The sequence below is a fragment of the Pseudotabrizicola sp. genome (assembly GCF_030684215.1).
Lineage (GTDB): Bacteria > Pseudomonadota > Alphaproteobacteria > Rhodobacterales > Rhodobacteraceae > Pseudotabrizicola.
Genome location: NZ_JAUXOV010000077.1, coordinates 54,752 through 112,422, shown reverse-complemented (window position 1 = coordinate 112,422; position 57,671 = coordinate 54,752). Strand labels below are relative to the sequence as shown.

Below are 57,671 nucleotides of genomic sequence, written 5' to 3'. Positions count from 1 at the left end.
GACCAGTGGACGGCCAAGGCAGAGTATTCCTCTGACGCTTACGACGAAGAATCACGGGTGCGTGGCACGTTTGACCGGCGTAGCCCGCTGAACTTCGGGGTCGAATACCAGCGCAACGAGTCTTTGCGGGTCGGCGCCTACTACATGTCTGGCAGCGAATTCGGGATCGCCGCGCATTTCATCATGAACCCGAAGAAGCGTGCGGGCGGCGGTATCGCAACATCTGCGCCCGATCCGGTCGACCCCCGGCCATCGCGCGGCGCCAACCCTGAGGCATGGTCGACCACTTGGCTGGGACAACCAGAGGTCCAGAACACGCTGCGGGTCCGTTTGACGCGCAGACTGGAAAAGGATGGGGTTCAGGTCGAATCGGTGCGGTTTGACGGGTCTACGGCGTATGTCCGTATCCGAAATCTGACCGTCGACGCCGAAGCGCAGGCCGTGGGTCGCACGGCGCGCGCCCTGACAAAGGTGGCCCCCGCTTCGGTCGAGCAATTTGTGATCGTGCCAATGGTCAACGGGATGCCGGTTTCACAGGTCGTGCTGCAGAGATCTGACATCGAAGCGCTGGAGTTTGACACCCAAGCAGGTGAAAAAATCCTTGCGCGGGCCCAGATCCTGTCCGCGCCGGCCGTGTTGAACGACGGTATCCGCGATCCTGAGGCCTACCCCAAGTTCACCTGGTCGTTGGTGCCGATGGGGCGATTGCGGGTGTTTGACCAAAACTCCCCATTCAAAGCGGGCGCCGGGCTGGAGTTGAACGGGCGGTATGAAGTGACGCCGGGGCTGATCCTCAGCGGATCAGTATCGAAGTTCTTGTTCAGCAATCTTGACGATCGTCCGCCGTTGCCCGAGCGGGGTCGGCTTCAGCCGGTCCGGTCGGCAAACTATTTTTACGATCGCGACGGTGATCCGGCTATCGAGACCCTGGCGCTGACCTATTATCGCAAACTTGCGCCTGAACTCTATGGCCGCATGTCGCTTGGCTATCTGGAGCGGATGCATGGCGGTTTGTCCACAGAAGTGCTTTGGATGCCAACGGCTCGTCGCTGGGCAATCGGGGCCGAGGTAAACTACACGGCTCAACGGTCCCCCGATCAGCGGCTTGGCTTTTCACTTCCGGTTGATATGTATGAAACGGACCTTTGTACACCAGACTTTGCAACCGCAGCATGCGGTGCGCGCAACAGCTATCGGGTCGTGACCGGTCATGTGTCGGGGTACTATAAGTTTGACAACAATTTTCACGCTCAGGTTGATATTGGCCGCTATCTGGCAGGGGATGTCGGGGCGACGCTTTCGTTGAAACGAGAATTTGACAACGGCTGGAAGGTTGGGGCGTTTGTGACAAAAACCAATGTCTCTGCCGAAGACTTTGGCAGCGGGTCGTTTGACAAGGGTATAACGGTTGAGGTGCCTTTCGCGTCTTTGTTGGGCATACCAAGCACCAAGACCAGAACAACAGTGTTGCGGCCCTTTGGGCGTGATGGTGGGCAAAGACTGGATGTCGACGGACGGCTTTACGAAACCGTACGCGGCTATCGCGCCGATGGCTTGACCGAGCAGTGGGGACGGTTCTGGAAATGAAATTTGTTCCTGCGATTATTGCAGTATTCGCTTTTGCAGCCTGTGGAAATGAAGCTGGCTCAGTTGGTGGAGGCGAAATTGCCAAATCACTGCTGACGGCCTCTACCGCCAAGCTCAAGGGTGCCGCGCCTGCTGATCTTGGCCTGACCCGCGAAGCGCTTGAACAGGTGGAGACGCCAGTGTTGCTTGCGACCATTGACAGTCGGGGTCAGCAGGCCTTGCTTGGAGAAGTTCAGCAGAACCAAGGTGTTGCAACTTGGTCCACGCTTGATGACGTGACTGTATCATTCCGAAATGGTGTTATTGTTGCAACACGGGGTTTGGGCAATGATCTGATGGCTTCAGATGGTTTGGCCGTTTCCAGGCAGGCGGGGACCAAATCCCGTATTTACACTCACCTGGATGGCGAAGACAAATCCGTCCGGCGCCGTTTTAGCTGCAACGTGTTGCCGCGCGGATCGGAAGTTATTGAGATTGTGGAGGTTTCCTACACAACATTACGTGTCAGCGAAAACTGTTCTGCTGATGGGGCGGTGTTCCAGAATGACTACTGGTTTTCATCTGATCAAAAAATACGCAAATCGCGCCAATGGATTAGTGACGATGTGGGATATTTAACAGTTGAGGATCTTCGCCGCTGATCGACTTGCTGGGGGCTTTTATGCTGGCCCAGTTTATGCTAGCTACAACCCAATAGTTTACAAACGGAGAGTTCCTATGTCGCGTATTACTGCTTTTGTTACGGCTCTTGCTCTGGCTGCATCGGTTTCCGCTGCTTCCGCCGGTGGCATGGGCGGCGTCGCTGAAGAAGAAGAGCCAATCGTTATTGTTAAGCGCGGTTCGTCGTCTTCCGTGCCAGTGATGGCTGGCGGTTTGGGCGCTGGCGCGGTTGTCGGTGGCGTGGTTGCGCTGGCTGCGATTGCAGCTATCGCAAAATCGTCTTCGGGCAGCCACTGATCTTTGATCATCTGAACAGGGCCCGCTTCGGCGGGCCTTTTTTCGTTTCAAGGCGCCGGGTGGTGCTGGTTTCGCCCTTGCAAGAATCCTGTTTGAGGGGTAAAGACACTTAACAGCGGTTTTGGGGTCCACACCCGAAGCTACCGAAAGAAGTTCCCGGGCCGCTTGGCCCGTTTTTTGTTTTTGGAAATCATGACCGATCTTATCGCCAAAACTGCCATTGATCGCCGCCTTGCCAGCATCATCACACCTGTCATCGAGGGGCTGGGGTTTGAGCTGGTGCGCGTGCGCCTGATGGGGGGCAAGACCCGCATCCTTCAAATCATGGCCGACCGCCCTGATGGTGGGATCGTGGTTGAAGACTGCGCCACGATCTCAACTGCCGTTTCGGCGGTCCTGGATGTCGAAGACCCGGTAGAAGAAAACTATGTTCTCGAAGTATCGTCTCCGGGCATTGATCGGCCGCTGACCCGTCTCAAGGATTTTGAGATGTGGAAGGGTTGGGAAGCACGGATCGAGACGACTGAACTGATCGACGGCCGCCGCCGTTTTAAGGGTGCGCTTGCGGGTGTTGAGGATGAAGAAATTCTGATCTTGATTGAAGAAGGCGGCGAAGAGGTAACCATCGGGTTGCGGTTCGACTGGCTGTCTGATGCCAAGCTGATGCTGACAGACGACCTGATCGCCGAGATGCTGCGCCAGAAAAAGGCCAGCGGCAACTTTGACGAATCAGAGTTCGACGAGATTGAACAATCCGAAGGCGAGGAAGAAGACCCCGCCGAAGAAACCAAACACTAAGACCGGGAGTTGACCGATGGCGATTACCTCTGCCAACCAGCTTGAGCTTCTTCAGACTGCCGAAGCGGTGGCCCGTGAGAAGATGATCGACCCGGATCTGGTGATCCAGGCGATGGAAGAAACGCTCGCTCGTGCCGCCAAGTCGCGCTACGGCTCTGAGCTGGATATCCGTGTGAACATCGACCGCAAGACCGGTCGCGCCACCTTTGCCCGCGTGCGGACGGTGATGGAAGATGATCTGATCGAGAATCACCACGCACAGCTGACTGTGAAGCAGGCCAAGAATTATCTGGCTGACCCGCAGATTGGCGACGAGGTCATCGACGAAGTTCCTCCGGTTGATCTGGGCCGTATTGCTGCGCAATCGGGCAAGCAGGTGCTGTTGCAGCGCGTGCGCGAGGCCGAGCGTGATCGTCAGTACGAAGAGTTCCGCGACCGCAAAGGAACGATCATCAACGGCGTGGTCAAGCGCGAAGAATATGGCAATGTCATTGTCGATGTTGGCCGCGGCGAGGGTATTTTGCGCCGTAACGAAAAGATTGGCCGCGAAGCGTATCGCATCGGCGATCGCATTCGTTGCTTTATCAAGGATGTGCGCCGCGAAGTGCGTGGTCCGCAGATCTTCTTGTCGAGGACCGATCCGCAGTTCATGGCCGAGTTGTTCAAGATGGAAGTGCCGGAAATCTATGACGGTATCATCGAGATCAAGGCTGTGGCCCGTGATCCTGGTTCGCGCGCCAAGATTGCCGTGATTTCCTATGACAATTCGATTGATCCGGTCGGCGCCTGCGTTGGTATGCGCGGCAGCCGGGTTCAGGCGGTGGTCAATGAGTTGCAGGGTGAGAAAATCGACATCATCCCGTGGAATCAGGATCAGGCGACGTTCCTTGTGAACGCGTTGCAGCCAGCCGAAGTGTCGAAAGTTGTGATCGACGAAGAAATCGGCAAGATCGAAGTTGTGGTGCCCGATGAGCAGCTGTCTTTGGCCATTGGCCGTCGTGGTCAGAACGTGCGTCTGGCAAGCCAGTTGACGGGTCTGGACATCGATATCATGACAGAAACCGAGGAATCAGCGCGCCGTCAGGCCGAATTCGCCGAGCGCACCAAGCTGTTCATGGAAGCGCTGGATGTTGATGAGATGATGGCGCAACTTCTGGTGTCCGAAGGGTTTACTAACCTGGAAGAAGTTGCCTATGTCGACGCGGATGAGCTGTTGTCTATCGACGGGTTTGATGAGGGCACGGCGGCAGAACTGCAGGCCCGCGCCCGCGACAATCTGGAAGAACAGGCCCGCAAGGCGCTTGAAAATGCGCGCAACATGGGTGTTGAAGAAAGCCTGATCAACTTTGAAGGGCTTACCCCGCAGATGCTGGAGGCACTGGCCAAAGACGGCATTAAGACGCTGGAAGACTTCGCCACCTGCGCTGATTGGGAACTGGCAGGCGGCTGGACCACTGAAAACGGACAGCGCAAGAAAGATGATGGTATTCTGGAGACGTTTGACGTGAGCCTTGAAGAAGCCCAAACCCTTGTCATGACGGCACGCGTCATGCTGGGCTGGGTGGACCCTACCGAAATGGAACCGGCAGCCGACGACGCCGAATCTGCGGAGGCCGAGGCCTGATCTCAGGCCTCGGAGCAACGCGCATGACGCGTGGCGGGCAAAAAGAATCGCGCGATGAACCGGAACGCAAATGCATCGTTTCCGGGGAAAGCCAGCCAAAAGCGGGATTGATCCGCTTTGTGCTGGGGCCAGAAGATATGATCGTTCCGGATATTCAGGGGCGGCTGCCCGGTCGTGGGATCTATGTTTCTGCGGATCGTGACGCATTGGCTAAAGCGGTGAAGAAGAACCTGTTTTCACGGGCTGCGCGTCAGCCGGTGAAAGTGCCTGATGATCTGCCCGATATGGTCGAGCGGCTCTTGGTGCAGCGGGTGATCGACCTTATATCGCTGGGACGGAAAGCCGGTGACGCGATTTGCGGCTATGAAAAGGTGAAAGAGTGGCTGATCAAGGGTCAGGCACGAACGCTGATTCAGGCCAGTGATGGTTCAGAACGCGGGAAAGACAAGCTCCGCCCACCAAATGGGCGAGAAACCCTGATTTCCTGTCTTACGGCAGGGGAAATGGGTTTGGCATTCAGCCGCGAACGTGCGATACACGCCGCGCTTGCGGCTGGTGGACTCAACAACCGTGTTGTAGAGGAAGCGGCAAGGCTTGTCGGCCTGCGTGGGGCAGATGACAAGCAGGTCGGCGACATGATCGCCGGGAAGGATACGAAGGACGCATGAGCGATACAGACGGCAAAAAACCCCTCGGTTTGGGTGGCGCACCTCGTTCCGGTCAGGTGAAGCAAAGCTTCAGCCACGGCCGGACGAAAAGCGTCGTGGTTGAAACGAAGCGCAAGCGCGTGGTCGTTCCCACAAAGCCGGGCGCAGCCGGTGCAACAGGCGCGGGCGGAGGGTCACCAAATCTCGGCGATCCGGCCAAGCGGCCTGCGGGAATTTCCGACGCCGAGATGGAGCGTCGCCTGACCGCATTGCGCGCCGCCAAGGCGCGCGAAGTTGCGGACAATGAGCGTCGCGCTGAGGATGAGCGTCAACGCGAAGAAGATCGTCAGCGTCGCCGCGAAGAAATCGAGGCGAAAGAGCGCGAGGAGCGTGAGCGTCTTGAGGCATTGCGCCTGAAGGCCGAAGAAGAAGAACGCACCGTGCGTGCCGAAGCTGATGCGCGTGTCGCAGCGGCTGCACAGCGCAAGGCTGATGTTCTTGGGACGCGCCCACGGTCCAACGAAAAGCCGGCCGAGGCCAAGTCCGGACCTGCGACCCCTGCACCGGCTGACGCGCCGACCAATCGCAATCAAGATGCGACCGGACCGCGCGGCGTTGCTGCCAAGGCTCCGCTCGCCCCTACGCCACAGCGTAAAACTGATCGTGAGCGCGAAGAGCGTGAACGCAGCGCCAAGGCAAAGGGTGATGATAACCGTCGTGGTGGCAAGCTGACCCTGTCGGCCGCGCTGAACGGCGAAGGCGGACGCACGCGCAGCCTTGCCGCGATGAAGCGCAAGCAGGAAAAAGCCCGTCAAAAGGCCTTGGGCTTTGGCAACAAGCCCGAAAAGCAGGTGCGCGATGTGCAGCTGCCCGAAACGATTGTTGTGTCTGAGCTCGCCAACCGTATGGCCGAGCGCGCTGCTGATGTGGTGAAATCGCTCATGAAAATGGGCATGATGGTCACCATGAACCAAGCCATTGATGCGGATACCGCTGAACTGGTGATCGAAGAATTTGGCCACAAAGCGGTGCGCGTGTCTGATTCGGATGTGGAACAGGTGATCGACTCGGTCAAAGACCGTGATGAAGACCTGCAAACACGTCCGCCGATTGTCACCATCATGGGCCACGTTGACCACGGCAAAACCTCGCTTCTGGATGCGATCCGCAAGGCGAATGTGGTGTCGGGCGAAGCGGGCGGGATCACCCAGCACATCGGTGCCTATCAGGTTCGCACGCCAAACGGTGCGCTGGTGTCGTTCCTCGACACTCCCGGTCACGCTGCCTTTACCAGCATGCGGGCCCGTGGTGCCAGCGTGACGGATATCGTCGTTCTGGTGGTTGCGGCAGATGATGCCGTGATGCCGCAGACAATTGAAGCGATCCACCACGCCAAAGCCGCCAAGGTTCCGCTGATTGTGGCCATCAACAAGATGGACAAACACGGTGCCGACGCAACCAAGGTGCGGACCGATCTGCTGCAGCATGAGATTGTCGTCGAGGCGATGTCGGGCGATGTGCAGGATGTTGAGCTGTCGGCCAAAACCGGCATGGGTATCGACACCCTGCTGGAAGCCATCGCTCTGCAGGCCGAGATTCTGGAACTGAAAGCGAACCCCAAGCGGTCCGCCTCTGGTGCCGTGATCGAAGCCAAGCTGGATGTGGGCCGTGGTCCGGTCGCCACCGTTCTGGTGCAAAACGGCACCCTGCGCAAAGGCGATATCTTTGTCGTCGGTGAGCAGTGGGGCAAAGTGCGTGCGCTGATCAACGATCAGGGCGAAACTGTGCTGGAGGCTGGTCCTTCGGTTCCGGTCGAAGTGCTTGGTCTGTCGGGCACACCTTCGGCTGGTGACACACTGAATGTGGTTGAAACCGAAGCGCAGGCGCGCGAGATCGCGGATTACCGTGAGAAAGCTGCCAAAGACAAGCGCGCTGCGGCTGGTGCTGCGACCACGCTGGAACAGCTGATGGCCAAAGCCAAGGCCGACCAGTCAGTTGCAGAGCTGCCGATTCTAGTGAAAGCCGATGTGCAAGGTTCTGCCGAAGCCATCGTGCAAGCGCTGGAAAAGGTCGGCAACGACGAAGTTCGCGTGCGTATCCTGCATTATGGGGTGGGTGCGATCACCGATACTGATGTGGGTCTGGCCGAAGCTTCGGGCGCGCCGATCATCGGGTTCAACGTGCGGGCCAATGCGTCTGCCCGTCAGTCCGCGAACCAGAAGGGCGTTGAGATCAGGTATTACTCGATCATCTATGATCTGGTTGATGACATCAAAGCCGCTGCCTCGGGTCTGTTGAAGGCCGAAGTGCGCGAAACCTTCATCGGGTATGCGCAGATCAAAGAGGTGTTCAAGGTCACCGGGATTGGTCAGGTTGCTGGCTGTCTGGTCACCGAAGGCGTGGCGCGTAGGTCGGCGGGCGTTCGTCTGCTGCGCGACAGTGTTGTGATCCACGAAGGCACCCTGAAGACGCTGAAACGCTTCAAGGACGAAGTGAAGGAAGTCATCTCGGGTCAGGAATGTGGCATGGCGTTTGAGCGCTATGAGGACATTCGTCCCGGCGATGTCATCGAGATCTTCGAGCGCGAAGAAGTGCAGCGCTCACTGGCGTAAAAGCTTTTACAGGCAAAAAAGCCGGGGGAAGCCCCGGCTTTTTCTGTTACAAAGGTCTGGTTCAGGCCACGCGTGCCGCTGTGACAGCAACCCCTACAAACAGCTTTTCATCGACTTTGATTACAAGTTTACCATCAGACAGGGTCCTGACAAGCAGGCCCTGAATGGAAACACAACTTCCGACAGTGATCGTTCTCAGCATCCACCAACCCCCCATTAGCTCTGCATGGAAACAATTAATGTAAATTGTTCAGAAAACCATTAGAAAAATGCCGTATTGTACATTTTCTACGCAACTTATGTACGTTTGGCCTTACAGCCAGTCACGCAAAATGGGAATCAGTGGGATATCTGCTGGCGGCATCGGGTAATCGCGCAGATTTTCGGCTTTGACCCAAGCGAGTTTCTGGCCTTCCTGCCCCTGCACGATCCCATCCCACTTGCGGCATGCGAACAATGGCATCAGAAGGTGGAAATGTTCATAGCTATGACTGGCAAACGTAAGCGGGGCCAGACAGCTTTGCCACGTGTCGATGCCCAGTTCTTCTTTGAGCTCACGAATCAGGGCAACCTCGGGCGACTCGCCCGGCTCCACCTTGCCGCCCGGAAACTCCCACAACCCGGCCAACGACTTGCCCTCGGGCCGTTGTGCAAGAAGCACGCGGCCATCAGGGTCGATCAGGGCAACAGCCGAAACAAGGACGATTTTCAAGAACGGTAATCCGCGTTTATTTCGATGTAACGGTTGGTCAGATCACAGGTCCAAACTGTGCGGGCGGCTTTGCCAATGCCCAGATCCACGCGGATCAGGATTTCATCCTGCCGGAAGTGTGCTGCACCGTCTTCTTCCTGGTATTTGGGGTTGCGCCAGCCATCTTTGGCTACCAGCACATCGCCAAAGCAGATGCTCAGACGGTCGCGGTCCGCTTCGGCCCCGGATTTGCCGATAGCGGCAACAATGCGACCCCAGTTTGGATCTTGTCCGGCCAACGCCGTCTTTACCAGCGGCGAATTAGCGATGGAAAACGCGACCCTGGCCGCATCGTCATTGTTGGCCGCACCCGTGACACGTACTTCGACAAGCTTTGTGGCCCCTTCGCCGTCGCGGATAACCTGCAAGGCCAGATCATGCATCACCCCTTGCAACGCGGTCTCGAACGCTTTGGCCACCGGGCCTTTGACGGCAGCGGCGTCGCTTTGCCCGGTGGCCGCCAAAAGCAGCGTGTCCGAGGTCGAGGTATCACTGTCCACGGTGATGGAGTTGAACGTGGCACCGACATTGCGCGACAGCATGCGTTGCAAAACAACAGGCGATATCTTGGCATCGGTAAAGATATACACCAGCATCGTGGCCATATCGGGCGCGATCATGCCCGATCCTTTGGCAATGCCCGCAATATGAATGGTGCCGCCCTCGCCCTGCACAGTCGCCGCCGCACCTTTGGCAAAGGTATCCGTTGTCATCATTGCGTGGGCAGCCATTTCGATGGCATCACTCCGCAGATTGGCGACCAGTTCGGGCAGCACGGTTGTGATTTTATCATGGGGCAGTGGCTCACCAATCACTCCGGTGGATGAGGAAAACACGCGTGAGGCCGGCAAATCGAGCGCGGATGCGACCCCGCCTGTCACGGCGGCTACGGCCTTGTCGCCAACCTTGCCCGTAAAGGCGTTGGAGTTGCCAGAGTTAACGATAATGGCCGCGCCAGCACCTGCTGGGACCTTGGTCGCCAGTTTGTCCTGACAATCGCGCACGCAGCCAGACCGGGTGGAAGACTGGGTGAAGACCCCGGCCATCGCTGTGCCGGGGGCAAGGCGGATCAGCATCACATCCTTGCGGCCAGCATATTTGATCCCGGCCCCGGCGGCCGAAAACTCGACCCCCTTGATCACGGGAAGGTTGGGGAAGCCATCTTTGGGCGCAAGCGGTGAGACAGGCTTGGCGGCTTTCAGCTTGGCGCTGATCTTTCCGGCAACCTCTGTCACCTCGTCCCTGACATCGCTGGCAACATCAGAGACGGTTTCCGTCACCTTCATTTTCAGCTTACGCAGACGCTTTTTCAGTGTCTTTGCTTCGGCCTTCCAATCGGTCTTTGCCATGGCTTCCCCCTGCGACTACTTGTCCAGCAGCGTTGCATCACGCAGCAGGGTCGGGTCAAGCCCCTCGCCGGGGCGTGCGATTTGCGCCGCGTCTGTCAGCGCCTTGATATGCGCCTCAACAGCGGTGCGCTCAATCTCTGCCGCGAGTTCGTCGCGGGTCTCATCCAGCGTCGGTGCCTCTGCAATGCGAGTCTCCTTAACCAGAATGAGGTGAAAACCAAAATCCGACTGCACCGGAACCGTCACCTTGCCAATCTCGGCTGCGATCACGGCATCTTCGAATGGCTTGACCATCATTCCGGTGCCAAACCAGCCCAGATCGCCGCCATTGGCGCCAGAGCCAACATCAATGGAATTGGCACGGGCGAGTTCGGCGAAATCGGCACCGCCATCAATCTGGGTTTTCAGCTCATTCGCCTTTTCCTCAGCATCGACGAGGATATGGGCGGCATTATACTCGGTGACAGGTTCGGCCCCCGCGAACTTCGCATCATAGGCAGCTTGCAACGACTCATCAGTGACGGCGGTTGCGACCACGGCCTGAAGTGCCACGCCCGAGATATAGCCGCGCCGGTCATTTTCCAGCGCCAGACGGTCGCGCTTGGCAACCTCGGCCACCGATTGTTCCAGCGCGGTTTGCTGGATCAGCTGGTCCAGAATGCCTTTGAACAGCACGTCATCGGGCAGCGCCTGATACTGTTGCGGCAGACCTTCACGCAGGGCGATCATATGGCCGAGCGTTATATCTGTGCCATTTACCGTGGCCACCACTGTCTCTGCGGTTGTGTCTTGTGCCAGTGCAGGCACCGACATTGCGCCCACAACAGCACAGCTGGCCAAGAACTTGGTCCATTTCGTCATTTTCACACCCTCCTGAACGGGCTGCGACCCCGCCAAACATTGACTATGGCGGGCCTGTCCCTTAAATCGCGGGGGTCGCGTGCGACGGGGCCGGCCGGCCTTCTTGGGCTTTCTATGGAAGGCATTGGGGGCGGGCAAGGCCCTTGGTTCACACGATGCTGTCAGGAATACCCACGGAGAACATATGCTGGGTCTGGGTTCGCTAACGCGTAAGGTCTTTGGTTCGCCAAATGACCGTAAGGTCAAATCGGTTCGTCCGTTGGTCGCACAGATCAACGCGTTGGAGCCGGAGTTCGCCGCGCTCAGCGACGACGGCTTGCGAGAAAAGACAAAGTCGCTGGCACAGCGAGCGCAATCGGGCGAAAGCCTTGATGCGCTTCTGCCCGAGGCTTTTGCCAACTGCCGCGAAGGCGCGCGTCGCGCACTTGGCCTGCGCGCGTTTGATGTGCAGCTGAAGGGCGGGATTTTCCTGCATCAGGGCAACATCGCCGAGATGAAGACCGGTGAAGGCAAGACGCTTATGGCAACCTTTCCCGCCTATCTGAACGCTCTGGCGGGCAAAGGCGTGCATGTTGTCACGGTCAACGACTATCTGGCAAAGCGCGACGCCGAATGGATGAGCAAGGTTTACGGCTTTCTGGGCCTGACAACGGGCGTGGTCTACCCCTATCAGCAAGCGGACGAGAAAAAGGCCGCTTATCGCTGCGACATCACCTATGCCACCAACAACGAGCTTGGGTTCGACTATCTGCGCGACAACATGAAGGGCAGTATCGAAGACATGTCCCAGCGGGGGCATTTCTTTGCCATCGTGGATGAGGTCGACTCGATCCTGGTTGATGAGGCCCGCACGCCACTGATCATTTCCGGTCCGTCACAGGATCGGTCCGAGCTTTACATCAAGGTTGACGGCCTGATCCCGAAACTGACAGATGAGCATTACAAGCTGGACGAAAAGACCCGCAACGTGACCTATACGGATGAGGGCAACGAGTTTATCGAAGGTCTGGCGCGCGAAGCGGGGATTCTGCCCGATGGCCAGAACCTTTATGATCCCGAAAGCACGACCATTGTTCACCACGTCACGCAGGCGCTGCGGGCACACAAGCTGTTCAGCAAGGATCAGCAATATATCGTGCGCGACGGCGAGGTGATGCTGATTGACGAATTTACCGGGCGCATGATGCGGGGCCGCCGTCTGTCAGACGGCTTGCATCAGGCGATTGAGGCGAAAGAAGGCGTGCAGATTCAGCCGGAAAACGTGACCCTCGCTTCGGTGACGTTCCAGAACTACTTCCGACTGTATAACAAGCTGGCCGGGATGACTGGCACGGCGGCGACCGAAGCCGAAGAATTTATGGAAATTTACGGCCTTGGCGTGGTCGAAGTGCCGACCAACCGCCCCGTCGCTCGTAAGGATGACCATGATCAGGTCTACCGTACCGCGCGTGAGAAATACGAAGGCGTGGTCAAGTCGATCAAGGAAGCACATGAAAAGGGTCAGCCGATCCTTGTCGGCACCACCAGTATTGAAAAGTCGGAATTCCTGTCTGGCTTGCTGAAAGAAGCTGGCGTGCCGCATAACGTTCTGAACGCGCGCCAACACGAACAAGAAGCGCAGATCGTGGCCGATGCCGGACGCTTTGGCGCGGTGACGATTGCGACCAACATGGCCGGTCGTGGAACCGACATCCAGCTAGGCGGCAATATCGAAATGCAGGTGATGGAGGCTATCGCCGCCGACCCGCATCTGAACCCGGATGAGGTGCGCAGCCGGATCGAAGCCCAGCACGCCGAGGAAAAAGCCAAGGTCATTGCTGCCGGGGGCCTGTTCGTTCTGGGCACCGAACGCCACGAATCCCGCCGCATCGACAACCAGCTGCGTGGCCGCTCGGGTCGTCAGGGTGATCCGGGGCGGTCGTCGTTCTTCTTGTCGCTTGAAGATGACCTGATGCGGATTTTTGGCTCGGACAAGCTTGACGCCGTGCTGTCTAAACTTGGCATGAAAGAGGGTGAGGCGATTGTGCACCCTTGGGTCAACAAGTCGCTGGAGCGCGCGCAGGCTAAGGTCGAGGGCCGCAACTTCGATATGCGCAAGCAGCTTTTGAAGTTCGACGATGTGATGAACGACCAACGCAAAGCGATTTTCGGTCAGCGGCTGGAGATCATGGAAGCCGAAGACGTGGCCGAAATCGCAGAAGACATGCGCGCACAGGTGATCGACGATCTGGTCGATCTGCACATGCCGCCGAAAAGCTATCCCGATGCCTGGGATGTCGACGGCTTGACGCTGGCCACGCGTGAGAAGTTGAACATTGATCTGCCACTGGCAGATTGGGCTGCCGAAGAAGGTGTCGACCAGGACGTGATCAAAGAGCGCCTGGCCGAGGCCACCGCTAAGGCGATGTCCGACAAGACCGAAGCTTTTGGTGTCGACACGATGCGGTCCATCGAAAAGCAGATCCTGCTTCAGTCGATTGATGCGAAATGGCGGGAACATCTGCTTACGCTGGAACATCTTCGGTCTGTGGTCGGGTTCCGGGGTTATGCGCAGCGTGACCCGCTGAACGAATACAAATCCGAAAGCTTCGCGCTGTTTGAATCGTTGCTTAACTCGTTACGTCAGGAAGTGACGCAAAAGCTGTCGGCAATCCGTCCGCTGACGCAAGTCGAGCAAGACGCTATGATGGCGCAGGTTCTGGCGCAGCAACGCGCTGCCGCTGATCCTGCGGATGCAGAGCCGTCCGCCCCGGCCGAGGCTGCCGAGACCGCATCAACCCGTCTGCCCGGTTTTGACGAAACAGACCCCAGCACCTGGGGAAACCCAAGCCGGAACGACCTTTGCCCATGCGGATCGGGCGAAAAGTTCAAACACTGCCATGGACGCATTGTCTGATCCCACTGCGCGGCAATTGTGGCTGGGGCAGCCAAAGCTGCCCCATTTTTGCCACCTACCGTGGAAACATTCCATCAAGCTGCCACCGATTGGCCGCCTTTGGCTGTGATGTTGCACAAGACCGTAAGTCTGGAGGCAACCATGAACCTGCTACGCAAACTGACACTCGTGGCTGGCACTGGGGCGATTGCCCTTGGGGCAGGGCACTATGTGCAGGAAAAAGCAGGCAGCCGGACCACTGTCGGCTTGCCCGATGTGGTGGTGTCCGGTGTCATGCCTGTTGCGGCGGGGCGCGAAGAACTTACCCCACCTTCCAAAATAATCCAGGCTCCGGTCTTGCCTGGCGAACCAGCCTCTATCGTCGACACTGCGCCGCTGCCGCAAGACTCTGTACCGGATCAGCTGGCCGCCGCTGACCCGGTGGAGCTGGCCCCTCTCAATGCGCCGCCGATGACCGCACTGGAAATGGCTGCGAAGCCAGACTGCGACGTAAGGTTTGATTTGCTGGCTCAGCCAAATGCCATGATTGGCATCTCGATGCTGGCTCCCTGCCAACCCGATCAGCGCGTGGTGCTGCGGCACGCGGGCTTGGCTGTCACGGAACGTACCTCGGCCAGCGGCGCGCTGTTTGCAATGCTGCCTGCCCTTACAGCGGTTGCGGATGTCGAAGTGATCTTTCCCGGCGGTGAAAAGGCTTCCGGCTCTTTGCCTATGCCTGATTTTGCAGGGGTTCAGCGATTTGCGGTGCAATGGCAGGCCAATGATGCGTTTCAGCTTCACGCCTTTGAAAATGGCGCCGGTTACGATCAGCCAGGGCATATTTCTTCTTCCTTTACAGGCACATCAGGCGAAACCGGATTTGTGACTGTGTTGGGGAATGCGTTGGTCAACCTGCCCCTGTTGGCCGAGGTCTATACTTTTGGTCCTACAGATCAGATCGACCTGGTGTTGGAGTCTGCCATTACCGACCGCACCTGTGGCCGCGAAATTCTGGGTGAGGCCATTCTTGCCAAAGACGGATTGGTTGAAATCAGTGATCTGACACTGGCGATGCCGGATTGTGACGCGGTCGGGGATATTCTGGTATTGAAAAACCTGCTTGAGAACATGACACTGACCTCTGCAAACTAGTGGGGCGCACGGGGGTATATGGGGTCAGGTTGGTGTCGCGCGGCGGTTTTCGCCGCGCTTTGTGTCCCCTCGGGTGCCGGGGCGCAGGATGTAACCCTGTCCGCCCGTGAAGGCGGGCTGGAAATCTCTGGCACGCTGCAAGGCTATGACGGAGAGTTCTACCGCGTTGACAGTGTTTACGGCCTGTTGACGGTCGATGCGGCTGGCGTGATTTGCGATGGCCCTGCCTGCCCTGACCTGACAGCACCCAAGGCGCGGGTTCGGATTGTCGGGCTGGCTGGTGTGGGTGAAACCCTGCTGCCGCCGCTGATGCGCGCCTTTGCCGAAGCGCGCGGGCTGTCCTATGACGAAGATATGCAAGGGGGCTATAGCGCGGTTGTCTCTGACCCCCAAAGCGGCAAACCGTTGGCTGATATAGGTTTTGTGGGTGCAACGCCCGAACTTGCGCGCGCCGAACTGCTTGCTGGCCGGGCAGAGATGGTTCTGGCCGCCGCGACAGAACCTGCCATGGGGTCGCGCGTGCTGGCGTTGGACGCGATGGTGCCGATCGTGGCCCCAGACAATCCGGTGCCCAAGATCAGCACCCGCGATCTTGCACGCGTGCTGGCTGGTGAGGTGGCGAACTGGTCCGATATCGGCGGGCCGGATATGCCGCTGGTTCTGCATGGTCTGGCACCGGATGAGGCGTTGCAGCGGGCGCTTGCGGCGCGATTGGGGCGGGATGTGGCGGCCAGTGTCGTGCATGGCGATATTGCTGCACTGGGGGATGCGGTGCAGCGTGATCCTTGGGCGGTGGCGATGACGGTCCGGGCGGGTGTGCGTGATGCGCGGGCTTTACCACTGACCGACAGTTGTGGCTTTCCCTTGCTGCCATCCGCTTTGGCGGTCAAAGCCGAAGATTATCCGCTGTCGCTGCCGATGTATCTGCTGACCCCAAATCGCCGCTTGCCCTTGTTTGTGCGGGAATTTCTGACGTTTCTTGATACACCGCAGGCGCAGGCTGTTGTGGCTGCTGCGGGGTGGATTGATCGTCAGCCGGAGCGGCAGCCGTTGACGGGCGACGGCTTGCGGCTGATCAACGCGATTCAGGGTGCCGGCGAGGAAACGACACTGGCCGATCTGAAGCGGTTGGCTGATGCGATGAATGGTGCCGACCGCCTGTCTCTTACCTTTCGGTTTCAGGATGGTTCCAGCCAATTGGATGCCCATTCGCGCGACAACCTCGAAGATCTGGCGCAACTGATCGAGGTGGGGGTGTTTCGCGACCAAGCCCTTGTGCTGGCGGGGTTTTCTGATGGATCAGGTGCGGCGGCCGCCAATCTGGCGCTGAGCCAATCGCGTGCCGAAGGGGTTTTGGCCGGACTTGCAAAGGCAGGGGTCGCAGAAGCCGATTTGCCAAAGATCATCGCCTTTGGTGAAGCGATGCCGATGGCTTGCGACGAGACGGGTGCCGGGCGACGTTTGAACCGGCGGGTGGAAGTTTGGCTGAAGCCGGTGTTTAAAGATACCCGTCCGAGCGGAAACTAATCTCGCGGCTTTTGCCGATGATCAAGTGGTCGTGCAGGGTGATGCCAAGTACTTGACATGCTTCTTGAATCTGGTGGGTCATGCTGATGTCGGCTTGACTTGGGGTAGGGTCACCCGAGGGGTGGTTGTGAACCAGTATCAGCGCCGAGGCGTTCAGTTCCAGCGCGCGTTTGACCACTTCGCGCGGGTAGACCGGCACATGATCTACGGTGCCCTTGGCCTGTTCCTCATCCGCGATCAGCGTGTTTTTACGGTCCAGAAACAGAATGCGGAATTGTTCGGTTTCGCGGTGCGCCATGGTGGTGTGGCAATAGTCGAGCAGAGCATCCCAGGATGTCAGAATGGGCTTGTGCATGACGCGGGCGCGCATCATGCGCTGCGAGACGGATTCGAACAATTTTAGTTCACAAACAACGGCTTCGCCCACGCCTTTGATGGAGGTCAGTCGGGAAATCGGTGCGGTGATCACCCGGTTCAGATCGCCAAAGGTGTCGATCAACAGGCGAGCGAGGGGTTTGACATCTTGCCGGGGGATGGCACGGAACAAGAGCAGTTCCAGCAGTTCATAATCGGGCATCGACGCGCCGCCATCTGCCATGAAGCGGTCACGTAGGCGTTTGCGGTGGTCTGCGATATATGAGGGCAATTTTTGTGGCAGAGAAGATGGCGCGGCCTCATCCTCATCGCCGGAAGGCGGGAATAGGGGGAAGGTGCCATCGTGAAAGCCATGCTGTGCCATGGGTGCAGGTTGGCATGGCAGGGTGAATCAAATGTTAATCGAGGAGTAGTGTCCGAGGGCGGGCGCAGGGCCAAATCTGACGTATGACCTGCGTCTGGTTCAGGTATGGCCGACGTATGGCTTGCGTCATGACATTTGTGCGCTTCGTCAGCGCGTGGGCAAAGAAAAACCCCGCCGGTTGCCCGGCGGGGTCTTGGTATGGTGATGTGTTCAGGACTGCGCTTGCGCGGAGTTTTGATCAGCTTTTCATGCCGTCCCAGAATCCTTTGACCTTGGAAAAGAACGATGACCCTTCGGGGTTGTTTTCCTCGGACAGTTTTTCAAACTCGCGCAGCAGTTCTTTTTGCCGCGCGGTCAAGTTGACCGGTGTTTCCACCGCCAGTTCGATCAGCATGTCGCCAACGCCGCCGCCGCGCAGGGCGGGCATACCCTTGGCGCGTAGGCGCAATTGCTTGCCGGATTGCGCGCCTGTGGGCACCTTTACCCGGCTACGGCCACCGTCGATCGTGGGCACTTCGACCTCACCGCCGATGGCAGCTGTTGTCATGCTGACCGGCACACGGCAGAACAGATGCGCGCCGTCGCGTTGGAACAGGGCGTGTTCCTTGACCTCGATAAAGATATAGAGGTCGCCCGATGGCCCGCCGCGCAGACCCGCCTCACCCTCACCAGCCAAGCGGATGCGGGTGCCGGTTTCTACTCCGGCGGGGATGTTGACCGACAGGGCGCGCTCTTTTTCGACCCGGCCCTGACCACTACAGGCGCGGCAGGGGTTCTTGATGATCTGGCCCATGCCGTTGCAGGTGGGGCAAGTGCGTTCAACGGTGAAAAAGCCCTGCTGTGCGCGCACCTTGCCCATGCCCGAACAGGTGGGGCAAGTGGTGGGTTCGGCGCCACCTTCGGCGCCCGAGCCGCGGCAGACCTCGCAGGCCGTCGAGGTGGGCACGTTGATGGTTTTCTGGATGCCCTTGAACGCCTCTTCCAAGGAGATGCGCAGGTTGTAGCGCAGGTCGGAACCACGTTGCGCACGCGAGCGGCCCCCGCCGCCACCGCGCCCGCCCATGAAGTCGCCGAACAGGTCTTCGAACACATCCGAGAAGGCCGAGGCAAAGTCACCATTGCCGCCTGCACCGGGATGCCCGCGCCCGCCGCCCATGCCGCCTTCAAAGGCGGCGTGGCCATATCGGTCGTAGGCGGCCTTTTTGTCGGCGTCTTTCAACACCTCATAGGCCTCATTCACCTCTTTGAACTGGGATTCGGCGTTGGGATTGTCTGAATTGCGATCCGGGTGCAGTTCCTTGGCCTTGCTGCGGTAAGCCTTTTTCAAGTCTTCCGCCGAAGAACCTTTGGGAACGCCCAGAACGTCGTAAAAGTCACGTTTTGCCATGGGTTAGAACACCTTTCCCGAACCGGAGAGGGGCGGCCCGTTGCCAGACCGCCCCCTGTTCCGTTTCTGCGGTCTTACTTCCGCTTGTTTTCGCCCAAATCCTCGAAGTCGGCATCGACGATATCTTCGTCAACGTCGCGCGGGCGGTCAGGATCGGCGCCTTCGCCTTCGGATTGGCTGGCCTTGTAGATCGCTTCGCCCAGCTTCATCGCGGCTTCGGTCAGGTTCTGGATACCCGAGCGGATTTTGCCAGCGTCTTCACCTTTCAGCGCTTCTTCAAGCGGCTGCATGGCAAGTTCGATGGCTTCAACCGTGGTCGGGTCAACCTTGTCAGCGTGTTCCTTGATCGACTTTTGGGTCGAATGCAGGAGGCTTTCGCCCTGATTGCGGGTTTCCACCAGATCGCGGCGTTCCTTGTCGGCCTCGGCATTGGCTTCGGCGTCGCGGACCATCTTTTCGATGTCTTCATCCGACAGGCCGCCTGAGGCCTGAATGGTGATGGCCTGTTCCTTGTTGGTGCCTTTGTCCTTGGCTTTCACCGACACGATGCCGTTGGCGTCGATATCGAATGTCACCTCGATCTGCGGCAGACCGCGCGGGGCGGGCGGGATGTTTTCAAGGTTGAACTGGCCCAGCATCTTGTTATCTGCGGCCATTTCACGTTCACCCTGGAACACCCGGATCGTCACGGCGTTCTGGTTGTCTTCGGCGGTCGAGAAGATTTGCGACTTTTTGGTCGGGATCGTGGTGTTGCGGTCGATCAGGCGGGTGAACACGCCGCCGAGGGTTTCGATGCCCAAGGAAAGCGGGGTCACGTCCAGCAGAACCACATCCTTGACGTCGCCTTGCAGAACGCCAGCCTGAATCGCGGCGCCAGCGGCGACGACTTCATCAGGGTTGACGCCCTTGTTCGGCTCTTTGCCAAAGAATTTGGTCACTTCTTCGATCACGCGGGGCATACGGGTCATGCCGCCGACAAGAACCACTTCGTCAATGTCGCCAACCGAAAGGCCAGCGTCTTTGAGCGCGTCCTTGCACGGTTTCATCGAGCGTTTGACCAGATCATCGACCAGCTGTTCCAGTTTCGCACGGGTCAGCTTGACCACAAGGTGCAGCGGCTGGCCGGTGTTTTTGTCCATCGAGATGAACGGCTGGTTGATTTCGGTCTGGCTGGAAGACGACAGTTCGATCTTGGCCTTTTCTGCCGCCTCTTTCAGCCGCTGAAGGGCCATCTTGTCCAGCGTCAGGTCAACGCCGTGTTCCTTTTTGAACTCGTCAGCCAGATAGGACACGATGCGCATGTCGAAGTCTTCGCCGCCAAGGAAGGTATCGCCATTGGTGGATTTGACCTCAAACAACCCGTCGTCGATTTCCAGGATGGTGATGTCGAATGTGCCGCCACCAAGGTCATAGACCGCGATGGTTTTGGTTTCTTTCTTGTCCAGACCATAGGCCAGTGCGGCGGCGGTCGGTTCGTTGATGATGCGCAGCACCTCCAACCCGGCGATTTTGCCTGCGTCTTTGGTGGCCTGACGCTGGGCGTCGTTGAAATAGGCGGGCACGGTGATGACAGCCTGGGTGACGGTTTCACCCAAGTATGCCTCGGCGGTTTCTTTCATCTTTTGCAGGATGAAGGCCGACACCTGGCTGGGCGAGTATTTGTCGCCGCGCACTTCGACCCATGCGTCGCCATTGCCGCCGTTGACGACCTTGTAAGGCATGTTCTTTTGATCTTTGAGGATCACCGGATCATCAAAGCGGCGGCCAATCAGGCGCTTGACCGCAAAAATGGTGTTGCTGGCGTTGGTGACAGCCTGCCGTTTGGCGGCCTGACCGACAAGACGTTCCGTCTCTGTGAACGCTACGATCGACGGCGTCGTGCGCGCGCCTTCGGAGTTTTCAATGACGCGAGGTTGCGACCCATCCATGATGGCGACGCAAGAGTTGGTTGTTCCAAGGTCGATACCGATGACTTTGGCCATGTTTTGATCCCTTTCTACAGGCGATGGTCTTGGCGCGGGCCCGATGCGCGGCACCCTTGCCCATGGAGCGTGCAGTAAATCCGGTTCATCCCGAATTACCGTTGCGTGCTGTATATAGGTGGCGTGCATTTTGCCTGCAACGGGGTCACAGCATGCAGTGTTACGAATTTTTCTTATACGTGTCCTGTAATGCTGCTAGTGTTGCCGCGCGTTGATCGGGGGCAGTGGGAACCTGCGCTGCTGGTGGGCGTTGTGGGATATGACAGTTGAAATGAAAAGGACGTGCTAATGCTTTATGTGGACATTCCAACCAAGGCGCAAATCGACAAACTGATTGCGGCGAGGGGGGATGCACTGGTGTCATTCTTTATTCCGACCACGCCAGAGACGCAGCATATCGGACAGGCCCGCACCACGCTGGGCAATCTGTTGAAAGACGCAGAGGCGCAGCTGGAAGCCGTTGGCACCGCAAAGCGGACGATCTGGCCGATTTCGGAACAGATCAACGATCTGCTTGATGATGATGATTTCTGGGCAAAACAGGCCAACAGTCTGGCCGTTTTCGTCAGCCCCGACCGTTTGCGTACCTATCGCCTGCCCAACCATCTGACCGAAATGGTCCAGGTGGGAGACCGCTATTTCATCAAACCGCTGCTGCGGTCTGTTTCGGGGCAAAACCACGCTTTTGTGCTGGCTTTGGCAGAAAATGAGGTGCGTTTGATCGAAGTGTTTGCCGATCTGCCGCCGATTGAGGTGCGCGTGCCGGACATGCCGAAAGATGCGGCTTCGGCTGCTGGCACGTCGAATGTCAATTCGCGCAGCTATTCCAAGCGGACCGGTGGCTCTGAGGGCCAGAATGCGCTGCTGCGGTCGTATTGCCGCAAGATTGACGATGCGCTGCGCCCGGTGCTTGCGGGGCGGGATGAGCCGCTAATTATTGCGGCGACCGATCCGCTGCTGTCGATGTTCCGCACTGTCACGACGCATGACCACATTGCAGAAGATGCGATCAAGACCAGCCCGATGCGGATGACCCCAGCCGAGCTTGCCACCGGAGCGCGCCCGGTTCTGGATGCGGTGCAGGCCAAGTTGATTGCGTCGTTGCATGAACGGTTTGAGGCCCTGTCAGGTGAAGGCCGTTCGTTGACGGATGTGGCGGACGTGGCCAGGGCGGCGACCTTTGGTGCCGTTGATACGCTTTTCGTCGATATTGATGGCGTGCTGCCCGGATCGGTGGATGAAACCACGGGTGCCGTGACCTTTGACAAGGAATCGACTGCGGCAAACATGGGCGTTGTCGATGAGATCGCAGGCCGGGTCATTGTGGCTGGCGGGTCTGTGGTTGCGGTGCGCAAAGACGACATCCCCGGTAAGGGTGCGCTGGCGGCCATTTTGCGTTATAGCTTGTAAGCCAATCAAGGGCGGGGGCAGAGCAATCTTGCCCCCGCTGCGTTACCGGTGATCCAGCGTGCAGCACCCTTGCAGTGCAGAATTGCCATCCGGCGCTTCGGTAAACATGCGGGTGGCAAAGCCAAAAGCGCGGTCTGACATGCCATCGGAGCAGGCTTCGCGTGTGATCACCAGATTGCGGTTCAGCGTCGGGCCCTCTTCAAGTTGAACGAAAAACCCCTCTGGCGCGACGGCTTCGTGTGTGACGGTCATCGGCACCGCGCCTGTATCGGGCGAGTTATACTCGGCGCCACGAGGATACAGGCTGACGGACCAAAAGGGTTCTGTCCCCATGCAAGACAGCGGGCGCTGCACTATATAACGGTCGTCGGGTTCGATCAGGTCAAGAAACGCCATGGATACCCACCCATTTCCTTCGGGCAAGCCAACGCGACCCCATCTGCCGTCAGGCGACAGGTTCAGCACTTCGATATTCAGGCTATAGGGACCGATTTCGTCCATGATGTCTGCTGTTGCCGAAGGTTCGGCGCGGATATTGAGCACATCATTGGCTGAAACGCCCTTGACCGAATAGCTGGACGGAAAGATTTGCGCCAAGGCCAATCCGGGCCACAGGACAGCTGACAGAAGCAAGAAACCCCGGGTCATCTTTTGGCCCCCCAACTGCTGGATGCGTGTTTGCGGGTGTAAAATTCGCCCATAAGTCCGATCACGATGCAGATGATCATGCAGGTCACCGGATATTTGATAGAGCTGTAATGCGGGTTATAGTTCAGGAAAACAAAGCCGCGTGCCTGATCGATGATGTGAAACAACGGGTTCCAGTCAAAGTAGGCCAGAATATAGGTTGGCATCATGTTGGCGACGAACATCTTGCCCGATGCGATCATATTTGCGCGCTGGTAGATCGATGAAAAGATTCCAAAAAATTCTGGCTGCCAGGGCATTGCTGCCTTGAACACCATGCCGATGGCAACGCCCGTGCCCCATGCCAGCAACAGCATTGCGAATGCTCCGACCGGGTCGAAAAAGGTGATCGGGGTAAAGGCTGCGTGATAGATGAACAGGATCACCCCTGCTGACAGCACCTGAGTGTAAAGCGCCCCGATGGCTGCCGCCGCGATGGCGATGATCGGATTCATCGGCGAATGCTTCATCATGGGCGAGGTCGGCCCGTCAGCCCCCACGACCGCGCCGACGGCCTTTGTATGGGTCATGAACATGAAGATGCCCGACATCACATAGAGCAGAAAATCACCACGAATGGCGTTGCCCCGCAGACCCAGCAGATCGAACATGACGTAGAACACCACGACCATGACAAGTGTTTGCATGATGTTGAGCAAAAGCCCAATCACCGCATTGCCATGTGTCCGCCGGATGGACCGGACGGTGGAATGAAAAATAAGCTCCAGCATCGCAAAGGCGCTGCTGGCCGGTGACTTTCTGACCGCGGGTCGGAACATTTCTGCCCTGTCCTCTTGAGGGTTACGGCTGGAACCCCTTACCATACCAGAGGAAATCTTGATGTTTCCTTTGCGCCGATGATAAGGCCAGCTTGGGTTTTAAGCAACTGTCGTGCCGCAAGCGGCGCAAAATGGAGGCCGATGTGGATTTTGACGCTTTGACACAGGTGATGCGACGTCTGGCGCTGGAGGCGGGCGACAAGATCATGGCCGTCTACGAAGGCCCGGATTTTGACGTGAAGTCAAAAAGCGATGCCAGCCCGGTCACCGAGGCGGATGAGGCGGCGGATGCCATTATCTCGGCTGGTCTGCGTGCGGCGTTCCCGGATGTGGTTCTGATCACCGAGGAACAGGCCGATAGCCATGCATTGACGGCCAGCACCTTCCTGATTGTCGATCCGCTGGATGGCACAAAGGAATTTGTGCAGCGGCGTGGCGATTTCACGGTGAATATCGCCTATGTCGAAAAGGGAGAGCCGCTGCGCGGGATCGTCTATGCCCCGGCCAAGGGGCGGCTTTTCTATACGCTTGCTTCAGGCGAGGCCGTTGAAGAGCTGATTTGCACAGGGCAGGACAAGCATGTGGACGGGCAGGTAGGTCAGCTTGTGCCAATTGCTGTGAACCCGACACCTGACAATGCAAAGCTGATGGTGGTGGCGTCGAAGTCGCACCGGGATGCGGTGACCGATTCCTATATCGGGCAGTATTCCGTCAAGGATATGACCAGCGCGGGCAGCAGTCTGAAGTTCTGTCTGATCGCGACGGGCGAGGCAGATCTTTACCCGCGTCTGGGCCGCACGATGGAATGGGATACTGCCGCTGGCCATGCCGTTCTGCGCGGTGCTGGTGGTGAGGTCATCCGGTTTGATGACCATGCTCCACTGCAATATGGAAAATCCGGCTGGGACAATCCGTTCTTCATTGCCTATGCGCCCGGAGTCGTGTTGCGCAAAGTGGCGTCCAGCGCGTAGGGTCTTTTCAGACATTTTTGAACGGATGCTTGCAACGAGCCATACTTGCCATTTTTTGGTCAAATGTTCGTGTTAAGGCTATTTCAATGGCTCGTCGATGCGACGGGCAACTGCAAAGAGCGAGTGAGATGAAGCAAAAAAAGGTTTTAAAGGCCGTCTTTCCAGTCGCTGGGCTTGGAACGCGATTTCTGCCGGCCACAAAGTCGATCCCCAAAGAAATCATGACTTTGGTTGACCGCCCTTTGATCCAGTATGCCATCGATGAAGCGCGTGCTGCCGGGATCAAGGAGTTCATCTTTGTTACCAGTCGCGGAAAGTCGGCGCTGGAAGATTACTTTGACGTGGCCCCCGAACTGGAATCTGCCCTGCGCAAGGCGGGCAAGGAGCAGTTGCTGGAGGTGTTGAAAGACACCAACATGGATTCTGGCGCGATTGCCTATATCCGGCAGAACCGGCCTCAGGGTCTGGGGCATGCGGTGTGGTGCGCGCGCCGTCTGATCGGGAATGAGCCTTTTGCCGTGCTGTTGCCCGATGACGTGATCGCAGCGGAAAAGCCCTGTTTGCAACAGATGGTTGAGGCTTACGCCGAAACCGGTGGCAACATGGTCGCCGCGATGGAGGTCGCCCCGGAAAAGGCGTCGTCCTATGGTGTGCTGGACATCGGCAATGACATGGGCTCGATCGTTGAGGCCAAGGGGATGGTGGAAAAACCGCCGCTGGGCACCGCGCCGTCGAACCTTGCGGTGATCGGGCGGTATATCCTGTCGCCGGATGTTCTGAACAATCTGAACAAGATCAAGCAAGGCGTGGGCGGTGAAATTCAGCTTACCGACGCGATTGCCGAGGAAATCGGCAAAGGCAAGGTCTATGGCTACCGCTTCCGTGGTCAGCGCTATGATTGCGGATCGAAAGCCGGCTTTTTGCAGGCAACGGTGGCCTTTGGTCTGGCGCGGCCTGATTTACGTGACGAATTCAGCGCCTATCTGAACGATATGGTCGCGCTTCAGAAAGCCGCACAATAAGGCAGGCCAGAGTGAAAGGCCCTGTCCAGAAGCTGTCGGCGTTCGTGTCTTCGGCGGCACAGGCCTATGGTTTGCGGATGCGGCGCCGGCGGCACCTTTGGCGATCGTTTCGCAGCCGTCATGCGCTGCGCGTTGTCAAAGACCGCAGCGGCACCATTCATCGCGGCGACATCCTGTGCTTTATGACCGTGCGGAATGAAATGCTGCGGCTGCCGCATTTTCTGGACCATCACCGAAAGCTGGGGGTCGATCACTTTCTGATCGTCGAGAACGACAGCACTGATGGCACCCGCGACTATCTGGCGGCGCAGGCGGATGTGTCTTTATGGACCACAAAGGCCAGCTACAAGCTGTCGCGCTTTGGGTTGGACTGGGTGACCTGGTTGCAGATGCGTCATGGCCACGGGCATTGGTGCCTGACGCTGGATGCGGATGAGCTGCTGATCTACCCCTATTGGGAAACCCGCAATCTGCCCGCGCTGACGGGGTGGCTGGACGATCAGGGCTTGGAGGCCATGGGGGCCATGATGCTGGACCTGTATCCCGAAGGGCCGTTGTCTGAGGCGGAAATCGCTGCAGGGGGTGATCCGCTGACGGTCATGCGCTGGTTTGATGCGGGAAATTATGCTGTGCAGGTTCAGGACCGCATGGGCAATCTTTGGATTCAGGGCGGCCCGCGCGCGCGGCTGTTCTTTGAAACCGAGCCGCGACGTGCGCCGACGCTGAACAAGATTCCGCTGGTGCGATGGGACTGGCGTTTTGCCTATGTAAACTCTACCCATTCCATGCTGCCGCCTCGGATGAATGCGGTCTATGCACGGGATGGCGGCGAGCAAATTTCGGGGTTGCTGCTTCATACGAAGTTCCTGCCCGAGATCATTTCCAAATCGGCCGAGGAAAAGACCCGCCAACAGCATTTTGCCAATAGTGCGCTGTATGAGGGGTATTACGACAGTGTTATGTCTGATCCAGTGCTGCATTGCGCTGCGTCTGAACGTCTGAGCAGTTGGCGGCGGTTAGAGGCGCTGGGCCTGATGTCGCGCGGCGGATGGATCTGAGCGCGACTTTCAAGGTCTGTCTGGCGCAAACAGGTCAAATTGTTTACTGTTTGGCATCAATTGACTAGCGTGGTCTGTAGAATGTGGGCAAATGACGTGTGGTCGGTGATCAGGGTCAGCTTTCGTTAACGCTCATTTGCTGTTGTGGTTTTCGGTGTCGTCAAGGATCGGGTCGCTATCTTGGGTTTGTTGTCTTCCTATCGGCTACGTTGGCACCGCAGGCGGCTGCTCATCCGGGCATGGGCCAGTCGGCGTGATCTGACATTGGTGGCTGACCGTTCCTCAAGGCAAAAAGATGATGCGATCTTTGCCTTCACCACCCTGCGCAACGAAAAGATCCGCCTGCCCTATTTCTTGCGCTACTACCGCGATCTGGGCGTGAACCACTTTTTTATTGTCGATAACGGGTCCACTGACGGGTCTTTTGAATATCTGCGGGATCAGCCTGATGTATCGCTTTGGCGGACCGAGGCGGGCTATAAGAAAAGCCGGTTCGGGATGGACTGGATCAGCCATCTGCTGCGGCGTTACGGTCACGGGCATTGGTGTCTGACCGTCGACCCGGATGAGTTTTTTGTGTACCCGTTTTGCGAAACGCGGCCGATCCGTGCGTTGACCGACTGGTTGGATACAACCCAGATCCGCACGTTTTCGGCGCTGTTGCTGGACATGTATCCAAAAGGCCCGATCACTGATCAAGCCTATCGTGAGGGGCAGGATCCGTTTGAAATCGCGCAATGGTTTGACTCTGGGAATTATCAGATCAGCCGCAACCCGGCCTATGGCAATCTGTGGATTCAGGGCGGCCCGCGCACGCGGATTTTCTTTGACGAAGCGCCCAAGAAGGCCCCGGCGCTGAACAAGATTCCGCTGGTGAAGTGGCACCGCTCGTATGCCTATATCAGCTCGACGCACATGATGTTGCCGCGTGGGCTGAACCTTGCCTTTGATGAATGGGGTGGCGAAAAGGCGTCTGGCGTGTTGCTGCACGCCAAATTTCTGGACACATTCGCCGCCAAGGCCGAAGAAGAATTGAAGCGCGGTCAACATTATGCCGGCAGCGCGGAATATAAGGCGTATCAGGCGGGGCTGTCGAACCACCCCGAAGTGTGGTGCAAATGGAGCGAGAAATATATCAACTGGCGTCAGCTTGAGATTCTTGGTCTGATGTCCAAAGGAAACTGGGCATGATGGGTTTGCAGCCATGACAGTTGGCTTTGTGATGCTGTGCCATACGGCACTGGATCGTGCTGCCCAGATCGCACGGCACTGGGCCGAGCGTGGTTGTCCTGTTGTTGTTCATGTGGATCGCCGGGTTGCATCTAAGCCATATGGTCAGTTGGTCGCCGATCTGGCAGATTTGCCCAATGTGCGGTTTTCGGGCCGTCATGCGTGTGAATGGGGCACCTGGGGCATCGTGGCGGCCAGCCAAGAGGCCGCGACCCTGATGCTGCGCGACTTTTCCGATGTGCGGCATGTCTACCTTGCATCAGGGTCGTGCCTGCCGCTGCGCCCGGTTGAGGAATTGCGCACCTATCTGGATGAGAGGCCCAAGACTGATTTCATCGAAAGCGTGACCACCGAAGATGTTGGCTGGACCATCGGCGGCCTTGATTTTGAACGGTTCACCCTGCGGTTTCCGTTCAGCTGGCGCAAACAGAAGTGGTGGTTTGATACTTACGTCAAACTGCAACGCATGGTCAGATTTCGTCGTAAGATTCCCGCCGAACTGGTACCGCATCTGGGCAGCCAATGGTGGTGTCTGACCAGGCAGACCCTGTCGGCCATTCTGGAGCACCCCGAGCGAGCCAAGATTGACCGGTATTTCCAAAAGGTCTGGATCCCGGATGAGAGCTATTTTCAAACGCTTGTGCGGCAGGTGTCCAGCACGGTGGAAAGTCGGTCGCTGACGCTGTCGAAGTTCGATTTTCAGGGCAAGCCGCATATTTTCTACGATGACCACCTGCAATTGTTGCGCCGGTCAGATTGTTTTGTCGCGCGCAAGATCTGGCCCGATGCGGTCAAGCTGTATGGCGCGTTCCTGTCGGATGACCGCAGCCGTCAGGCCGCCGCCGAACCCAACCCCGGCAAGATCGACCGGCTGTTCGCAAAAGCGGTAGAGCGGCGGACCAAAGGGCGGCCCGGTTTGTACATGCAAAGCCGCTTTCCGAATGAGAACTTCGAAAACGGGCGAACTGCAGGGCCGTATTCGGTGTTCTGCGGTTTTGCCGATGTGTTTGAGAATTTTGAGATATGGCTATCAAAAGCCAGCGGAACCCGCGTCCACGGCCATTTGTTCGCGCCTGATCGCGTGTATTTTGCCGGGGGAGAGTCGGTTTATAACGGTGCCTTGTGTGACAGTGCAAAGGTGCGCGACTATAACCCGAAAAGCTTTCTGACCAGCTTGATCTGGAACACGCGCGGGGAGCGGCAGTGTTTTCAGTTTGGCCCGGCCGATACGCAAAAGTTGAACTGGTTCATGTCGCTGGATGGCAATGCGCAGATTTCGGTGATCTCGGGTGCCTGGGCGGTGCCTTTGTTCCACTCCAATCAGAATTTCAGCGATATCCGACGCGAAGCGGCACGGTTGCAGAAGATCGAGCAAGAGTTCCTGAATGTGCTGCGTTCGCCCTATGCCAAGGCGCGGGTGCGGGTCTGGTCTTTGGCCGATTTCATCGAGAACCCGATGGAGCCTTTGCAGACGATCATTGATGAAATCGGCCCCCGCCAAGGTCGCCGACTGACCGAAGCGCCACGGATGGCCGATCTGACAGGCTTTGGCCAGTTCCTGCAAAACCTGCGCAATCAGGGCATGCAGCCGGTGTTGATGGGTGATTTTCCAGTGGGCGACGACCCGGCGACCAAATCCACGCGCCGCGGGCGCCCCTATCTGGTGAAGTGAGTGTCCAAGCGCTTTGATAGCTTCGTTATGTTTGCAGAAATGCGGACGGGGTCGAATTTTCTGGAAGCTAATCTGAACGCCATGCCCGGCGTTCTGTGCCATGGTGAGGTGTTCAACCCGCATTTCATCGGCAAGAAGGATCAAACCAGCCTGTTTGGTTTTTCCATGACAGACCGTGAGGCTGATCCGATGGCGCTGGTGCGCGCGATGCGGGCGCAGACCAAGGGAATTGCGGGGTTTCGATACTTTCACGACCACGATCCGCGCGTGGTGCAGCCGGTGCTGGATGACCCGCAATGCGCTAAGATCATCCTGACCCGCAACCCGATTGAAAGCTATGTCAGCTGGAAAATCGCGCAGGAAACCGGGCAGTGGAAACTGACCAACGCCAAGAACCTGAAGACCGCGCAGGTTCGTTTTGACGCGGCTGAGTTCGAAGCGCATGTGAGCGCGTTGCAAGAGTTTCAGGTGCAGCTGATGCATGCCTTGCAGGTCAGCGGGCAGACGGCGTTCTACATCGACTATGAAGACATCAACGATCTGGATGTGCTGAACGGTCTAGCCGGGTTTCTGGGTGTGGATGGGTTGGCGGGTCTTGATGACAGCCTGAAAAAGCAAAACCCCGAAGAAATTACGCAAAAGGTTCTGAATCCGGATGAGATGGAGCGGGCGCTTGCGCGGCTGGATCGGTTCAATCTGGCACGCACGCCGAATTTTGAGCCGCGGCGCGCGCCGATGGTGCCGCAGTTCTTGGCCGCGCGCCGGGCAGGCTTGCTTTACATGCCCGTGCGGGGCGGGCCGGTGGCGCAGGTGGCGGAATGGCTGAAGGGTTTTGGCGAGGTTGAGGGCGACTTTGCGCAAAAGACCTTGCGGCAATGGAAAAAATCGCGACCGGGGCACAGGTCGTTTACCGTGTTGCGGCATCCTGTTGCCCGCGCGCATGACGCATTTTGCACACAGATCCTTTCGGGCAGCTTTGCCCAGATCCGCGAGCAGATGGTCAAGATCCACAAATTTGACCTGCCCCCGTCTGGCACGGATTATGCCGATACTGCGGGCCATCGGGCTGGGTTTATCAGCTTTCTGAAATGGGTCAGGCTGAATCTGTCGGGGCAGACAAGCGCGCGGGTTGATGCGCATTGGGCCAGTCAGGTGGCTGTCTTGCAAGGGTTTGCCACGTTCCAAGGCCCCGATCTGGTGCTGCGTGAGGATCGCTTGGCCGAGGGTCTGGCCTTTCTGGCGGCAGAGGTCGGGCAAGAGGCCCCGGACCTTCCCACCGCACCCGTTCACGGGTTCAAACCCTTGGCCGACATCTATGATGCCGAGGTTGAGACCGCCATGCGCGAGGCTTACGCGCGCGACTATGTGGCTTTTGGCTTTTCCGACTGGCGCGGTTAATCGCCCAGATAGCGCGACAGCGTCTTTGCCGTGCCATTCGCCCAAAGTGCATTCAGTGCAGTTGCAAAGGCGGCGGCAAAGCGCGGGTCAGACCCTGCTTCGCCATAGATCGTCTTTTGTCGGGTCCAGACCGAGGGGTCGGATTTTGCGGCCAGTGACAGGCGGTGCAGATTGTCCCAATCGGGGTCGTTCGGTTCAATAGGCGTGCCGCTGTCGGTGGTGCCCGCGCAATAGCGGCACCACAGGGCCGAGACCAAGGCCAGACCTTCGATTGACCCACCGGCCGCCAAGGCATCGCGCAAAGACGGAATGATGAACTTTGGCTGTCGGTTTGACCCGTCAAGGCACAGGCGGCGTAGGGTATCGGCAATTTCCGGGTTGGAAAACCGTGCGCGGATCAGGTCGTAATAGGCATGCAGATCAGTGTTGAGGACGGGCGCGACATAGGGGATGATCTCTTCACGTTCTACCTTGTCAAGAAAGCGGCTGATCAGCGGATTGGCTATGGATTCATGCACATATTCGACATCCATCAGCCCGCCGGGATAGGCGATGGTGGCGTGGCCGCCGTTGAGGATGCGGATTTTCATGGCCTCATAGGCATGCACATCATCGGTGAAGGTCACGCCCACCTTTTCCCACGCGGGGCGGCCTGTGGGGAAGTGATCTTCCAGCACCCATTGGCGGAACGGTTCGCAGGTGACCGGCACCGGGTCATCGCCAAGGCCGAACTCTGCCGCCATGGCACGTTCGCGGGGGCCGGTGGCGGGGGTGATGCGGTCTACCATGCCGTTGGGAAAGGCCACATTGGCCAGAATCCAATCGGCGAAACCGGGGTCAGACAGACGGGCAAGACCGGTGATCGCCGATTGCGTAACATGGCCATTGCCCGGCAGGTTATCGCAGCTCATCACCGTAAAGGGGGCCACGCCCGCAGCGCGGCGCGCTTTCAATGCGGCAAGGATTGCGCCAAAGGCGGTTTTCGGCGTTGCGGGATGGGCTGCATCATGGGCAATTTCGGCGGCGTCAGTGTCGAATTGCCCGGTGGCGGCGTCGATGAAGTAGCCGCCTTCGGTCACGGTCATGCTGACGATCCGGATGGCGGGATCGGTCATTGCTGCGATCAGTGCGGCATTGTCCGGCTGCACGGCAATAAACCCGGTCATTGCGCCGACTCGGCGGGCGGTTCTGCCCTTTGGGTCAAGCTCTATGATCGTTGACAGGCAGTCTTGCGCCAGCAGCGCATCGCGCATTTGCGCATCGCCGCTCCGCACTCCTGCGCCCAGAATGGCCCAGTCTTGCGCAAGACCCATGGTCATCAGGTCGTCCAGATATACCGCCATATGTGCGCGGTGAAAATTGCCAAGCCCGATATGCACGATGCCGGGGGTAAGTGCTGCACGGTCATAGGTTGGCGTGGCGACGGGGTTGGGCGGGGTCTTCATGCCAGGGCATTTCCATCTGCGCCAAACCGCAGGATCTTACCGGGCTGCGGTGCCATGCGAATGGTGTCGCCGTGGTGCATCATCACCTCGCCGCTGGCGCGCACGGTCAGCGTGCCAAGGGCACCTGCGTTTACCTTGAGGAATGTGTCGGAGCCAAGATGTTCTGACAGGCCGACCACACCTTCCCACGGGCCATCGCCGCCGATGGTAATGTGTTCGGGCCGGATGCCGATGGTGGTGGCGTCGTGCTTTGCGGCCTCTGCCCCGTCGATCAGGTTCATCTTGGGGCTGCCGATGAAGCCTGCCACAAACAGGTTGGCGGGGCTGCGATACAGGTCCATCGGGCTGCCGACCTGTTCGATGCGCCCGGCATTCAGCACCACGATCTTGTCAGCCATCGTCATCGCCTCGACCTGATCATGGGTCACATAGATCATCGTGGTTTTGAGGGTCTGGTGCAGTTCGCTGATTTCCTGCCGCATCGACACGCGCAGGGCGGCATCAAGGTTGGACAGCGGTTCGTCAAACAGAAAGGCTGCCGGTTCGCGCACGATGGCGCGGCCAATGGCAACCCGTTGCCGCTGGCCGCCCGACAACTGGCCGGGGCGGCGATCAAGATAGGCGCCAAGGTTCAGGATCTTGGCGGCATGGTTCACCCGCTTGTCCTGTTCGGCGGCGTCCATGCCTGCCATTTTCAGCGGGAATGCGATGTTCTTGCGCACTGACATATGCGGATACAAAGCGTAGGACTGGAACACCATCGCCAGCCGCCGCTTGGCTGGTGGCAGATCTGTGGCGTCCATCCCGTCAATCTGAATGATCCCGCCCGATGTATCCTCCAGCCCGGCAATCAGCCGCAACAGGGTCGATTTTCCGCAGCCTGATGGCCCCACAAAGACCACGAACTCACCCTCATTGATGGTCAGGTCAATGCCGGGGATGACATCCACTTCGCCAAAGGATTTGCGCACTTGATTGAGTGTTATCTTGCCCATGTGGTCCTCACTTAACCGCGCCAAAGGTCAGGCCGCGGACGAGTTGCTTTTGACTGAACCAGCCAAGGATCAGGATCGGTGCGATGGCCATGGTGCTGGCCGCCGAAAGTTTTGCGTAAAACAGCCCTTCTGGTGATGAATAACTGGCGATGAACTGGGTAAGCGGGGCGGCTTGTGACGTGGTCAGTTGCAGGGTCCAGAACGCTTCATTCCACGCGAGGATGATGTTCAGCAGCATGGTTGACGCGATGCCCGGCACTGCCATAGGTGTCAGCACATAGAGGATTTCGGATTTCAGGCTTGCGCCGTCCATGCGCGCTGCTTCCAGAATCTCGCCGGGGATTTCCTTGAAGTAGGTATAGAGCATCCAGACCACGATCGGCAGGTTGATCAGGGTCAACACGCCCACCAGCCCGATACGGCTGTCGAGCAGGCCAAAGTCGCGGAACAAGAGATACATCGGCACCAGCACGCCCACGGCGGGCATCATCTTGGTGGACAGCATCCACATCAGCAGGTCTTTGGTGCGCTTGCCGGGCACAAAGGCCATCGACCACGCCGCCGGAATGGCGATGGCCAGCGCAAGAACCGTAGACCCGACTGACAGGATCACCGAGTTCCAGAAGTGCCGCGCATAGTTCGACCGGGCCTGCACGTCATAATAGCTGTCCAAAGTCCATGAGCTGAACAGCACTTGCAGCGGAGTCTTGATCGCGTCGCCTTCGGATTTGAAGCCCAGAATGATGATCCACAGGATCGGAAAGAAGATCAGGAAACCGATACTCCAGGCAGCTATGGTGACAACCGCTTTGCGGGTGTTTGAGGCTTTGCGGGCCATCTTATGCCTCCAGATTCTTGCCGATCATCCGCATCAGGAAGATCGCAACGATATTGGCCAGAATGACTGCGATAATGCCGCCAGCCGATCCGCCGCCCACATCGTAATTCAGCAGTGATTGCGCATAGACGAGGTAGGTGAGGTTGGTCGACGCTGTGCCGGGACCTCCGTTGGTGGTCACAAGAATCTCGGCAAAGACCGACAGCAGGAAGATGGTCTGGATCAGGATGACGACCGTAATCGACCGGGTCAGATGCGGCACGGTCAGGTAGACAAACCGCGGCAACCAGCCTGCGCCATCCATTTCGGCGGCCTCTTGCTGCTCTCGGTCAAGGCTTTGCAATGCGGTCAGCAGGATCAGAGTGGCAAAGGGCAGCCATTGCCACGCAACAATCAGGATGATCGAGGCAAGCGGCGCATGGGACAGGAAATCAAACGGTTGCAGGCCTAGTGATTTGGCCATGTGGGCGAACATGCCATTCACGGGGTTCATGAACATGTTTTTCCACACCAGCGCGGACACAGTGGGCATCACAAAGAACGGCGCAATCACCAGCACCCGCACAATGCCCTGACCCCAGAATGGCTGATCCAGCAGCAGCGCCAGCAGAATGCCGCCTACCACCGTGATGCACAAAACGCCCAACACAAGGATCAGCGTGTTGGACAGAGCCGACCAGAAGGCGGGCTGGTTCACAAAGTAGTAGTAGTTCTCAAACCCGACGAATGTCTCCATCCCCGGCATCAACAGGTTGTAACGCAGGAAACTGAAATACAGCGTCATACCCAGCGGCACGATCATCCACAAAAGCAGCAGGATGACGGCGGGTGACAGCATCAGGCGCGCAGCAGTCCGGGAATGGGCGGTTGCCATCGGCTTGGTCCTTGTCGGGAAGGTGGGAAGGGGGGTGCGGTGCCGGGCTTGCAGTCCCGACACCTACAGGCGCAGAGATGTGGTGCCGGGCGGAGGAGCCCGGCACCACGGGGAGGACCGTTTACTTGATGTAGCCGGACCGTGTCATTTCCGTCGTCACAAGGGTCTGTGCGGCGGCAAGGGCGGCTTCGGCTGTCATCGTGCCGGCAAGGGCTGCGCTGAACTGCTGGCCTACAGCGGTGCCGAGGCCCTGGAATTCAGGGATCGCCACAAACTGCACGCCGACATAAGGCACCGGATCAACCGTCGGCTCGTTCGGATTGGCCGAGTTGATGCTGTCCAGAGTCATCTGTGCGAAGGGCACCTTCTGGTATTCAGGGTTTGCATAAAGCGATGCGCGGGTGCCCGGAGGGACGTTCGCCCAGCCTTCTTTGGCAGCAACAACTTCGAGATACTCTTTCGACGTGGCCCACGCGACGAATGCCTTGGCCGCGTCAACCTTTTGGGTGCCAGCCGGAATGCCCAGTGACCATGCCCAAAGCCAGTTGCCACGCTTGCCTTTGCCAGTATCGGGCGCAAGGGCAAAGCCGACCTTATCAGCAACGCTGGAATCGGTCGGGTTGGTCACGAAGGATGCGGCGACGGTCGCGTCGATCCACATGCCGCATTTGCCTTGCTGGAACAGGGACAGGTTTTCGTTGAACCCGTTGTTCGCCGCACCCGGAGGGCCGTAATCATTCATCAGCGCCAGATAGTCGGTGAGCGTGGCTTTCCATGCTTCGCTGTCGAACTGGGGCTTCCAGTTTTCGTCAAACCAGCGCGCGCCGTAGCTGTTCGACATGGCGGTGAGGAAGGCCATGTTCTCGCCCCAGCCGGCCTTGCCGCGCAGACAGATGCCGTATTGCTCGGCCGATTTGTCGGTCATTGCGGCGGCGGCGGTTTTGATCTCGTCCCAGGTCGGTGCGTCGGGCATGGTCAGGCCAGCGGCTTCCATCAGATCCTTGCGGTACATGACCATTGAGGATTCGCCATAGAAGGGCGCTGCAAAAAGCTCGCCATCCACAGTCAAGCCGCCACGGATGGCGGGCAGCAGGTCGTCCACGTCATATTCGGCGGGCAGGTCGTTCAGCGACACCAGCCAGCCTTGCTTGCCCCAGATCGGAACCTCGTAGGTGCCGATGGTCAGCACGTCGAACTGGCCACCCTTGGTAGCAATGTCAGTGGTGACGCGCTGGCGCAGAACGTTTTCTTCCAGCGTCACCCACTCCACCTTGATGTCGGGGTTCTTGGCGTAAAAATCGTCCATCAGGCCCTGCATCCGGATCATGTCGCCGTTGTTCACGGTGGCTACGGTGATGGTGGTTTCGGCCATGGTGGCACCCGCCAGGGTAAGCGAAACCGTCGCGCCAAGCAGCGCGCGAAGCGTTAGTGTCATGGTATCCTCCCTAAGAGCGAATGAGCAAATCATCGCTTGGTGGGCAATTACTCATAAGTGGACCCAAGTCGTCAAGCCCCCTCATCCGCCGCAGGTGCAAAGGTCTCAGGTTGCCAGAATAGCCCGCGCGGTTGGCTCGTCGGTGATCAGACCATTGATAATACGAGATTTCAACGCACCCAAAACCGCTGGAACTTTGGATGCGCCCGCAGCAATGCCAATCGCGGGGCGATCAAGATTTGGCTCAACCCGCACGCCGCCTGTCCGGGTATTGGTGCCGACATCCAGATATTGACCGTCCGAATCAAAGACCCAACCCGCCACTTCGCCCGCCGCACCGGCTGCGCGCATCTGATCCAGTTCGGCGCGGGTGACAAAACCATCGGCCAGAAGGGGCGCATCGTCTGACATTTGCCCGACGCCGACAAACACAACATCGGCAGCCCGCGCCAGATCAACAACCCGTTTGACCGGACCAAGGCTGCGAAAGGCGTCACGCTCTGCGCCGGTCGGTGAAATCACGGGAACCAGCATGGGATAGTGTGGCGCGCGCACCTTGTCTGACACCCGCATGATCACGTCAAAAAAGCTGGCCGACCCATCCGGTGCGATATTGCCGATCAGCGACACCAGACGATGATGCGCTGCATCGACCCGGACGATGGCATCGACCATCCCGCGCAGCGCCCGACCCGTGCCAAGCGCAATGGTGAGCGGGTCTGGCATGCGCAACACGCGCTCTAATTCGGCGGCGGCGGCGGGGGCGATGGACAGAACCGGATCAGCACTGCCCAGTGATGGTGACACCCGACACCGGCCCAGACCAAACCGGTCACTCAGCGCTGATTCCAGATCAAGGCATGTGCCGATCCGGTGATTCAGGCGCACATGAATAAGCCCGTCCGCCATCGCCTTGGCGACCAGCCGTTGCGCGCGCTGACGGCTGACACCCAGCTCGGCGGCGATCTGATCTTGCGTCATCCCGCCCACATAATACAACCAGCCTGCGCGGGCGGCGTCATCTTGTGGCGTTGGGTCGGTGTGTTCGATCCGGCTCATGGCTGCCTCTTTGCGTCCGGCGCAATCTGGAAGAATTCCGCGAAAGACGCAAAGCGCAAATCAGCGCGGGCCGGGGCGGGTTCTATCAGATCAAGCCCGGCCATATGGCTGCCGCCGGTGAAGCGCCACACCTCCATGCCCGCTGCGTGCGCCGCAGCCACGCCGGTCAGGCTGTCTTCGATCACCAGACAGTCCTTTGGCGCAAACCCCATCTGCTGGGCTGCAAAAAGGAACAAATCTGGTGCGGGCTTGCCATGCGCAACCTGACTGGCGGTAAAAACCCTGTCACCCAGACGATCCCAAAGCCCCACCAACCGCAACGAAAATTCAACGCGCCGGGGGCTGGAAGATGTTGCGACACAGCACGGTATGGCAAGCTGCGCGATCACCTCATCGACATGGGGCATGATTTGCAGCCCCGCACGAAAGCCTTCAAGCAGGCGGTCGCGGTAGTCGTCTTCAAAACTGGCCGGCAGGTCCAGACCAAACTCGTTCCGGATCTGTTGCATGACCACAGGATAGCTGCGGCCAAGGAAATGGCGGGCGACATAGGGCAGATCAATGATCACCCCGCGCGTCGCCAGGGCTTCAATCAGCATGCGGGCGCTGATGATTTCGCTGTCGATCAGCACGCCATCGCAGTCAAAGATGACCAGACTGCGGCCCATGCCGTCGTCAGGCCGCTTGTGGGGTTCGGGCTTCGGTCAGAATGGCATGCAGCTTGGCCGGGTCGATGTTCGCCCGCAGTTTTGCCACCACATTCTGATCGCGCATGGTGCGGCTGACCAGAGCCAATGCCTTGAGGTGATCAACCCCGGAATCCTTGGGGGCGAACAACCCGAAGATCAGATCGACCGGCTGCCGGTCAACGCTGTCGTAATCCAGCGGCTTTTCCAGCCGGATAAAGACGCCCACAATCCGGTCAAGGTCTTGCAAGCGCGCATGCGGTAGCGCGATGCCATGGCCCACACCTGTTGGGCCAAGGCTCTCGCGTTCTTGCAGGCCATCGACGGCAATGCCTGCTGTCAGCCCATAGTTGGCAGCAACCATCTCTCCCAGTTCCTGAAAGAGCCGCTTTTTGCTGGTGATCTGCCCGACGACGCGAACGGCGCCGGGCGCAAGTAGCTTTGATAGGTCCATTGACGGTCGTATTCCCGAACAACCCTTCGGCTGCCCTTACTTGCTGTTGCGCGGGTCGATCCAGCCTATGTTGCCGTCATCTCGGCGATAGACCACATTCACCCCGCCGTGCCCTTCGTTGCGGAACACCACCATGCGTTGCCCGCCAAGTTCCAGCTGCATCACGGCTTCGCCAACGGTGATCGAAGGAATCTTCGTCTCCATCTCGGCGATGACGATAGGCTGGAGGCTGTCTGGCTCGACATCTTCGGCGTCCTCGGTTGGGGCGAGGATATACGAGGATGCCCCGCCGAATTCAACCGGTGACGTGCGGGCAGAATGATGGTTGCGGATCCGGCGTTTGTAGCGGCGCAGCTGCTTGTCCATCTTTTCGCGGCACGACTCGAAAGCCGCATAGATTTCAGTGGCATGGCCCTTGGCTTGCGCGGTCAGCCCGGTGGAAAGATGGATCACGGTTTCGCATACATATTCATGTGCTACACGGGAAAAGACGATCACCGCCTCGGTCGGGCGCTGGGCGTATTTTTCGACCACCTCGCCAAGTTCGGATTTTACATGGGTTTGCAGGGCCTCTCCGATGTCGATCTGTTTTCCACTGATCTGATAGCGCATGATGTCTCCTCCGCGCGGCTTCTTGCTCTGTTGCCGGACGGAATGCCCGGCACCAAAGGTCTTCTATCTTTGAAATGGGGGTCTGTGGCGCATCTGCAAGGTTTCGGCGCCGTCAGGCGGCCGCGGGGCAGGTTTGGCACAGGGCGAGTTTTCGCACGCATCGCGGGTATTTGGCGACAGGCATGCCTGCCTTGTCAACCGAGTCGTCGTTAAATTGTCATCTGACCGCGATCAGGAGATGCGGAAGTTCTGTCCCAGATAGACCCGACGTACGGTTTCGTCGCGTACGACTTCATCTGTGGTGCCGCTCATCAGCACGTGGCCGTCGTGCAAAATATAGGCGCGGTCTACAATTTCCAGCGTTTCCCGGACGTTGTGATCGGTAATCAAAACGCCGATGCCACGCGATTTCAGATCATGCACCAGATGGCGGATTTCCCCCACAGCGATCGGGTCCACTCCGGCAAAGGGTTCATCCAGCAGCAGATATTTTGGATTGGCGGCCAGACCGCGCGCGATTTCCACCCGCCGCCGTTCACCGCCTGACAGGGCAAGGGCAGGCGCACGGCGCAGGTGTGTGATGGAAAATTCCGACAGCAGTTCTTCCAGACGCTCACGCTGTTTGTGCCGGTCAAGATCGGTGATTTCCAGCACGGCAAGGATGTTGTCTTCGACGGAAAGGCCGCGGAAAATGCTGACCTCTTGTGGAAGATAGCCGATGCCAAGCCGGGCGCGGCGGTACATCGGCAGGGCGGTCACATCTTTGCCATCAATGATGACCTGCCCGCCTTCGGGCGTGACCAGACCTGCGATTGCGTAAAAGCAGGTGGTTTTGCCCGACCCGTTCGGTCCCAACAAAGCGACGACTTCGCCCCGGTTGAGGTGCATGGACACATCGCGGATGACCGGCCGCTTTTTATAGCTTTTGCGCAGGGCGCGGATCACAAGACCTGCGCTGCCTTCGGTAACCGAGAGGGAAGGGCTTGGGTTCAAGGCGCACCGCCCGGTGTGAAGATGGTCTTGACCTGGCCTGTCATGGTGCCCGTTCCGTCCTTCAGATTGACGGTCAGCGTTTCACCCGAAATAGCCGCGCGACCCTGAGTCAGCAGAACATTGCCGGTCATCACCACATTGCCGCTGGCGATGGTATAGACCGCCTCGGCTGCTTCGGCGGCATCGGTCGGGCTGACCAAGGTGACGCCCCCTGACGCAATAAGCCGGTCAATGCCGTCGCCATCCGATGTGTATTCCACCCGGATTGTTTCAGCGGCCAGCCGCATCTCCCCTTGCTTGGCCAACACATTGCCGGTGAACACGGCGGCGCCGCTGGCCTGATCTACCGACAGCGTGTCTGACGTGACCTCTACCGGCAAGGATGTGTCCTGTTGCAACCCGCCAAACCGGATATCGGCCTGTTGCGCGGCAACGGGGCTGGCCAGAACAGCCGCAAGACAAAGGGCGCGCAAAAGATGGGACATGTGTTGCCTGTATGAAATGGAGCGTCTGGTCAATTTGCTGGTTGGTATATCAGCTTCACAGCGCCATTGAAAACCAGAAGATAACGGCCACTGTCGCCACTGGCCTGGGTCAGTTGCAGTGCATTGGCAGTTACCACGCCGGCGGGGCCAGTCGCGATAACCGCGCTGGGCACCGAAATGTTGGTCACATCCATATCAGCGGTCATCGTTTCGCCCTGCACCTGCCAGCCGGTTGACGATGATATCGTGACGCCTCCCGACAAAAGGATCTGGCGCGCTGCTGTGTTGATCTGTCCTGTGCCTGCCGTCAGTTCTGTGCGTCCACCGTCGGGCGTTTCCAGCAGACCGTTCAACGCGGTTGCGCTGGCCCCTGCGCCAGTCTCGGCTGCCGGGCGGGCCTCATCCGCCGTAACCGTCAGGGCCGCGCCGTCACTGGTCAGCCCGGCATATGTCGGGCTGGTCATCCGGGGTTCGCGCAGGCGGTCTTCGACATCTACCTCGGCGTAGGGAATCGCGTCATCCGGGTTGACGGTGCGGGCCACCAGAAACAGCGTCGACAAGATCACAAGCGCAAGCAACGGCAGCACAATCTTGAGCCAGCCGATCATCCGAGAGTGAAAATCCGTGTCGATCATGGGCGCTGCTCTTTTCGGCCAAGGCTACAGTCAGCGGCAGATTCGGCCAACCGCTGCCGTTGCGCCTTCGGCGACAGACCGCCTAGTGATGAAAGATGTCGAGGGGTTCGTCCCAGCCCATCAGGTCCAGTTCGGCCCGTGTCGGCAAAAAGGCGAACAGACGCAGCGCCAGATCGGTGCGGCCTTCGCGCTCCAGCCGCTTTTCCAGCTCGGCTTTCAGTGCGTGCAGGTGCAATACGTCTGATGCAGCGTATTCCTTTTGCGCGTCGGTCAGCGTGACCGCGCCCCAGTCGCTGGTCTGCTGCTGCTTGGACACATCCACGCCGACCAGTTCCAATAGCAGGTATTTCAGCCCGTGCCGATCGGTAAAGGTACGGATCAGGCGCGAGGCGATCTTGGTGCACCACACCGGCTGAGTCGTGACGCCAAACGCCTTTTTCAGCGCGGCGATATCGAACCGGCCAAAGTGAAACAGTTTGACGGTGTTCGGGTCGGTCAGCAGGCGTTCCAGATTCGGGGCGCTGGTTTGGCCAAGCGCGATCTGCACCAGATGCGCGTCGCCCTTGCCGTCTGACAATTGCACCACGCACAGACGGTCCCGCCGGGGGTCAAGGCCCATGGTTTCCGTATCAATCGCCACCACCGGGCCAAGGGTCAGGCCATCGGGCAGGTCATTCTGGTGCAGGTGAATCGTCACGCGGTGGCCCCTTTTGAACAAGATGTGTTGCTGTAGCAGGCTGTGGCACGAATGAAAACGGCCGTCCCGAAGGACGGCCGTTTTGAATTTGGTGCCCAGAAGAGGACTCGAACCTCCACGCCTTGCAGCGCTGGTACCTGAAACCAGTGCGTCTACCAATTCCGCCATCTGGGCGATGTCGTGGAGCGGTGTTTATGCGGGGGATGCGGGGGTGTCAACGGGGCGAACGCAAGGATTTGCAAAAATCGATGAAAGGGTGCGACGCCCTTTGGTCTTGCCCGCGCGGGGTGGCAAAGCTATGGAAGTTGCAGGTTTAGCCAAGGCCAAAAGGGTTCACGCGCATGAGCAAGCTTGTCACCATTTACGGCGGTTCGGGTTTTGTGGGCCGCTATATCGCAAGGCGTATGGCAAAAGAGGGCTGGCGCGTGCGGGTTGCGGTGCGCCGCCCCAATGATGCGCTGTTCGTGCGGCCCTATGGCACGCCCGGTCAGGTCGAACCTGTGCTGTGCAATATCCGTGATGATGCTTCGGTGCGCGCGGTGATGAATGGGGCCGATGCGGTGATCAACTGTGTCGGAATTTTGAACCGTTCGGGAAAAAACACCTTTGATACGGTTCAGGCCGAAGGTGCCGGTCGTGTGGCCCGTATCGCTGCCGAGCTTGCGGTGCCGCGTCTGGTGCAGCTGTCGGCCATCGGGGCCGATGCGACCAGCCCCAGCGACTACGCCCGCAGCAAGGCCGAGGGTGAGGCTGCCGTGCTGGCGGCCTATCCGTCTGGGGTGATTCTGCGGCCATCGGTGATTTTCGGGACCGAAGACCAGTTTTTTAACCGCTTCGCCGGGATGGCGACCATGTCACCGATCCTGCCCGTTGTGGGTGCGGAAACAAAGTTTCAGCCGGTCTATGTCGATGATGTTGCCCAAGCCGCTGTGCTGGCGGCGATCGGTCCGGTCGCGCCGGGTGTATATGAGCTTGGTGGGCCGGATGTGGCCACGTTCCGTGATCTGATGGGCAAAATGCTGGCCGTGATCCAGCGCCGCCGTCTTGTGCTGAACGTGCCATTCTTTGCGGCGCGGCTGATGGGCGGGGCGTTTGATCTGATGCAGATGTTGACGCTGGGTCTGATTGAGAACAAAATGCTGACGCGTGATCAGGTCAAGAATCTGGCGCGGGACAATGTGGTTGCCGATGGCGCCAAGGGCTTTGCCGATCTTGGTATTGATCCCACGTCCATCGATTCGGTTCTGCCTGAGTATCTGTGGCGCTATCGCCCGTCGGGCCAGTATGCCGCCATCAAAAAATCGGCAAAGAATCTAAAGAAAGTCTGATCCTTTGGATAACATTTTGCTTGCCGCGCTCCTGGGTCTTCTTGAGGGGCTGACGGAGTTTATCCCGGTGTCCTCGACCGGGCATTTGCTGTTGGCCGGGCACTTTCTGGGCTTTGACAGCCCCGGAAACACCTTTGAGGTGGTCATTCAACTGGGTGCCGTGCTGGCGCTGATTTCGCTTTATGCGGTCAAGCTGATGGGGCTTGCCTTACGTGCGCGCACAGATCCGGCGGCGATGCGGGCGCTGATGTCGCTGCTGATCGCGTTTCTGCCTGCCGTGTTTATTGGTCTTCTGGCGCATGATTTCATCAAGACCGTGCTTTTTCAGACGCCCGTGCTGATCGCGGTGATGCTGATTGTCGGCGGGGTCATTTTGCTGGTCATTGACCGGATTTCGCCGCCGCCGGTGCATTTTGACGCCACCGAATTGCCCTTGCGCAAGGCGTTCTGGATCGGGGTTTGCCAATGCCTTGCGATGGTGCCGGGTGTGTCGCGGTCAGGGGCCACGATTGTGGGAGCACTGATGCTGGGCGTTGAAAAGCGCGCGGCGGCGGAGTTTTCCTTTCTTCTCAGCCTGCCCACGATGGGGGCGGCGGTTGCCTATGACCTGTTCAAATCGCGTGACTTGCTGGATTTTTCGGCGGTTGCCGACATAGCTGTGGGGTTTGCAGTGGCCTTCCTGACGGCGATTGTTGTCGTTCGGGCGGTGCTGGGGTTTATCGGCAGGCACGGATACGCGGTGTTCGGATGGTGGCGAATCATCGTTGGAACGCTGGCCTTGGTTGGGCTTTGGGTTTGGTCGTGACGCATTAGGTATCTCTTGCTGACCTAATTTTGCAAATAAATGTCAATATTGCTGACCATCACCCAAGAAAAGCGTAAATAAGGTCAGTACTGCTGACTTTTATTCCTCGTGGCGGTTGGGTATGAAAACGCGACCCGATATCCGCATGGGAGACGCAGCCTTGGCCACGCAGAAAATGCTCAAATTCGTGACCGTTGCCAAAGAGACGCCCGAAAAGCGTCCGGCTACGTTACGCAATCAGGATTTCCACGAAATCTATCGCGAGTTTGCCGCCGAAAAGGCCGCAGAACAGGCTGCGCGGTGCAGCCAGTGCGGCGTGCCGTATTGCCAGTCGCATTGCCCGTTGCACAACAATATTCCCGACTGGCTGCGCCTGACTGCCGAAGGCCGTCTGGAAGAGGCGTATGAGCTGAGCCAGGCCACCAACACCTTCCCTGAAATCTGTGGCCGCATCTGCCCGCAGGACCGTTTGTGCGAAGGCAATTGCGTGATCGAACAGTCGGGCCACGGCACTGTGACCATTGGTTCGGTCGAGAAGTACATCACTGATACCGCTTGGGAAAACGGTTGGGTCAAGCCGATCAAACCAGCGGTGGAGCGCACCGAAAGCGTTGCCATCATTGGCGCGGGCCCCGGCGGTCTTTCGGCGGCTGATGTGCTGCGTCGCAAGGGCTATCAGGTGACGGTTTATGACCGATATGATCGCGCGGGCGGCTTGATGACCTATGGCATTCCCGGTTTCAAACTGGAAAAGCCGGTAGTGATGCAGCGGATTGAACAGCTTGAACTGGGGGGCGTCAGCTTTGTGCTGAACTGCACGGTTGGCGTTGACCTTAGCTTTGATGCGATCCGAGGCCAGCACGATGCGGTGCTGATCGCGACGGGCGTTTACAAGTCGCGCGACATCGAAGCACCGGGCGTTGGTGCGCGGGGTGTGGTCAGGGCGCTGGATTATCTGACCGCCAGCAACCGCAAAAGCTTTGGCGACGACGTGCCGGAATACGATTCGGGTGAGTTGAACGCGATGGGCAAGCGTGTGGTTGTGATCGGTGGCGGTGATACGGCCATGGATTGCGTGCGCACGGCGGTTCGTCAGGGGGCGACCTCGGTCAAATGCCTGTACCGCCGCGACCGTGCCAATATGCCGGGATCACAGCGCGAAGTGCAGAATGCCGAGGAAGAAGGCGTTGATTTTGTTTGGCTGTCCGCCCCCAAAGGCTTCACCGGCGGTGAGACTGTGGATGGCGTGATGGTGCAGAAAATGCGTCTGGGTCAACCCGATGCAAGCGGTCGCCAGATGCCCGAACTGATCGAGGGCGCTGACTATGTCGAAGGTGCCGATCTGGTGGTGCAGGCCCTTGGGTTTGAACCCGAAGACATCCCGACCCTGTGGGGTGTGTCCGATCTGGCCGTCACCCGTTGGGGCACCATCAAGGCTGATTTCCGCACGCATGCGACCAATCTGCCGGGAGTTTATGCGGCGGGTGATATTGTGCGCGGCGCGTCTTTGGTGGTCTGGGCCATCCGTGACGGGCGCGAAGCCGCAGATGCGATCATGGCTTATCTGAAGCAGGCCGAGGTTGTGGCGGCCGAATAGGCCAAGGTTCCAGACGGAAAGGTCGATCGATGCGCCATCTGTTTCTTGCTGTGGTCCTTGCACTGCCTGTCCCGGTTTTCGCCGGGTCATTCAACCCACCCGCAGGCTGCACCACATTCATGACCGTACAGGCGCGTCAGTGCCGGGTATCCAACCACTACAAATGCAGCGCTGATACGCCCGGCGATCAGTGGCGCGCTGACTTTGACCAGCAGGGGCCGTTTTTCCTCAGCCGGATCAATTATGAAGCTGAATGGGTCGAAAGCTATGATCTGGGTGACACCGCCGTGCGCCAGACGCTGGGCCCTGATCCGTCAGACCCGGCCTCGTTCACCGAACTGTTGTCGACGGGCACCGATACGTTTGCCTTCAACCTCAGCCGTGACAATGGCGAGCAGACCCGCGTGAACGGGTTTGACACCCTTACCGGGCGCAGCTTTACGATTGATGGTGTGACGCTGGCCGAAACCCAGTTCGAATTCACCGAAACCGATCAGAACGGGGTGATCCTGCGGCAATCGCGCGGCAATGAATACATTCACCCGGAAATGCGCCTGTTCTTTTCCGGCCCGTCGGAATGGCGTGGGCCGGATGGTGACTTTTTGCCAATGGATGGCAGCCCAATTCAGTTCATCTTTCCGGATGAGCCGGGTTTTGCCGCAACTGAACCGCTTTTCGACTGCGACCCGCTGATGACACGCGCCGCCCCCAGCCAGAAGGATTCCAGCCATGACCAACTATAACGACGCCTGGGTAAAAGCCGAAGAAGCCAAGCGCGCGTGGATGGACGCAAACGGACTGTATAAAGCCGATGACGAACATTCGTCCTGCGGCGTGGGTCTGGTTGTGGCGATCTCTGGCAGGCCCAGCCGCAAGGTTGTGCAGTCGGGGATCGACGCGCTGAAAGCGATCTGGCACCGGGGTGCTGTGGATGCCGATGGCAAGACCGGCGATGGCGCGGGCATTCATGTGCAGATTCCGGTCAAGTTCTTCTATGACGTGATCCGCCGCACCGGGCACGAGCCGGACACCCACAAGCTGGTGGCCGTGGGTCAGGTGTTTTTGCCGCGCACCGACTTTGGCGCGCAGGAACGCTGCCGCACCATCGTCGAGGCCGAAGTGCTGCGGATGGGCCATTATATTTACGGCTGGCGGCATGTTCCGGTAGACACGACGGTTCTTGGCGACAAAGCCAACGCGACCCGTCCCGAGATTGAACAGATCCTGATCCGTTGCGAAAAGGACATTGATCAGGAACAGTTCGAGCGCGAGTTGTACATCATTCGCCGCCGCATCGAAAAAGCGGCAACGGCGGCGCAGATTCAGGGTTTGTATCTGTGCAGCCTGTCGTGCCGCAGCATCATCTACAAAGGCATGATGCTGGCCGAGCAGGTGGCGGTATTCTACCCCGACCTGATGGACGACCGTTTTGAGAGCGCTTTCGCGATCTATCACCAGCGCTATTCTACCAACACCTTCCCGCAATGGTGGCTGGCGCAGCCCTTCCGCATGTTGGCCCACAATGGCGAGATCAACACGTTGAAGGGCAACATCAACTGGATGAAATCGCACGAGATCCGGATGGCGTCGAACAACTTTGGCGACGCGGCCGAAGATATAAAGCCGATCATCCCGTCGGGCACATCCGATTCCGGCGCACTGGATGCGGTGTTTGAGGTGATGGTGCGGTCTGGCCGGTCGGCGCCGATGGCGAAAACCATGCTGGTGCCCGAAGCCTGGTCGAAATCGACCATCGATATGCCAAAAGCATGGGCCGATATGTATGCCTATTGCAACGCGGTGATGGAGCCGTGGGACGGCCCTGCAGCGCTTGCGATGACCGATGGCCGCTGGGTTTGCGGCGGGCTTGACCGCAACGGCCTGCGTCCCATGCGCTATGTTGTGACCGGTGACGGTCTGCTGATCGCAGGGTCGGAAGCTGGCATGGTGCCGGTGGACGAATCCACGATCCGCGAAAAGGGCGCGTTGGGGCCGGGGCAGATGATTGCCGTCGATATGAAAGACGGTAAGCTTTACCACGACGCGGCGATGAAAGATAAGCTCGCCGCATCAAATCCTTATGGGGAATGGATTGAGAGGGTTGTCGATCTGAACAGCCTGTTGCGCGACGTGCCAGAGCGCGCACATTTTGAAGGGGCCGACCTGCGCTGTCGTCAGATTGCCGCCGGTTTCACGGTCGAGGAACTGGAGCAGGTTCTGGCTCCGATGGCCGAAGACGGCAAGGAAATGATCGCCAGCATGGGCGATGATACGCCAGCCGCCGTGCTGTCGAGCGTCTACCGCCCGCTGTCGCATTTCTTCCGGCAGAACTTTTCTCAGGTCACCAACCCGCCTATCGACAGCTTGCGTGAAAGCCGGGTGATGAGCCTGAAAACCCGGTTTGGCAACCTTAAGAACGTGCTGGACGAAAGCTCTACCCAAACCGAGATTCTGGTGCTGGAAAGCCCGTTCATTGCCAATTCCGAGTTCGAGGTGATGTGCAGGCATTTTGGCGAACAGGTCGCCTATATCGACTGCACCTTCCCAGTGACGCAGGGTCTGGATGATCTGCGGCAGGGGTTGGAGCGTATCCGCGCCGAGGCCGAAGATGCCGTGCGGTCGGGTGCAAGCCATCTGGTGCTGACGGATGAACATCAGGGGCCGGATGCGGTGCCGATGCCGATGATTCTGGCCACAAGCGCCGTTCACAGCTGGCTGACGCGCAAAGGTTTGCGGACGTTCTGTTCCGTTAACGTGCGGTCGGCTGAATGTATCGACCCACATTACTTTGCGGTGCTGATCGGCTGCGGAGCCACCACGGTCAACGCTTATCTTGCGCAAGACAGCATTGCAGACCGCATCAACCGCGGCCTGCTGGACGGTAGCCTGACCGATGCAATGCGCCGCTACCGCGAGGCGATTGACGGCGGATTGCTGAAGATCATGTCCAAAATGGGCATTTCGGTGCTGTCGTCCTATCGCGGCGGTCTGAATTTTGAAGCAGTGGGACTAAGCCGCGCCATGGTGGCCGAGTATTTCCCTGGCATGCACAGCCGGATTTCGGGCATTGGTCTGCACGGCATTGAACAAAAGCTGGAAGAAGTTCACGCCAAGGGCTGGCTGGGCGGCGCAGATGTGCTGCCGATTGGCGGATTCTACAAGGCGCGGCGGTCGGGCGAAAAGCACGCTTGGGAAGCGCAGACGATGCACATGCTGCAAGCCGCCTGCGACCGCGCCAGCTTTGACATCTGGAAGCAATACACCGCCGCAATGCGGGCCAACCCGCCGATTCACATTCGCGATCTGCTGGATATCAAGCCTTTGGGTAAGCCCGTGCCGATCGAGGAGGTAGAATCGATCACCTCTATCCGCAAGCGGTTCGTGACGCCGGGCATGTCGCTTGGGGCGTTGGGGCCAGAGGCGCATAAGACGCTGAACGTCGCGATGAACCGTATTGGCGCGAAGTCTGACAGCGGCGAGGGCGGCGAAGACCCGGCGCATTTCCTGCCCGAAGCCAACGGCGATAACCCGTCGGCCAAGATCAAGCAGGTGGCTTCCGGGCGCTTTGGCGTGACGGCGGAATATCTGAACGCCTGTGAAGAGCTGGAAATCAAGGTTGCCCAAGGCGCCAAGCCGGGCGAGGGCGGCCAGCTGCCGGGGATGAAAGTCACCGAGCTGATCGCGCGCCTGCGGCATTCGACCAAGGGCGTCACGCTGATCAGCCCGCCGCCACACCACGACATCTATTCCATCGAAGACCTTGCGCAGTTGATCTATGATCTGAAACAGATCAACCCGCGCGCGAAGGTGACGGTGAAACTGGTGTCGTCGTCCGGTGTTGGCACGATTGCGGCAGGGGTGGCGAAGGCCAAGGCCGATATCATCCTGATCTCGGGGCACAATGGCGGCACCGGGGCATCGCCCGGCACCAGCATTAAATACGCTGGCCTGCCGTGGGAAATGGGCCTGACCGAGGCCCATCAGGTCCTGTCGATGAACAATCTGCGCGACCGGGTGACGTTGCGCACCGATGGTGGCTTGCGCACGGGGCGCGATGTGGTGATGGCGGCGATGATGGGGGCCGAGGAATACGGCATCGGCACCGCCGCGCTGATCGCCATGGGTTGCATCATGGTGCGTCAGTGCCAGTCGAACACCTGCCCGGTCGGCGTCTGCACCCAGAATGAAGAGCTGCGCAAAAAGTTCACCGGCACGGCGGATAAGGTGGTGAACCTGATCACCTTCTACGCGCAAGAGGTGCGGGAGCTGCTGGCCAGCATCGGGGCGCGGTCGCTGGATGAAATCATCGGGCGCGCTGATCTGCTGACGCAGGTTTCGCGTGGCGCCGCACATCTTGACGATCTGGACCTGAACCCGCTGTTGATCACCGTCGATGGCGCCAACCGGATCACCTATGACCGGTCTAAACCACGCAATGCGGTGCCGGACACGCTGGATGCGGAGATCATCCGCGATGGCGCGCGCTTCTTTGAAGAAGGCGAAAAGATGCAGTTGTCTTATGCCGTGCGCAACACGCACCGCACCATTGGCACCCGTGCATCAAGCCATATCGTGCGCAAGTTCGGTATGCGCAACACCCTGCAAAGTGACCATCTGACGGTGAAGCTGACCGGCAACGCCGGCCAGTCGCTGGGGGCCTTTGCCGCGCGCGGGTTGAAGCTGGAGGTGATGGGCGATGCCAATGACTATGTGGGCAAGGGTCTTTCGGGCGGCACGATCGTTGTGCGGCCGCTGATGTCCTCACCGCTGGAGGCGTCGGAGAACACCATCATCGGTAACACCGTGCTTTATGGTGCGACCGACGGTTATCTTTACGCCTCGGGGCGCGCGGGTGAACGGTTTGCTGTGCGCAACTCGGGTGCAAAGGTGGTGGTCGAGGGCTGCGGATCGAACGGTTGCGAATACATGACCGGCGGTGTGGCGGTGATCCTTGGCCGGATCGGGGCCAACTTTGGCGCAGGCATGACCGGGGGGATGGCTTATCTTTACGACCCCAAAGGCGTGGCCGAAGATTTCATGAACCTGGAATCTCTGGTCACCTGTGCCGTCAGCCATTCGCATTGGGATGCGCAATTGCGCGGCCTGATTGAAGCCCATGCGCACGAAACCGGCAGCCGCAAGGCCGCGGCGATCCTTGCGAACTGGGAGGCGGAACGCGCGAACTTCCTGCAGGTCTGTCCGAAGGAAATGCTGATCCATCTGCCCCATCCGCTGAGTGACGAGCCCGTGAAGGTTCCGGCAGAGTAAGGCAGAAACACGTCAAAAATCTATAAAACACCTAAAAACCCGGCGTCCGCAGCGCCGGGTTTTCTAAATTTCGACCGATCTATGCCGCATTGATCTGTCAGCGTTAGGCAACCTAACGGAACAGAGTACCAATGGCGATTTATACCGATCAGTTCTTCGTACTGGATCCTGGCAACCCGCCAGTGTCTGGCACAGAGTTGACAATGGTGTTGTTTGATATTGACGACATCGACAACAATAACTTCATCCAAACTGGTTCCGGCGACACGGTCGACGGGTTCGTTGTCACAGCTGTCTGGGTGAATGACACAATCACGGTAGTGATGGACGGGGTGACTGTTACAATTACCGGCGTCACGTTTTATCTTGAGGGTGGCCCCGCTGTATTCACCCCGACCGATGGCACTGTTCTTAGCAACGCGACGTTTGTCAGCTCGACATTTGTGACGGCAAGTACGGAAATCCCGGTCGGGTCTTTTGGACCGCCATGCTATGCGGCAGGCACGCTGATTGAGACTGCCACCGGCCTGCGTCTGGTGGAAGATCTGCAAGAGGGAGATATGGTCCTTACCCTTGACCATGGCTTGCAGCCCATCCGCTGGATTGGACGCAGGACCGTTTCAGGTTTGGAAGATTGGGCACCGATACGGTTCATGACAGGGACGATGGGCAATGATCGCCCGTTGCTTGTGTCGCCTCAGCATCGGATGCTTGTTCAGGGCTGGAAGGCAGAATTGTATTTCGGTCAAAGCGAAGTTCTTGTTGCCGCAAAGCACTTGGTCAACGGCGATACCATTCATTGCCAGCCGATGGATCGGGTGACGTATATGCATCTGTTGTTTGACCAGCACCAACTTATTTTTGCCGAAGGTGCGGTATCGGAATCCTTGCTTCCCGGCGATGAGATGTTGCGCGGCAATCCTGCAATGCAAAGAGAGATTCTGTATTTGTTCCCAGAGCTGCGGCTTTCCGATGAATGCAATGGGTGGGAACCTGCCCGCCCCTTGGCCCAAGGTCGGGAAAGCCGGGTGCTGAGGGTGGCTTGACCCTGCCCGCGCCATGAGGCCTATGATCAGGCATGGCAACCAGACCAAAGAACCCCCGCAAGCCTAAAGACCCTGCCGCCCTGCTGATGCCCGCACGCTCTGTGCGGCGGCGCGTGCTGCGCTGGGTGGCGCGTGGGTTTTTGGCCGTGGCGGGGGTGTTTGCGGTTCTGGTGCTGCTGTTTTCGTTCCTGAACCCGCCGGTGAATATTTATCAGTTGCAGGAATCCTCGCGTCTTGGGGGGATTCAGCGTGAATGGGTGGCCTGGGAGGATATCGCGCCGGTGATGGGCCGGTCTGCGGTGGCGGCAGAAGATGCGAATTTCTGCCTGCATTGGGGGTTTGATATGACCGCCATCCGCGCTGCCGTGGCGCAGGGCAGTAACCGCGGTGCATCGACCATCAGTCAGCAGGTGGTGAAGAACGTCTACCTTTGGCATGGCCGGTCGTGGCTGCGCAAAGCCATGGAAGGCGTGCTGACCCCGGCAGTCGAGTTGATATGGTCCAAGCAGCGGATTCTGGAAGTCTATCTGAACATTGCGGAATTTGACGAAGGCGTCTTCGGCGTGCAGGCGGCCGCACGGCATTATTTCAACGTGGATGCCCGCAATCTCAGCGCGCTGCAGGCCGCGCGGCTGGCGGCGGTGCTGCCCGACCCAAAGGGGCGCTCTGCGTCTAACCCGTCTAATTTCGTGCGCAACCGGACACGGTCCATCATTTCAGGGGCCGAGACGATTGCTGCTGACGGGCGCGATGCCTGTTTCAAATACTAACCGTGGCGAGGTCGCCAATCGCGCTTTTTGAGTATTTGAGCCAAGATGAAAGGGCTTGAACGCGGGTTTTTCAGCCGGGGCCATTGACGGCTGTGTGTTTTCCGCGATTGAAGGGGCGGAAGATGTGCCAAAGGGGGAAACCGCATGACATTTGATCGCAGCATCAAGATCGCACCGTCGATTCTGTCCGCAGATTTTGCCAATTTCGGTCTGGAATGTGAGGCTATTGAGGCGCAAGGCTGCGACTGGGTGCATGTTGATGTGATGGACGGACATTTCGTGCCCAACATCACTTTTGGCCCGGCGACTTGTGCTGCGATTCGGCCGCATATCAAGGGGGTGATGGATGTTCACCTGATGATTGCGCCGGTGGACGCCTATATCGAGGCCTTTGCGCAGGCAGGGGCTGATGTGATCAGCGCGCATCTGGAGGCCGGGCCGCACATTCACCGCACCTTGCAGGCCATTCGTGGTGCCGGGGCCAAAGCTGGGCTGGCGATCAATCCGGGCACCGGGATCGAGGATGTGGAGTATCTGCTGGACATGGTGGATCTGGTCTGCGTGATGACGGTGAACCCCGGTTTTGGCGGGCAGAAATTCATTCACTCGCAGGTCGAGAAAGTGCGGCGTTTGCGTGCGATGATCGGGGATCGGCCCATTCATATCGAGATTGATGGCGGCGTCACGGTGGACACGGCCCCGCTTGTCGCGGCGGCGGGGGCTGATGTGCTGGTTGCGGGGTCAGCGGTGTTCAAGGGTGGGGCGGTGGCAAACCCCGCGCCTTATGGCGACAACATCCGCGCGATCCGGGCGGCGGCTGTGGCGGCACTGTGAAGCGGCCGCATCTGGTCTTTGATCTGGATGGCACCTTGGTTGATTCCGCGCCGGATATCCACGCCGCTGTGGCGCGGATGCTGGCGGAGGAGGGCCAGGCGGCGCTGGATCTGGCAACGGTGACGTCGTTCGTGGGGAACGGATTGCCAAAGCTGGTGGAGCGGGTGATTGCCCATGTTGGTATGGATATGGCCCAGCATCCGCGCCTGACCAAGGCCACGCTGGACCATTACAATGCGGCCTCGTCGGATTTGACGCGACCCTATCCGGGGGTTGTGGCGGTGTTGTCTGAGTTGCAGGCGGCGGGGCATGTGATGGCAATCTGCACCAACAAGCCGGTGGCCCCGGCGCGGGCCATTCTGCGCGATCTGGGACTTCAGGGCTTTTTCAGTGTGGTGATCGGGGGTGACAGCCTGCCTGTGACCAAGCCAGACCCGGCCCCGCTGCACGCGTGTATTGCGGCGCTTGGCGGGGGGCCTGTCATCTATATCGGCGACAGCGAGGTGGATGCTGCGACGGCAGCGGCGGCCGGGGTGCCGTTTGCCTTGTTCACCGAAGGGTATCGCAAGACACCAGTGGCCGATTTGCCGCATGATGTGGCGTTTTCCGACTTTCACGCTTTGTCGGCCGTTCTGGCCGATATGCGCTTGGTTTGACCTGCCCCGGCGCTGCGGTCGCGGTTGCGCATTGATCCCCGGCACCTTGGCCTGTATTGGTCGCACAATCTTTTCACGGGTGCCCTATGATCCGCCTTTATCATTTTCCACTGTCTCCATTCTGCCGCAAGGTGCGCCTGACACTTGCGGAAAAGAAGCTGGAGGTGGAGTTGGTTGAGGAGCGGTATTGGGAGCCGACGCCCGATTTCCTGCGCCGCAACCCGGCGGGAAAAGTGCCGATCCTGAAGATGGAGCAAAAGACCCTGAGCGAAAGCCAGGCGATCTGCGAATATCTGGATGAGACGTTTCCCACCCCGGCACTTATGCCGCGCGATCCCGATGTGCGCTATGAAGTGCGGCGGATTTGCGCGTGGTTCGATGACAAGTTCCACGCCGAGGTGACGTCGAAGCTGCTGTATGAGCGGGTCAACAAAAAGGTGATGAAGCTTGGCTATCCGGATTCAAAGAATGTGAAGCAGGGCGCCGGGCGGATCAAATTCCATCTGGATTACATGGCGTGGATTCTGGATCAGCGGCGCTGGCTGGCCGGGGATACCATGACTCTGGCAGATTTCACTGCGGCGGCACATCTGTCTTGTCTGGACTATATCAGTGACGTGGACTGGAACCGGTCGGCCACGGTCAAGGACTGGTATGCCAAGATCAAGTCGCGCCCGAGTTTCCGCACATTGCTTGCTGATCAGGTGCCGGGGTTCCCGCCGCCGCAGCATTACGCCGATCTGGATTTCTGAGATACGATTCCGCTACGAGAAATCGGGAGCTGTTGCGGCGTTTGCGGACAGCGGACTCAGATGAGTATTTTTGCCAAGATGAAGTCAGGCTCGTTTTGTCAGGGACGCGATGTTCAGGGTTTGCAGAACCTTGGCCTCGATCTGGGCGGCATCCATGCCAGCGACGCGATACATTGCCTCGGGTGAGGCATGGTCGATGAAGGTGTCTGGCAGGACCATGGAGCGGAATTTGAGGCCGCTGTCGAAAATGGCTTCTTCTGCAAGCAGCTGAGCGACATGAGAGCCGAAGCCGCCGATCGCGCCCTCTTCGATGGTGATCAGCGCCTCGTGGTTGCGGGCAAGGTTCAGGATCATGTCGTGGTCGAGCGGTTTGGCAAAGCGGGCATCGACGACCGTAGGGGTAAGGCCTTTTTGCGCGAGACTTTCTGCGGCCTTGAGGGTTTCTGCCAGCCGGGTGCCGAAGGACAGAAGGGCCACGCGGTTGCCAGATTGGATCAGGCGGGCGCGGCCGATTTCCAGAGGGATGCCGCGGGTGGGGAGTTCGACGCCGACACCGTCGCCGCGCGGGAAGCGAAAGGCGATGGGGCCGTCGTCATGCGCCACGGCGGTTGCGACCATATGGGTGAGTTCTGCCTCATCACTCGCAGCCATCACCACAAAGCCGGGAAGGTTGGCAAGGAAAGCCACATCAAAGCTGCCCGCGTGAGTCGCGCCGTCTGCCCCGACCAGACCGGCACGGTCGATGGCAAAGCGGACGGGCAGGCGCTGGATTGCCACGTCATGCACGACCTGATCATAGCCGCGTTGCAGGAAGGTAGAGTAGATTGTGCAGAACGGTTTCATGCCGCCCGCCGCCAGTCCGGCACTGAAGGTGACGGCGTGTTGTTCTGCGATACCCACATCAAAGCAGCGGCGCGGGAAGCGGTCGGCGAACAGGTTGAGCCCGGTGCCATCGGGCATCGCGGCGGTGACGGCCACGATCTTGTCGTCGCGTTCAGCTTGCGCGATCAGGGATTGGGCGAAGACCTTGGTATAGCTGGGCGCGTTGGATGCCGCCTTGGCCTGCACACCGGTCAGTACATCGAACTTGCCCGTTGCGTGGCCTTTGTCACGCGCGGCTTCGGCCGGGGCGTAGCCCTTGCCCTTTTTCGTCAGAACATGCAGCAGAATCGGTCCGGTGGCGCGCGCCTTGGCGGTGCGCAGAATCGGCAAAAGCTGGTCAAGGTCGTGGCCATCAATCGGGCCGATGTAGGAAAATCCCAGCTCCTCGAACAGGGTACCGCCCATGGCCATACCCTTGAGCATTTCCTTGGCCCGGCGCGCGCCTTCCTGGAACGGTTGTGGCAGAAGGCCGAGAGCACCTTTGGCGGCGGCCTTGAGGTCTTGCAGCGGGGCTTCGGCATAGAGGCGGCTCAGGTAGCTGGACAGGGCGCCCACGGGCGCTGCAATTGACATCTCATTGTCATTCAGCACCACGAACAGCCGCTTTTTCAGGTGGCCTGCGTTGTTCATCGCCTCGAACGCCATGCCGGCGCTCATGGAGCCATCCCCGATCACCGCCACTGCATCGCCCGGATCGCCGCCAAGATCGGCGGCCATTGCAAAGCCCAAGGCCGCGCTGATGGACGTCGAGGAATGGGCCGCGCCGAACGGATCAAAGGGCGACTCTGACCGTTTGGTGAAGCCCGAAAGGCCGCCTTCGGTGCGCAGGGTGCGGATACGGTCGCGCCGCCCGGTCAGGATTTTATGCGGATAGCATTGGTGGCCGACATCCCAGATGATCTTGTCGCGCGGGGTGTCGAACACCGCATGCAGAGCGACGGTCAGTTCCACAACGCCCAGACCTGCGCCCAGGTGGCCACCCGTTACCGACACCGCCGAAATCGTCTCGGCGCGCAATTCATCGGCGAGTTGGCGCAGCTCACGGTCGGACAACGCCTTCATGTCAGAAGGCAGGGTAACGCGGTCTAGCAGCGGGGTGTTGGGTCGGTCGGTCATATCCTGCCTTTGGCCTTAGCTGTCACGCGCAATAACGAAACGAGCGGCGTCTATCAGGGTTTGGGCCTTGTCGCCATAGGGAGCAAGGTGGCCTGTTGCCTCTGCGACCAGATCGCGCGCTTTTGTGCGGGCACCGTCCAGCCCGAGCAGGGAAACAAAGGTGGCTTTGCCGGCCTGCGCGTCCTTGTGCAGGCGCTTGCCGGTCTGCGCCTCATCCCCGGTTTCGTCCAGTATGTCATCGGCGATCTGGAACGCCAGACCAAGGGCGGTGGCATAGCCGCGCAAGGGGGCCGTATCGGCCCCGGCGATCACCGCCCCCGCCTCTGCCGACCAG

General features: G+C 58.9%; 50 protein-coding genes and 1 tRNA gene (2 of these 51 running past the window's edge). 27 read left to right on the top strand and 24 right to left on the bottom strand.

Annotated features, from left to right (window positions below):
- From Q8K08_RS20815 to infB, 7 genes are all read left to right on the top strand, one after another.
- Window positions 1-1,587: the 3' portion of a YjbH domain-containing protein gene (locus Q8K08_RS20815; protein WP_305251602.1), read on the top strand. 627 nt of this gene lie to the left of the window's left edge; only the last 1,587 of its 2,214 coding nucleotides appear in the window; the start codon falls outside the window, past its left edge; its stop codon occupies window positions 1,585-1,587.
- On the top strand, window positions 1,584-2,228 hold the full coding sequence (locus Q8K08_RS20810) for a YjbF family lipoprotein (protein ID WP_304796670.1): 645 nt from the start codon (window positions 1,584-1,586) through the stop codon (window positions 2,226-2,228). Before Q8K08_RS20815 ends, Q8K08_RS20810 begins: the two co-directional genes overlap by 4 nt.
- Before the next feature lie 76 nt (window positions 2,229-2,304).
- On the top strand, window positions 2,305-2,544 hold the full coding sequence (locus tag Q8K08_RS20805; RefSeq protein ID WP_304796673.1) for a hypothetical protein: 240 nt from the start codon (window positions 2,305-2,307) through the stop codon (window positions 2,542-2,544).
- Between the two features lie 192 nt (window positions 2,545-2,736).
- Window positions 2,737-3,342 (top strand): ribosome maturation factor RimP, encoded by a 606-nt coding sequence (gene rimP, locus Q8K08_RS20800; RefSeq protein WP_304796676.1) that lies wholly within the window; start codon window positions 2,737-2,739, stop codon window positions 3,340-3,342.
- A gap of 16 nt (window positions 3,343-3,358) precedes the next feature.
- On the top strand, window positions 3,359-4,966 hold the full coding sequence (nusA, locus tag Q8K08_RS20795) for a transcription termination factor NusA (protein ID WP_305251601.1): 1,608 nt from the start codon (window positions 3,359-3,361) through the stop codon (window positions 4,964-4,966).
- Window positions 4,967-4,989: 23 nt separating this feature from the next.
- The gene (locus Q8K08_RS20790) at window positions 4,990-5,634 is read left to right on the top strand and encodes an RNA-binding protein (RefSeq protein ID WP_304796682.1); all 645 of its coding nucleotides are present in this window, start codon (window positions 4,990-4,992) and stop codon (window positions 5,632-5,634) included.
- Window positions 5,631-8,225, top strand: coding sequence for a translation initiation factor IF-2 (gene infB, locus Q8K08_RS20785; protein ID WP_304802570.1), 2,595 nt, complete (start codon window positions 5,631-5,633; stop codon window positions 8,223-8,225). The genes Q8K08_RS20790 and infB overlap by 4 nt, the downstream gene beginning before the upstream one ends.
- Window positions 8,226-8,538: 313 nt before the next feature.
- On the opposite strand, the gene Q8K08_RS20780 is transcribed toward infB, so the two are convergent.
- From Q8K08_RS20780 to Q8K08_RS20770, 3 genes are read right to left on the bottom strand one after another with little or no spacing between them, the layout of a single operon-like run.
- A complete protein-coding gene (locus Q8K08_RS20780; protein ID WP_304802572.1) occupies window positions 8,539-8,937 on the bottom strand; it encodes a (deoxy)nucleoside triphosphate pyrophosphohydrolase in 399 nt (132 codons plus the stop codon).
- The gene (argJ, locus tag Q8K08_RS20775; RefSeq protein WP_304802575.1) at window positions 8,934-10,325 is read right to left on the bottom strand and encodes a bifunctional glutamate N-acetyltransferase/amino-acid acetyltransferase ArgJ; all 1,392 of its coding nucleotides are present in this window, start codon (window positions 10,323-10,325) and stop codon (window positions 8,934-8,936) included. The genes Q8K08_RS20780 and argJ overlap by 4 nt, the downstream gene beginning before the upstream one ends.
- Window positions 10,326-10,340: 15 nt before the next feature.
- Window positions 10,341-11,186, bottom strand: coding sequence for a peptidylprolyl isomerase (locus tag Q8K08_RS20770; protein WP_305251600.1), 846 nt, complete (start codon window positions 11,184-11,186; stop codon window positions 10,341-10,343).
- 184 nt (window positions 11,187-11,370) lie between these two features.
- Between Q8K08_RS20770 and secA the strand changes: the two genes are divergently transcribed.
- Genes secA through Q8K08_RS20755 form a run of 3 tightly spaced genes read left to right on the top strand, consistent with a single transcriptional unit; the run spans window position 11,371 to window position 16,740 of the window.
- Window positions 11,371-14,082, top strand: a complete 2,712-nt coding sequence (gene secA, locus Q8K08_RS20765; protein ID WP_305251599.1) for a preprotein translocase subunit SecA — start codon at window positions 11,371-11,373, stop codon at window positions 14,080-14,082.
- A gap of 60 nt (window positions 14,083-14,142) precedes the next feature.
- Window positions 14,143-15,213 (top strand): hypothetical protein, encoded by a 1,071-nt coding sequence (locus Q8K08_RS20760; protein ID WP_305251598.1) that lies wholly within the window; start codon window positions 14,143-14,145, stop codon window positions 15,211-15,213.
- A gap of 18 nt (window positions 15,214-15,231) precedes the next feature.
- Window positions 15,232-16,740, top strand: a complete 1,509-nt coding sequence (locus tag Q8K08_RS20755; RefSeq protein WP_305251597.1) for a phosphate ABC transporter substrate-binding/OmpA family protein — start codon at window positions 15,232-15,234, stop codon at window positions 16,738-16,740.
- Here Q8K08_RS20755 and radC read toward each other — a convergent pair.
- From radC to dnaK, 3 genes are all read right to left on the bottom strand, one after another.
- Window positions 16,712-17,479 carry a DNA repair protein RadC gene (radC, locus tag Q8K08_RS20750; RefSeq protein WP_305251596.1) on the bottom strand — a complete coding sequence of 256 codons (768 nt, stop codon included), beginning with the start codon at window positions 17,477-17,479 and terminating at the stop codon, window positions 16,712-16,714. The two genes, Q8K08_RS20755 and radC, sit on opposite strands and share 29 nt — an antisense overlap.
- Before the next feature lie 238 nt (window positions 17,480-17,717).
- Window positions 17,718-18,866 (bottom strand): molecular chaperone DnaJ, encoded by a 1,149-nt coding sequence (gene dnaJ, locus Q8K08_RS20745; protein WP_304804494.1) that lies wholly within the window; start codon window positions 18,864-18,866, stop codon window positions 17,718-17,720.
- A 74-nt stretch (window positions 18,867-18,940) separates the two neighbouring features.
- Window positions 18,941-20,848 carry a molecular chaperone DnaK gene (dnaK, locus tag Q8K08_RS20740; RefSeq protein WP_305251595.1) on the bottom strand — a complete coding sequence of 636 codons (1,908 nt, stop codon included), beginning with the start codon at window positions 20,846-20,848 and terminating at the stop codon, window positions 18,941-18,943.
- Window positions 20,849-21,136: 288 nt separating this feature from the next.
- Here dnaK and Q8K08_RS20735 point away from each other — a divergent pair, with 288 nt between their 5' ends.
- Complete coding sequence (locus Q8K08_RS20735; protein WP_304804499.1) at window positions 21,137-22,258, top strand: hypothetical protein; 1,122 nt, start codon at window positions 21,137-21,139, stop codon at window positions 22,256-22,258.
- 42 nt (window positions 22,259-22,300) lie between these two features.
- Here Q8K08_RS20735 and Q8K08_RS20730 read toward each other — a convergent pair whose 3' ends face one another.
- Together Q8K08_RS20730 and Q8K08_RS20725 are read right to left on the bottom strand one after the other, a co-directional pair.
- Entirely contained in the window at window positions 22,301-22,906 is a 606-nt protein-coding gene (locus tag Q8K08_RS20730; RefSeq protein WP_305251594.1) for a COG3650 family protein, read from the bottom strand.
- A complete protein-coding gene (locus tag Q8K08_RS20725; protein WP_304804504.1) occupies window positions 22,903-23,724 on the bottom strand; it encodes an ABC transporter permease in 822 nt (273 codons plus the stop codon). Before Q8K08_RS20725 ends, Q8K08_RS20730 begins: the two co-directional genes overlap by 4 nt.
- A 143-nt stretch (window positions 23,725-23,867) precedes the next feature.
- Between Q8K08_RS20725 and cysQ the strand changes: the two genes are divergently transcribed.
- The 6 genes from cysQ (at window position 23,868) to Q8K08_RS20695 (ending at window position 31,075) form a co-directional block, all read left to right on the top strand.
- Window positions 23,868-24,695 carry a 3'(2'),5'-bisphosphate nucleotidase CysQ gene (gene cysQ, locus Q8K08_RS20720; RefSeq protein WP_304804509.1) on the top strand — a complete coding sequence of 276 codons (828 nt, stop codon included), beginning with the start codon at window positions 23,868-23,870 and terminating at the stop codon, window positions 24,693-24,695.
- Window positions 24,696-24,823: 128 nt separating this feature from the next.
- Window positions 24,824-25,717: a UTP--glucose-1-phosphate uridylyltransferase GalU gene (gene galU / locus Q8K08_RS20715; RefSeq protein WP_305251593.1), complete on the top strand. Its 894-nt coding sequence runs from the start codon at window positions 24,824-24,826 to the stop codon at window positions 25,715-25,717.
- Between the two features lie 11 nt (window positions 25,718-25,728).
- The gene (locus Q8K08_RS20710; protein WP_370654089.1) at window positions 25,729-26,775 is read left to right on the top strand and encodes a glycosyltransferase family 2 protein; all 1,047 of its coding nucleotides are present in this window, start codon (window positions 25,729-25,731) and stop codon (window positions 26,773-26,775) included.
- Window positions 26,776-26,955: 180 nt separating this feature from the next.
- The gene (locus tag Q8K08_RS20705; RefSeq protein ID WP_304796604.1) at window positions 26,956-27,966 is read left to right on the top strand and encodes a glycosyltransferase family 2 protein; all 1,011 of its coding nucleotides are present in this window, start codon (window positions 26,956-26,958) and stop codon (window positions 27,964-27,966) included.
- Between the two features lie 13 nt (window positions 27,967-27,979).
- Window positions 27,980-29,677 carry a beta-1,6-N-acetylglucosaminyltransferase gene (locus tag Q8K08_RS20700; RefSeq protein WP_305251592.1) on the top strand — a complete coding sequence of 566 codons (1,698 nt, stop codon included), beginning with the start codon at window positions 27,980-27,982 and terminating at the stop codon, window positions 29,675-29,677.
- Window positions 29,678-29,704: 27 nt separating this feature from the next.
- A complete protein-coding gene (locus tag Q8K08_RS20695) occupies window positions 29,705-31,075 on the top strand; it encodes a nodulation protein NodH (RefSeq protein ID WP_322573526.1) in 1,371 nt (456 codons plus the stop codon).
- On the opposite strand, the gene Q8K08_RS20690 is transcribed toward Q8K08_RS20695, so the two are convergent.
- The 14 genes from Q8K08_RS20690 to Q8K08_RS20625 all read right to left on the bottom strand — a co-directional run bounded on the left by Q8K08_RS20690 (window position 31,072) and on the right by Q8K08_RS20625 (window position 42,457).
- The gene (locus tag Q8K08_RS20690) at window positions 31,072-32,520 is read right to left on the bottom strand and encodes a mannitol dehydrogenase family protein (protein ID WP_305251590.1); all 1,449 of its coding nucleotides are present in this window, start codon (window positions 32,518-32,520) and stop codon (window positions 31,072-31,074) included. The two genes, Q8K08_RS20695 and Q8K08_RS20690, sit on opposite strands and share 4 nt — an antisense overlap.
- Window positions 32,517-33,515, bottom strand: a complete 999-nt coding sequence (locus Q8K08_RS20685) for an ABC transporter ATP-binding protein (RefSeq protein ID WP_304802924.1) — start codon at window positions 33,513-33,515, stop codon at window positions 32,517-32,519. The genes Q8K08_RS20690 and Q8K08_RS20685 overlap by 4 nt, the downstream gene beginning before the upstream one ends.
- A gap of 7 nt (window positions 33,516-33,522) precedes the next feature.
- The gene (locus Q8K08_RS20680) at window positions 33,523-34,353 is read right to left on the bottom strand and encodes a carbohydrate ABC transporter permease (RefSeq protein WP_304802926.1); all 831 of its coding nucleotides are present in this window, start codon (window positions 34,351-34,353) and stop codon (window positions 33,523-33,525) included.
- Window position 34,354: 1 nt separating this feature from the next.
- A complete protein-coding gene (locus Q8K08_RS20675; protein WP_304802928.1) occupies window positions 34,355-35,227 on the bottom strand; it encodes a carbohydrate ABC transporter permease in 873 nt (290 codons plus the stop codon).
- Between the two features lie 121 nt (window positions 35,228-35,348).
- Window positions 35,349-36,662: a sugar ABC transporter substrate-binding protein gene (locus Q8K08_RS20670; RefSeq protein WP_304802930.1), complete on the bottom strand. Its 1,314-nt coding sequence runs from the start codon at window positions 36,660-36,662 to the stop codon at window positions 35,349-35,351.
- A 105-nt stretch (window positions 36,663-36,767) separates the two neighbouring features.
- Complete coding sequence (locus Q8K08_RS20665) at window positions 36,768-37,721, bottom strand: sugar-binding transcriptional regulator (protein WP_304802932.1); 954 nt, start codon at window positions 37,719-37,721, stop codon at window positions 36,768-36,770.
- Complete coding sequence (locus Q8K08_RS20660) at window positions 37,718-38,389, bottom strand: HAD family phosphatase (protein WP_305251589.1); 672 nt, start codon at window positions 38,387-38,389, stop codon at window positions 37,718-37,720. The genes Q8K08_RS20665 and Q8K08_RS20660 overlap by 4 nt, the downstream gene beginning before the upstream one ends.
- Window positions 38,390-38,396: 7 nt before the next feature.
- Complete coding sequence (locus Q8K08_RS20655; RefSeq protein ID WP_304802936.1) at window positions 38,397-38,861, bottom strand: PTS sugar transporter subunit IIA; 465 nt, start codon at window positions 38,859-38,861, stop codon at window positions 38,397-38,399.
- Between the two features lie 36 nt (window positions 38,862-38,897).
- Complete coding sequence (gene hpf, locus Q8K08_RS20650; protein WP_304802938.1) at window positions 38,898-39,473, bottom strand: ribosome hibernation-promoting factor, HPF/YfiA family; 576 nt, start codon at window positions 39,471-39,473, stop codon at window positions 38,898-38,900.
- A gap of 231 nt (window positions 39,474-39,704) precedes the next feature.
- Entirely contained in the window at window positions 39,705-40,466 is a 762-nt protein-coding gene (gene lptB, locus Q8K08_RS20645) for an LPS export ABC transporter ATP-binding protein (RefSeq protein ID WP_305251588.1), read from the bottom strand.
- The gene (gene lptA, locus Q8K08_RS20640) at window positions 40,463-40,951 is read right to left on the bottom strand and encodes a lipopolysaccharide transport periplasmic protein LptA (RefSeq protein ID WP_305251587.1); all 489 of its coding nucleotides are present in this window, start codon (window positions 40,949-40,951) and stop codon (window positions 40,463-40,465) included. Before lptA ends, lptB begins: the two co-directional genes overlap by 4 nt.
- Before the next feature lie 29 nt (window positions 40,952-40,980).
- Window positions 40,981-41,586 (bottom strand): hypothetical protein, encoded by a 606-nt coding sequence (locus tag Q8K08_RS20635; RefSeq protein ID WP_305251586.1) that lies wholly within the window; start codon window positions 41,584-41,586, stop codon window positions 40,981-40,983.
- A gap of 82 nt (window positions 41,587-41,668) precedes the next feature.
- A complete protein-coding gene (locus Q8K08_RS20630; protein ID WP_304802946.1) occupies window positions 41,669-42,283 on the bottom strand; it encodes a ribonuclease D in 615 nt (204 codons plus the stop codon).
- Between the two features lie 89 nt (window positions 42,284-42,372).
- Window positions 42,373-42,457: transfer RNA gene (locus Q8K08_RS20625), tRNA-Leu, on the bottom strand.
- Window positions 42,458-42,624: 167 nt separating this feature from the next.
- Between Q8K08_RS20625 and Q8K08_RS20620 the strand changes: the two genes are divergently transcribed.
- From Q8K08_RS20620 to Q8K08_RS20575, 10 genes are all read left to right on the top strand, one after another.
- Window positions 42,625-43,611, top strand: a complete 987-nt coding sequence (locus Q8K08_RS20620) for a complex I NDUFA9 subunit family protein (RefSeq protein ID WP_305251585.1) — start codon at window positions 42,625-42,627, stop codon at window positions 43,609-43,611.
- Between the two features lie 16 nt (window positions 43,612-43,627).
- On the top strand, window positions 43,628-44,416 hold the full coding sequence (locus tag Q8K08_RS20615) for an undecaprenyl-diphosphate phosphatase (protein ID WP_370870572.1): 789 nt from the start codon (window positions 43,628-43,630) through the stop codon (window positions 44,414-44,416).
- A gap of 160 nt (window positions 44,417-44,576) precedes the next feature.
- A complete protein-coding gene (locus Q8K08_RS20610) occupies window positions 44,577-46,013 on the top strand; it encodes an NAD(P)-dependent oxidoreductase (protein WP_304802955.1) in 1,437 nt (478 codons plus the stop codon).
- 29 nt (window positions 46,014-46,042) lie between these two features.
- Entirely contained in the window at window positions 46,043-46,756 is a 714-nt protein-coding gene (locus tag Q8K08_RS20605; protein ID WP_304802953.1) for a hypothetical protein, read from the top strand.
- Window positions 46,743-51,281 carry a glutamate synthase large subunit gene (gene gltB / locus Q8K08_RS20600; protein WP_305251583.1) on the top strand — a complete coding sequence of 1,513 codons (4,539 nt, stop codon included), beginning with the start codon at window positions 46,743-46,745 and terminating at the stop codon, window positions 51,279-51,281. Before Q8K08_RS20605 ends, gltB begins: the two co-directional genes overlap by 14 nt.
- Before the next feature lie 131 nt (window positions 51,282-51,412).
- Window positions 51,413-52,327 (top strand): Hint domain-containing protein, encoded by a 915-nt coding sequence (locus Q8K08_RS20595; RefSeq protein WP_305251582.1) that lies wholly within the window; start codon window positions 51,413-51,415, stop codon window positions 52,325-52,327.
- 32 nt (window positions 52,328-52,359) lie between these two features.
- Window positions 52,360-53,097 (top strand): monofunctional biosynthetic peptidoglycan transglycosylase, encoded by a 738-nt coding sequence (gene mtgA, locus Q8K08_RS20590; protein ID WP_304804309.1) that lies wholly within the window; start codon window positions 52,360-52,362, stop codon window positions 53,095-53,097.
- Window positions 53,098-53,241: 144 nt separating this feature from the next.
- On the top strand, window positions 53,242-53,931 hold the full coding sequence (gene rpe, locus Q8K08_RS20585) for a ribulose-phosphate 3-epimerase (protein ID WP_305251581.1): 690 nt from the start codon (window positions 53,242-53,244) through the stop codon (window positions 53,929-53,931).
- Window positions 53,928-54,587, top strand: coding sequence for a phosphoglycolate phosphatase (gene gph / locus Q8K08_RS20580; protein WP_304804470.1), 660 nt, complete (start codon window positions 53,928-53,930; stop codon window positions 54,585-54,587). The genes rpe and gph overlap by 4 nt, the downstream gene beginning before the upstream one ends.
- Before the next feature lie 86 nt (window positions 54,588-54,673).
- Window positions 54,674-55,339, top strand: a complete 666-nt coding sequence (locus Q8K08_RS20575; RefSeq protein WP_304804467.1) for a glutathione S-transferase family protein — start codon at window positions 54,674-54,676, stop codon at window positions 55,337-55,339.
- Between the two features lie 84 nt (window positions 55,340-55,423).
- Here Q8K08_RS20575 and dxs read toward each other — a convergent pair whose 3' ends face one another.
- Complete coding sequence (gene dxs, locus Q8K08_RS20570) at window positions 55,424-57,337, bottom strand: 1-deoxy-D-xylulose-5-phosphate synthase (RefSeq protein WP_304804465.1); 1,914 nt, start codon at window positions 57,335-57,337, stop codon at window positions 55,424-55,426.
- A gap of 15 nt (window positions 57,338-57,352) precedes the next feature.
- Window positions 57,353-57,671, bottom strand: the final stretch of a protein-coding gene (locus Q8K08_RS20565; protein WP_304804463.1) for a polyprenyl synthetase family protein. It continues 551 nt past the right edge of the window; 319 of the gene's 870 nt are visible here — the last part of the coding sequence; its start codon lies beyond the right edge, outside the window; it ends in the stop codon at window positions 57,353-57,355.

Bases quoted from the DNA above. Each gene is read 5' to 3' on its own strand.
- Q8K08_RS20810 (WP_304796670.1), top strand. From the start codon at position 1,584: ATGAAATTTGTTCCTGCGATTATTGCAGTATTCGCTTTTGCAGCCTGT.
- Q8K08_RS20805 (WP_304796673.1), top strand. From the start codon at position 2,305: ATGTCGCGTATTACTGCTTTTGTTACGGCTCTTGCTCTGGCTGCATCG.
- rimP (WP_304796676.1), top strand. From the start codon at position 2,737: ATGACCGATCTTATCGCCAAAACTGCCATTGATCGCCGCCTTGCCAGC.
- nusA (WP_305251601.1), top strand. From the start codon at position 3,359: ATGGCGATTACCTCTGCCAACCAGCTTGAGCTTCTTCAGACTGCCGAA.
- Q8K08_RS20790 (WP_304796682.1), top strand. From the start codon at position 4,990: ATGACGCGTGGCGGGCAAAAAGAATCGCGCGATGAACCGGAACGCAAA.
- infB (WP_304802570.1), top strand. From the start codon at position 5,631: ATGAGCGATACAGACGGCAAAAAACCCCTCGGTTTGGGTGGCGCACCT.
- argJ (WP_304802575.1), bottom strand. From the start codon at position 10,325: ATGGCAAAGACCGATTGGAAGGCCGAAGCAAAGACACTGAAAAAGCGT.
- Q8K08_RS20770 (WP_305251600.1), bottom strand. From the start codon at position 11,186: ATGACGAAATGGACCAAGTTCTTGGCCAGCTGTGCTGTTGTGGGCGCA.
- secA (WP_305251599.1), top strand. From the start codon at position 11,371: ATGCTGGGTCTGGGTTCGCTAACGCGTAAGGTCTTTGGTTCGCCAAAT.
- Q8K08_RS20755 (WP_305251597.1), top strand. From the start codon at position 15,232: ATGGGGTCAGGTTGGTGTCGCGCGGCGGTTTTCGCCGCGCTTTGTGTC.
- radC (WP_305251596.1), bottom strand. From the start codon at position 17,479: ATGGCACAGCATGGCTTTCACGATGGCACCTTCCCCCTATTCCCGCCT.
- dnaJ (WP_304804494.1), bottom strand. From the start codon at position 18,866: ATGGCAAAACGTGACTTTTACGACGTTCTGGGCGTTCCCAAAGGTTCT.
- dnaK (WP_305251595.1), bottom strand. From the start codon at position 20,848: ATGGCCAAAGTCATCGGTATCGACCTTGGAACAACCAACTCTTGCGTC.
- Q8K08_RS20735 (WP_304804499.1), top strand. From the start codon at position 21,137: ATGCTTTATGTGGACATTCCAACCAAGGCGCAAATCGACAAACTGATT.
- Q8K08_RS20730 (WP_305251594.1), bottom strand. From the start codon at position 22,906: ATGACCCGGGGTTTCTTGCTTCTGTCAGCTGTCCTGTGGCCCGGATTG.
- Q8K08_RS20725 (WP_304804504.1), bottom strand. From the start codon at position 23,724: ATGTTCCGACCCGCGGTCAGAAAGTCACCGGCCAGCAGCGCCTTTGCG.
- galU (WP_305251593.1), top strand. From the start codon at position 24,824: ATGAAGCAAAAAAAGGTTTTAAAGGCCGTCTTTCCAGTCGCTGGGCTT.
- Q8K08_RS20700 (WP_305251592.1), top strand. From the start codon at position 27,980: ATGACAGTTGGCTTTGTGATGCTGTGCCATACGGCACTGGATCGTGCT.
- Q8K08_RS20695 (WP_322573526.1), top strand. From the start codon at position 29,705: ATGTTTGCAGAAATGCGGACGGGGTCGAATTTTCTGGAAGCTAATCTG.
- Q8K08_RS20690 (WP_305251590.1), bottom strand. From the start codon at position 32,520: ATGAAGACCCCGCCCAACCCCGTCGCCACGCCAACCTATGACCGTGCA.
- Q8K08_RS20685 (WP_304802924.1), bottom strand. From the start codon at position 33,515: ATGGGCAAGATAACACTCAATCAAGTGCGCAAATCCTTTGGCGAAGTG.
- Q8K08_RS20680 (WP_304802926.1), bottom strand. From the start codon at position 34,353: ATGGCCCGCAAAGCCTCAAACACCCGCAAAGCGGTTGTCACCATAGCT.
- Q8K08_RS20675 (WP_304802928.1), bottom strand. From the start codon at position 35,227: ATGGCAACCGCCCATTCCCGGACTGCTGCGCGCCTGATGCTGTCACCC.
- Q8K08_RS20670 (WP_304802930.1), bottom strand. From the start codon at position 36,662: ATGACACTAACGCTTCGCGCGCTGCTTGGCGCGACGGTTTCGCTTACC.
- Q8K08_RS20665 (WP_304802932.1), bottom strand. From the start codon at position 37,721: ATGAGCCGGATCGAACACACCGACCCAACGCCACAAGATGACGCCGCC.
- Q8K08_RS20660 (WP_305251589.1), bottom strand. From the start codon at position 38,389: ATGGGCCGCAGTCTGGTCATCTTTGACTGCGATGGCGTGCTGATCGAC.
- Q8K08_RS20655 (WP_304802936.1), bottom strand. From the start codon at position 38,861: ATGGACCTATCAAAGCTACTTGCGCCCGGCGCCGTTCGCGTCGTCGGG.
- hpf (WP_304802938.1), bottom strand. From the start codon at position 39,473: ATGCGCTATCAGATCAGTGGAAAACAGATCGACATCGGAGAGGCCCTG.
- lptA (WP_305251587.1), bottom strand. From the start codon at position 40,951: ATGTCCCATCTTTTGCGCGCCCTTTGTCTTGCGGCTGTTCTGGCCAGC.
- Q8K08_RS20635 (WP_305251586.1), bottom strand. From the start codon at position 41,586: ATGATCGACACGGATTTTCACTCTCGGATGATCGGCTGGCTCAAGATT.
- Q8K08_RS20620 (WP_305251585.1), top strand. From the start codon at position 42,625: ATGAGCAAGCTTGTCACCATTTACGGCGGTTCGGGTTTTGTGGGCCGC.
- Q8K08_RS20605 (WP_304802953.1), top strand. From the start codon at position 46,043: ATGCGCCATCTGTTTCTTGCTGTGGTCCTTGCACTGCCTGTCCCGGTT.
- gltB (WP_305251583.1), top strand. From the start codon at position 46,743: ATGACCAACTATAACGACGCCTGGGTAAAAGCCGAAGAAGCCAAGCGC.
- Q8K08_RS20595 (WP_305251582.1), top strand. From the start codon at position 51,413: ATGGCGATTTATACCGATCAGTTCTTCGTACTGGATCCTGGCAACCCG.
- mtgA (WP_304804309.1), top strand. From the start codon at position 52,360: ATGGCAACCAGACCAAAGAACCCCCGCAAGCCTAAAGACCCTGCCGCC.
- rpe (WP_305251581.1), top strand. From the start codon at position 53,242: ATGACATTTGATCGCAGCATCAAGATCGCACCGTCGATTCTGTCCGCA.
- Q8K08_RS20575 (WP_304804467.1), top strand. From the start codon at position 54,674: ATGATCCGCCTTTATCATTTTCCACTGTCTCCATTCTGCCGCAAGGTG.
- dxs (WP_304804465.1), bottom strand. From the start codon at position 57,337: ATGACCGACCGACCCAACACCCCGCTGCTAGACCGCGTTACCCTGCCT.